Below are 57,671 nucleotides of genomic sequence, written 5' to 3'. Positions count from 1 at the left end.
ATATTATAAAGCAATTCCGGATCTTCATTTACTCCGTCCATATTCTTTAATATTTCTGCCGCTTTTTCTCCTTTGTTCTGTTCCTGATACAAGTATATCAAGTTATATGCCGCTTTCTGTTTTTCTCCTGAATTCATAGCTTCTTTATAATATTTTTCCGCCAAATCATATTTTTTCTGTTTCTCGTAAATCGTTCCCAAATTCAAAGCCGATTTTCCTGTCTTATTTTTATTATAGGCACTCAAAAAATATTTCTCAGCTTCAGACAATTTTCCCGATTTTTCATAAAGTACTGCCAGATTATATGCAGCCGTGTCGTCATTTTCTTTATCTACAGCCAATTTATAATACTGTTCAGCTTTTTTAGAGTCTTTTACCTCGTCATATAAAAGACCCAGTCTGTAGTATCCTCCTTTTATCCCTGCTGACATTGCTTTCTCAAAATATTTTATCGCATTTTTATTATCGTTCTTTTTCTCGTAAAGCACACCGAGATTATATGCTGCTTCAGCATTATTATACTTATCCGCAGCTATTTTGTAATTTTTTTCAGCTAAAGCAAGATTTCCCGTTTCCATATACAGATTTCCCAAATTATCATAAGAATCTTTATCTCCTTTATCGGCAGCCATTTGAAAATACTTTATTGCTTCATTTTTTTGGTTTGTTTCTTCGTATATCAGCCCTAAATTGTACATTGCATCTACATTTTTTGTCTTTTCCACTGCCTGTTTATAGTTTTCTATTGCAAGATTTTTATTTTTATTTTTTGAATATAAATATCCCAATTTATAATAAGCCTTTACCTGTCCCAATCTCACAGCTTCTTTATAATATTTTTCAGCCTGTTTTACATCTTTTGTGGTATCATATAAAACTCCAAGATTATAAGCAGTATCTCCGTCGGCTTTTTTCAAAAATGATTCTTTATAATATTTTTCAGCTTCTTTATAATTTTTTTCGGTATGATATTTAAGTCCGGTATTAAACAGTTCTTCTGAAGAAAGTTCCTCTGAAAAAGTGTTAAATGTTGCTATTAAAACTATTATTCCCAAGATGATTCTTTTTTTCATAAAACCTCCAAAAAATTTTCTGATTTCAGTTCAGTTAATTTATATTTCAATTAATAGTATCATTTTTCTTTTTAAATTTCTACAAAAAATATTCCAAAACCGAATATAATTTCAAAATAAAAAAAGCAGAGTACTCAAAATGTCTTTTATCATTCTTTACTCTGCGTTTTTTATTTGTAATTTTTTAAAATTATATTTCTCTCATTTCCAAAGTTCTCATAAGTTTTTTATTATCAAATGCAAGACCTCCGCCCATAACTACAGATTCCAATGAATTTGTAGATCTGTTTATAGGTATTTGCACTCTTTCTTCGATTAACTTATCAAAATTTCTTAAAAGAGAACCTCCTCCTGTCAAAACTACTCCGTTATTAAGTATATCTGCAGATAATTCCGGAGGGCATTGCTCAAGAACTTCTTTTAATGCGGTTATTATTTCGTTTACAGAATCTTCTATAGCTTCTCTTACCTGATTGGAATTAATTTCAATCACTTTAGGTATTCCTGTCGTCAAATCTCTTCCTTTTATAGTAGTAGTTATATTTTCATCTCCCGAAACAACCATAGCAGTTCCTATTTCTTTTTTAAGATTTTCGGCAGTTTTATCTCCTATCAATAAATCAAACTTTTTCTTAACATACTTTATTATATCCTGATCGAAATTATTACCTGCTACTCTTATGGATTTACTTGTTATAATTTCATCAAGAGATAAAATAGCTATATCCGTAGAGCCTCCGCCTATATCAATAACAGTATTTCCTTCAGGCAGAGATATATTTACTCCTGATCCCAATACAGCTGCTCTCCCTTCTTCAATAAGGTATATTTTTTTTGCTCCTATGGCAGCATCAAAAATTGCTCTTCTTTCGATACTTGTAACTTGTGCAGGAACGCAAATCATTATTTCAGGTCTGAAAGGAGACCCTCCGTATATTCTTTTTACAAATATATTAAGCATTTCTCTCGTAGCATCTATATCCGATATAACTCCTTCACTTAAAGGCTTTATAACAACAAGACTGTCCGAAGTTTTTCCGAGCATTTCTTTTGCTTCAGTTCCTATAGCAACAATTTCTCCGCTTTTTTTATCCTTTACTAAAATCGAAGGCTCGTTTAAAACTATTTTTTTTCTCTGTTTATCATAAATTAAAACATTTGATGTTCCTAAATCAATAGCAATATTTTTTTTCGTTCTGAAAAAATTAATAAATCTTGTAAATCTGGACATTACTGACTCCTTTTATTTTTCGATTTTGTTTTTATTTCAATATACTTTATACTTTTAACAGTTCTTTTTCTTTTTTTGCCAACACATCATCTATTTCAGCAATAAATTTATCCGTCATTTTCTGCACTTTTTCTTCCCCTGATTTAAGTTCATCTTCTGTAATTTCACTGTCTTTTTCCAATTTTCTTATTTTATTATTTACATCTTTTCTTACATTTCTTATTGCAACTTTTCCTTCTTCAGCCTCTTTTTTTACTAATTTTACATATTCTTTTCTACGATCTTCTGTCAGTTCAGGAACTACCAGTCTTATTATTTTCCCGTCATTTGAAGGATTAAATCCCAAATTTGCCTGCAAAATAACTTTTTCAATAGCAGGAATTATAGATTTATCCCAAGGATCTATTGTTAATAATCTCGCTTCAGGAGCAGACACAGTACCTACCTGATTTAAAGGTGTCATTACACCGTATGCTTCCACACTTACCCCGTCAAGCATAGAAACACTGGCTCTTCCCGCTCTCACATGAGAAAATTTATCTTTTGTATTTTCCAAAGCTTTATGCATTCTGTCTTCAGTTTCTTTTAAAATCGTATCTAACATTTTACACCGCCTTAAACTTTATATTATATTTGTCTTATTATATACTTTGTTTTGAATTTTTGCAACTAAATTTTAAAAAATTTATTGCTTTTCACAATTTTTTTATTTTAAACTGTATCTTTTTAATTTTAATCTACAACCAAAGTTCCTATTTTTTCTCCTTCAACCATTTTCAGAATATTTCCTTCTTCCAAAGCATTAAAAACAATTATCGGCATTTTATTTTCTTTGCACAATGAAAGAGCTGCCGTATCCATTACTCCTAAATTTTTTGAAATAGCTTCGTCATAAGTTACAGTTTCGTATTTTACCGCATTTTTATTTTTCATAGGATCTTTGTCATAAATTCCGTCCACTTTCGTACCTTTTGCAAGTATATCGGCATTTATTTCCAATGCTCTCAACGCTCCGCTTGAATCAGTTGTAAAATAAGGATTTCCCGTTCCTCCTGCAAATATTACTACTCTTCCTTTTTCCAAATGTCTTATCGCCCTTCTTCTTATAAAAGGCTCTGCCACCTGAGGCATTTGAACTGCTGTCAGCACCCTTGTCGGTATATCAAAATGTTCTATGGCATTTTGAAGAGCAAGACCGTTCATAATAGTTGCAAGCATTCCCATAGTGTCTCCTGTTACTCTGTCGACACCTTTTGAAGTACCTGTAGCTCCTCTGAATATATTTCCTCCACCTATAACTATCGCAATTTCCACTCTTTTGTCATGAACTTCTTTTATTTGTCTGGCAAAACTTTCAAGAACTTCATCCGAAAATCCGAATTCCTTCTTTCCTGCAAGTGCTTCTCCACTTAATTTCAATAATATTCTCTTATACTTGAGCATCGGAACCTCCTTAATTTAAAAAATAAGGGGATTTACAATCCCCTTTATATTAATTTCCTGCCATTGCAGCAACTTCAGCTGCAAAATCTACATCATCTTTTTCTATTCCTTCTCCGACTTTGAATCTGTCAAATGAAACTATTGAAAGAGGGGCTATAAATTTTTCAATAGTTAAACTGTCATCTCTGACATATTTTTGATTTACAAGACAATTTTCTTCATAGAATTTTCTCATTTTTCCTTCTAATATTTTTTCCACGATATTAGCAGGCTTTCCTTCTTGTTCCAATTGATGTCTTGCGATTTCTTTTTCTCTTTCAAGGTCCTCAGGCGTTACCTGACTTGCATCAAGATATCTCGGATCCATAGCTGCTATATGCATAGCAACTCCTTTAGCTTTTTCAACATTTTCAGGTATTGCTTCTCCCGCAACATTTACTAATACCCCTATTTTTCCGCCTAAGTGAATATAAGTTTCAACAAATCCGTCAGTCTTAACTAATTTCAATCTTCTTATGTTCATGTTTTCACCGATTTTAGCGATTAATTCAGTTAAAACATCTTCTATTTTCTTACCTTCTACTTCTAAAGCTTTTAATTCATCTTCACTTGTTACATCATGAGTAAGTGATAATTGAACCAATTTTTCTCCGAAAGATTTAAACTCGTCATTTTTAGCAACAAAATCCGTTTCAGAGTTAAATTCAAGAATGGCACCTTTTTTTCTGTCAGCTGAAACTGCTCCGAATACCAATCCTTCTGCTGCAACTCTCCCTGATTTTTTAGCTGCTTTTGCTATTCCTTTTTCTCTTAGCCAGTCTATTGCTTTTTCTATATCTCCGCCATTTTCTTCCAATGCTTTTTTACAGTCAAGCATCCCGGCTCCTGTTCTTTCTCTTAATTCTTTAATTAATGCTGTTGTAACTGCCATTGTTACATTCCTCCTCTAATTTATTAATTAATTTCAGCTTCTTCTTCAGTTACTGCTTCATCTTCAAATTCTACTACATCAGTTTCTTGCAAAACTTCTTCAGAACCATCTTCTCCCTCAACAAATCCTTCAACTCCGCCGTTTCCTTCTACAGCTGCATTTGCGATAACCTGTGCAAATAATTTAACTGATCTTATTGCATCGTCATTTGCAGGTATTTTATAAGTTACCAAATCAGGATCTACATTTGTATCAATTAATGCTATTACAGGTATTCCCAATTTTTTAGCTTCTTCCAATGCTAAAAATTCTTTTTTGATGTCTACTACAAATAATGCAGCAGGTAATTTACTCATATTTTTAATTCCACCGATATTTTTAGACAATTTAGCCATTTCTTTTCTCAAAAGTCCTGCTTCTTTTTTAGTATAAGCTGTATCCAAAGTACCGTCCGCATCCATTTCTTCCAACTCTTTAAGTCTTTTAACTCTTGTTTTTATAGTGTTAAGGTTAGTTAAAAGCCCTCCAAGCCATCTGTGATTTACATAAAATCCTCCAGCTCTTTCAGCTTCTTCTCTTATAGCATCCTGTGCCTGCTTTTTAGTTCCTACGAATAAAACTTTTCCGCCATTTTCAGAAATTTCTCTTACAAATTCATATGCTTTTTCAGTTGCAGCCAAAGTTTGGTGCAAATCCAATATATGAATTCCGTTTCTCTCCGTAAAAATATAAGGCTTCATTTTAGGGTTCCATCTTTTTGCCTGATGCCCGAAATGAGCTCCTACTTCTAATAATTGTTTCATTGTGATTACTGCCATTTTTTCCTCCTAATTTTTTTTGGTTTTTCTCCCACTTATCTTTAAAGACACATTATCTTCTGATAACACCCTATCTTTAAATAAAACAAAGTGTGATTTATAATCAGATTATTTTATCACTTTTCATAGCCTTTGTCAATGCTTTGAGAAGGTTTTTTATCAAATAAAACTCCCGAATTATCAACAGTTTGAAACTGCGACTCTCGGGAGTTTGAAAATTATGAAAAATCTTTACAGATTATTTACTATTTAGCTGTTAATCCTATACTTAATCCTGCTCTTACTTCGTTAATTTCTATAGTTTTTCTTCCGGAATGATCTTTTGCAGTTTCTCTGTGTAAAGGTCTGTATCTAACAAAAGGATTTACGGATATTGTTCCTACAGATGTATCGAATGATGCTTTATATCCTAAATCAGTCCATATGGAGAAGTAGTTATTCCATCCGTTTACTGCTGTATATTTTTCCCATTCATTATCTACTGTAATTTTACCGTAGAATCCTGCAAATGAAGGAGTTGTATAATGCACTGCTGTATAGTAATCTATATACACGTTAGATTTTGCATCTTCTCCTGTAGCTGCTACTTTTCCTTTAGCATCTCTGAAGTGATGTGTCAAATCCACATTATATCCTACTTTACCGAATCCTCCTTCAAAAATATTTCCGCTTGTACTCAAATCAAGGTTTAATCCCCATCCGTCAGCTCTTCCGTTCACGAAGTCTGAACCGCTCCAATGATAGTCTCCACTTTTGTTTCCTTTAATATTGAAATATACACCTTGCACTGTAGTAGAAATATTTTGTCCGAATAATTTTACATCAAATTTAGGTCCGAAATAAATTTCATTTAAAATTCCTTTTGTCTGTTTTTGTCCTGTAAGACTTTCTTTACCTGTCAAAGGATCTATTCTCTGTCTGCTTGCTTCATGCGTCCATCCGAATATTGTGTTTGTATCCAATGCACCTAATTTTAAACTTTTACTTAATTCAAGGTTTGTATACCAACCTTCTCTTTTATTATATATTCCTAAGTTTGTTATGTTTCTTGATGATGAATCAAATTTATTACGATTTGTATCTTGATCATTTCTGATTAAGAAACTTGCTTCCAATCCCCATTCATCAACTAAATTTATATTTCCGGATACTGCATTTCTCCATCTTGTTCTTGCTCTGTTATTTTTCTTAAATCCTGCATTTCCTATACCGTTAGCTTTATCTCCGTCTTTATCCTGCCAACCTTGTCTTACTTCACTTGTCACTTTTATACTTTTTATAACGTCCTGTTCCGAATAAGCAACTCCTGAAATTGCTAATGTTAATGCCAATAAACTTACTATTTTTTTCATAAATTTTTCCTCCTATATTCTTTTTAATTATAGATTGATATATTTTATTTATTCTTGACCAAAATATCAATAAATAAAATATACTCTAATATATACCTTATTTTTTTCTTTTTGTCAAGGGAAATTATAAAATTTTTAAAAGAATAGAAAAAGATTTAATTTTATTTAAATAAAAAGAGAGAACTTAATCTCTCTTTTTCCGGTATTTAAATACAACTATTTAACTGTTAATCCTACGCTAACTCCTGCTCTTAATTCATTAGTTTCAGTAGTTACTTTTTTATTGTCATCTAAATGTTTGTTATAAGTAGTTTCTCTATGTAATGGTCTGTATTTGATGAATGGATTTACAGAAACTTCTCCAACTGCAGTATCAAACGCTGCTTTATATCCTGCATTTGTCCATACAGAGAAATTATTTGTATATCCTGTTACAGCTGTATGTTTTTCCCATTCATTTTCTACGTTAAGTTGTCCATAGAATCCTGCAAATGAAGGAGTAGTATAAGTAGCTCCTACAACATAATCCAAATAAACATTAGATCCTGCTTTTTTACCTGTAGCTGCTAATTTACCTTTAGGTGCTCTCAATTTATTGTTTAATTCAACATAGTATCCTAAAGAACCTGCATTTCCTTCAAAAATTTTACCGTCAGTAGCAAGATTAGCATTTAATCCCCAACCTTCAGTTTTTCCTCTTTCAAAAGCTTTACCAGGATGAACATAGTCAGCATCTTTTCCACCGTTAGCAGTAAAGTATACAGCTTGCAATGTAGTAGATATACTTTGTCCGAATACATTTACTCCAAATGTAGGTCCGAAGTAGATTTCATTTGAATGTCCTGTTGTTCCTTTGTGAGATTCTTTTGTTCCTGCATAACTTGATTTATGAGTCCATCCCAATGCAGTTCTTGTTTCTAAAGAACCTATATTAAGAGCTTTTCCGAATTCTAAATTAGTTTCCCAAGCTCCTTTTCTTACAGCAGATTCTTTATTTTCTCCATTTGCATTATAAGAATAGAATCTGTCTTTATCATTTTGAACTTTGAATTTAGCATCTAATCCCCATTCATCATTCAAGTTTAATTCACCTGTAACAACATTTCTCCATCTTAATCTTGTTTTGTTGTGTTTTCTGAATCCTGCATTTCCTATTTCGTTAGCTTTATCTCCGTCTTTATCTGTCCAACCTTGTCTTAATTCTGAAGTTGCTTTTATGCTTTTCAAAACGTCCTGATCAGCAGAAGCTATTCCAGATACAGCTAATGTTAATGCTAATAATCCTAACAATTTTTTCATAACTTTTCCTCCTAAAATTTTTCGTTTAAAACTTATTATTTTCTAACAACCTATCGGTATTCTAACATAATATAAAGTTTTTGTAAAGTTTTTTTTCTTTTTTTATTTTTTGAGTTCTTATTTTTTAATGCTTTCTTCATATACAAAAAACCGAAACATCTCTTTTATTTCAATACATTCAGTACATTTTTTATAAAAATTTTTTATAATAAAGATATATAAATTATATATTAAAACATAATTTTTTTATACAATACATTCCCTTATCCAATTACTGCCTTTTATAAACTTCACTTCCTGCTCCGGATATACTTATATTCGGTCTTTTTGCTTCAGTAGTGCTTGTTTTATAGCTTACTTTATTATTTTCGCCGTCTATGTTAACATTTTCAGTAGAATCAACTTCTACTATATTATTTGTTCCTGTTATATTTATAGAAACAGCTCTTCCTTTTATAATTAATCTGTTTGATGAGCCTATTATTTCTACCGGTTCTCCTTTTAATGTAACCGTTTTGCTGAGACCGTCACCGTTTATCATATATCTTCCGTTTACTTTTCCCACTTTTGATGACAAATCAGAACCTTTCGGCAATCCGATAGTTGTTCCAAGTCCTACGCTTACAGGACCTATAGGGATTCCTACGCCTACTCCGATGCCTGTACAAGCTGTAATTGAAGTTACTGACAAGACAACTATTAATATATTTTTAAATTTTTTCATATTTTTTATATAGACTTACATAACTAAAAGAAACAACCAAAAGTAACTGATTATTTCTACATTCTTCATTTAATTCAGTCTTTCCTTTCATAAAATAATAATAGCCCGGCACATAACAAATATAATATTAATTAAACCTGTTTTGACCGGTACTATTTTTGTATTATTTAAGTTTATTATTTAACGATAGTTGCAACAACTCCTGAAGCTACCGTTCTTCCACCTTCTCTTATCGCAAATCTTAATCCTTCTTCCATTGCGATAGGGTGTATCAATTCTACTGACATTTCTATATTATCTCCAGGCATTACCATTTCCACTCCATCAGGCAAGTTTACTTCTCCTGTTATATCTGTCGTTCTGAAGTAAAATTGTGGTTTGTATCCTGTAAAGAATGGTGTATGTCTTCCTCCTTCATCTTTTGTCAATACGTATACTTCCGATTTGAACGATGTATGAGGTTTTACTGATCCAGGTTTTGCCAATACTTGTCCTCTTTCCACTTCTTCTTTCTTAGTTCCTCTTAACAATGCTCCGATGTTATCTCCTGCTTGTCCTGAATCCAATAACTTTCTGAACATTTCTACTCCTGTTACTGTTGTTTTTGCTGTAGGTTTGATTCCTATTATTTCCACTTCTTCCCCTACTTTTACTACTCCTCTTTCTACTCTTCCTGTCACTACTGTTCCTCTTCCTGTTATTGTAAATACATCTTCTATAGGCATCAAGAACGCTTGGTCTACCGGTCTTTCAGGTGTAGGCACATAACTGTCTACTGCATCCATCAATTCCATTATTTTATCTTCCCATTGTCCTTCTCCGTTTAATGCTCCTAAAGCAGATCCTTTTACTATAGGTATTTCATCTCCAGGGAATGAGTATTCTGTCAATAATTCTCTTACTTCCATTTCTACTAATTCCAACAACTCTTCGTCGTCTACCATATCAACTTTATTCAAGAATACTACTATGTAAGGAACTCCAACCTGTCTTGCAAGCAAGATGTGTTCTCTTGTTTGAGGCATAGGTCCGTCAGCTGCAGAAACTACCAATATAGCTCCGTCCATTTGTGCAGCTCCTGTTATCATGTTTTTTACATAATCCGCGTGTCCCGGACAGTCAACGTGTGCATAGTGTCTGTTTGCTGTTTCATACTCAATGTGAGCCGTGTTAATTGTTATTCCTCTTTCTCTTTCTTCAGGTGCCTGATCTATGTTTTCAAAATCTACTTTTTCAGCCAATCCTTTGTCAGATAATACTTTGGATATAGCTGCTGTCAATGTTGTTTTCCCGTGGTCTACGTGTCCTATAGTTCCAACGTTTACGTGTGGTTTACTTCTCTCAAATTTAGCTTTTGCCATTATCTCTTTCCTCCATATAATAATTTTTTTATAGTTTATTTTTAGTGATTATATCACATATATAAAAAAAATGCAACTTTGAAGTTGCTTTTTATAATAATGGTGCCGCTTGTCGGACTCGAACCAACCACCTACTGATTACAAGTCAGTTGCTCTACCAGATGAGCTAAAGCGGCAACAGAATTATTATATTAAAATCTTTACAATTTGTCAACAGTTTTTTTAACTTTTAAAATGCTGTAATAAAAGTTAAAAATCCCAATATAACTCCCGCAGTATTTGGAATAATCAGTATATAGTCTTTTTGCGACTCCTTAGTCCAACCGTAAACAACCCATATTAAGCACGAAAACGAAGCAAAAAGGGGTTGCCAGGGTTGAGCTTTTACACCTTGTATATTAGCTATAATCTGAGGAATATACGCTATAAATACGAAGATTCCTATAAACGCCCCTATTGAACCTACTATTGTATTAATTTTTTTCTTGTCTATTTTTTCTCCTTTCATATTTTTTATTGTATGGCATTTTACAACAGTTTTCAGATATTGTCAATGTATTTTTTAGCTTTCTACTTCCAGAACAGAACATCTATTATAGTTCTTTTTTCAGGCATCCCTTCTATTTTTTCCCCTCTTTTTATCCAGTATTTTTTCTCGGCAATATCAAATAAAGGCTTATCGGCAAGACTGTCCGAATAAAACTTTGTTATTCTGTATTCAATATTGTTTTCTTTTGCCCACCGACTGAGTTTATGTACCTTTTCTATTCCTTTATTATTTTCACCCTTTATTTTTGAAACAAATTCCCCGTTTTTTCCTTCTTCAAAATCAGTTCCGAAGACAGTATCATATCCTAAAGATAATACAAATTTTTCTATTAAAAATAAAGGGGTCGCTGAACTCACAATTACCATATCCGATTCAGCTTTATTTTTTTTCAGTTCTTCTCCTGTCCATTTATAGTTTTTTTTAGAATATTCTTTCCAAAATCCGTCAATTATCTCCTGAATTTCTTCATTTGAATATTTTTCCAAAAACACATAAAATCTTTCTTTTAACTGTTTCAAATTTATAACTTTTATCAGATACAAAAAAACTTCTTTTAAGTAAATAAAAGAAAATACCGATGCTTTTATCGGATATTTCTTAAAATAGTATGTAAAAAAATTTGTTCCTGATTCTCCTCCGTATATGGTTTTATCAAAGTCATATACAATTATATTTATTTTTTTTCCCATAAATTATCTCTCTTTCAAACTAATTTAAAAAGTCAAAAACATCTTTTTCAAAAATCAGATTTTTTTCTATTTTTTCCTTTATATCTTCTTCAAAATCAATAAACTCATTATTTTGAAGTTTTTTCAATTTATTTTTATATTCCTGATTGGAGTTTTCCAATTTTAAAATATTTTTTACTTCTTCGTTTATAATAAGCATTTCGTTCACAGAAATCCTACCGTTATAGCCTTTCCTGCATTTTTCACACCCTTCTCCCGAACAGTAACCGCACTTTCTGCCGACAAGCCTTTGTCCCACTACTCCTATTACCGAATCCAGTATAAGATATTTCTGTATTCCCATATCTGCAAGTCTTGTAACAGTCGAAACAGCATCATTTGTATGCACTGTGGCAATAACAAGATGTCCTGTCAATGCAGCTCTCACTGCTATTTCGGCAGTAACTTCATCTCTTATTTCGGAAATTACTATTATATCCGGATCATTTCTTAAAGTATTTTTAAGTATTTCAGAAAATGTAACCCCGATTTCTTCATTTACCTGAACCTGTACTATTCCCTTTATTTTATTTTCCACAGGATCTTCTACTGTTATAATTTTTTTCTTTCCGTCGTTGAGCATATTTATCATAGACATTAAAGTCGTAGATTTCCCTGATCCTGTAGGTCCGCTCACAAGTATAAGCCCATATTTTCTTTTAAGAATTTTTTCCAAATTTGCTCTACTTTTTTCCGAAAATCCGAGTGTTTCAAGCTCAGTATTTTCAAGGTAACTTTTTAAAATTCTTAAAACAATGCTTTCTCCGTTTACAGTAGGCATAAACGCCGCTCTTATATCATAATTTTCATTATTAAAAATAAAAGTGAAACTTCCGTCCTGCGGTTTCCTTTTTTCAGCGACATTCATTTCCGACAAAATCTTTATCCTTGATATTATCTCAATTATATTTTTCGTTAATATCTGTTTACCGATCTTATCATACAGTTTGCTGATTTCAGTCAGAATACCGTCAATTCTGAATTTTATTTCACTTTCTTCATTATCGTATTTTATGTGAATATCACTTGCAAGTTCTGCTATTCCCGTTTCAAGAATAACATTTACATAAGATATAACATTTTTCATAGTCCTCAACCTTCCCTTTTCCCCTTATTTTTATTTATCTACTCACAGATGTTTTCCCCAATTCTTCCAATGTTACTTCATTTTGCTTTCTCAATGTTTTATATAATCCTTTTTTCAAAAAATTATACCATTTAAGTTTACTTCTTGTATTGTCGATACCTTTTACAGTTTCTTTTATCTGAAATTTCAAAAAATCAAGTTCTTCATATGACAAAGCAATTTCTTTTGTTTTTTGTTTTTTGTTTGCTTTTGTTACTGCAGTTTCTTTTTCCAGATAATTAAAAAACTGAAAAAGATTAGGTCTCTGTTTTTCATAATCTTTCATTTGTTTTTTCATTTCTTCAGTTAACTTATTAAGATAACTTCTTGTACTTTTACTTAATGTAACCTTTACTTTTCTTTTCCCTCTGCCTATTTTTTGCAGTAATTCATTCATTCTGATCTGTACCTTGGCATTCATCAAAGTCATATCATTTATTGTATTGGGATTTATCATTTTTGCCATATAATTTATCCTTTCATTGCCTTTTTTATGTCTTCCGAAGATATATTTCCTTTTCTCAAAAGTCCTATATTTCCGTTTTCATATTTTATGATTGTAGACGGCTTTCCCGTCAATTTTGAGTTGTCACCTATTACATAATCGGCTTTTTCTCTTATCTCTTTACTCAGTTTATCAAGTTCCGTAACAGCTTCTTCTCCTGAAATATTGGCACTCGTAGTTAATAGAATACCCCCTGTATTTTTTATTATATCGAGTGCCGTTTCATTTTTAGGTATTCTCACTCCGATTGTTTCGAGTTCTTTATCAAATTTACTTGTAAATTCTGTATTTGCTTTAAATATCACAGTCAGTTCTCCCGGCCAGAATTTTTCCAGAACAGGAAGAATTTTTTCAATATTTTCAAATGTTTCGCTGATTATTTTATCCAATCTCGAAATATCGTCGATCAGAGCTATTATTTTCTTTGAAAAATCTCTTTTTTTAATTTCATAAATTTTTCTAACACTTTTTTCTCGGGGAAGAGTACCTATTCCGTACACTGTATCTGTGGGAAATACAGCAACTCCTCCCTCAAGAAGTATTTCAGTTACTTTTTTTATTTCATTATTCATTAATTTTTGTTTCTCTTTCTTCCGACGGCATTTCAAACAAGTCGCTTATAGCTTCATTCCAGTATATTCTTTTTATTGTTTCCGCAAACATTTTACTCGTTGTGAGTATTCTCAATTTATCGAATATTTTTTCTTCAGGTAATTCGATACTGTCTGTAACGACTATTTTGTTTAAAGGGGCGTTTTTAAGTCTTTCTATCGCAGGCCCTGAAAATATAGCATGAATAGCACACGCATATACTTCAACAGCACCTTTTTCTTTCAGTGCTTTTGCCGCATTGCATATTGTTCCTGCAGTATCTATCATATCATCTATTATTATAGCCTTTTTCCCCTGAACATCTCCGATTATATTCATCACTTCGGATTCATTGGCTTTAGGTCTTCTTTTGTCTATTATTGCAAGAGGTGTGTGAAGCCATCTCGCAAGTCCTCTCGCTCTTTTTACTCCTCCTACATCAGGGGATACTACTACAGTATCTTCAGGATGAAATCCGTAATTTATAAAGTGTTTTGCCAAAATAGGCAATGCTTCCATATGATCCACAGGAATATCGAAAAATCCCTGTATCTGTCTCGCATGTAAATCCATAGTTATAACTCTCGTAGCCCCTGCAACAGTAAGCAGATTAGCTATAAGCTTTGATGTAATCGGCTCTCTTGGGCTTGCCTTTCTGTCCTGTCTTGCATATCCGTAATAAGGTATTACTGCTACAATTTCTTTTGCGGACGATCTTCTAAGTGCATCAATAAATATAAGTAATTCCATTATATTTTCATTTACAGGTCCCGAAGTAGACTGGACAACAAATACTTTACATCCTCTGACACTCTCGTTAGGTTTCACAAAGATTTCGCCGTCTGCAAATCTTATAAGCTGAACTGAAGACAATTTCATTTCCAAATGCTGAGCTATTTTCTCCGCTAATGCTTTACTTGATGACCCTGCAAAAATTTTGATTTGTTCACTTGAAGTTTCCATTTACTTATTCCACCCTTCTTTATTTGTTTGTTTTGCTCTTCCGAATGCCAATGCTTTTTCCGGTACTTTTTTAGTTATTGTCGAACCTGCAGCCGTAAATGCTTTCTCTCCGATTTCTGCAGGTGCTACAATAGTCGAATTGCTTCCTATAAAGGCATTTTCTCCGATTATTGTTTTGTGTTTATTTTTACCGTCATAATTACATGTTATCGTCCCCGCTCCGATATTGGTATTTTTACCGACTTCGGCATCTCCCAAATAAGTTAAGTGTCCTGATTTTACTCCTTCTTCCAATACTGAATTTTTTATTTCCACAAAATTTCCTACATGTACATTTTTTTTCAAATGTGCTTTAGGACGTAAATGAGCAAACGGTCCTACTGTCACTCCTTCTTCCAACCTTGACTGTTCTATAAGAGAAGACTCTATCTTAACATTGTCTGCTATTTCAGAATTTTCTATTCTCGTATTTCCCAAAATTTTACAGTTTTTTCCTATTTCCGTTTCTCCCTGAATAATAACATTAGGATAAATAACCGTATCTTCTCCTATTTTAACCTGCTCCTCTATATATGTAGTTTCAGGATCTATAAGTATTACTCCGTCATCCATAAGTTCCAGATTTTTTCTGTCTCTCAAAATTTTTCCAGCTTGTGCAAGTTGAGCTTTGGAGTTTACTCCTAAAACTTCATCCTCATCTTCTATCTGATAACTTTCAAGCTTGTATCCCGCTCCCGATAAGATTTTAATCGTATCAGTCAGGTAATACTCGCCTTTAATATTATTATTGTCTATTTTTTCGACAGCTTCTACAAGACTTTTATATTTGAAAATATAAACTCCCGTATTTACTTCTTTTATTTTTTTCTGTTCTTCTGTCGCTTCTTTTTCTTCAATAATATCGACTACTTTTCCGTCTTTTTTTATTATTCTCCCGTAAGCAAAAGGGTCTTTCATTTTGCAGGAAAGTAGTATACAGTCAAGATCTTTTTCATAAAAAATCTCTTTCATTCTGTTTATTGTTTCTTCCCTCAATAAAGGAGCATCTCCGTATGTTATCAGGACATCATCTTTGTATTTTTCGATTTTCTCTTTGGCAATCAATACGGCATGCCCCGTTCCCAACTGCTCTTTCTGTTCTACATACTCCAAATCTCCCATTGCTTCAAGCACTGCATCTTTTTTATGTCCTAAAATAAATACATTTTTTTCAATACCTGTATTTTGTAATGTTTTTAAAACTCTTTTTAACATAGGCGTTCCGTTTACTTCATGTAAAACTTTGGGCTTTTCGGATTTCATCCTTGTTCCTTTTCCCGCAGCCAATATTAAAGATATCATCTCTCCTCCTCATTTCTGTATTTTTTATTTATTAATTATAACAATTTTTTTATTTTTATTCAACATTGTGATTGTACTTTCATTCAATCTTTATGTTATCCTATCTTTAGTGTTTCTGCTCTATTTATCTCCACCACTGTACCCGAATACATAATCCAGATTTATATTTCTCATGGAATTAAAAATGCTTTGTTTAATTCCCGGATTTTTTTCCTCCAAACTTGCCAACAGATCTTTTACTTCTCTTCTTTTACTTGATGTTCTTCCCGCTTCTATTGTACATCCGCAGTTCATAGGTCTTATTCCGTTTTCTTTTGTGTATTCTATTATATCGGCTTCTCTCACATAAATGAGCGGTCTTATTAACGACAAATTACCTGAAGTGGATTTTACTTTAGGCGTCATTGTTTTTAAAGTTCCTGCATAAAACATATTTATCATTGTTGTTTCTATTACATCGTCAAAGTGATGTCCTAAAGTCAGTTTATTGTATCCCAGTTCTTCCACTTTTTTGTAAAGTATTCCTCTTCTCATTTTCGCACATAAAAAACACGGATAATCTTTAGCTTTCTCATTAGCTATCTCCCAAATATTCGTATCTATTATTGCACAATCTATATTAAGGTTTTCCAGATTTCTCTTAAAATTACTCAAATCCGACTCTCTAAATCCGGGATTTAAACTTACCGCTTTAAATTCAAAATTTCTACTTTTGTCTTTTTTCAATTCATGAAACAGCTTTACTAAAAGCAGACTGTCTTTTCCACCCGACACTCCTATTGCTATTTTATCGCCGTCCTCTATTAAATCAAAATCATTTACCGCTTTTACAAATTTCCCCCATATGGATTTTTTATACGTTGTTCTTATACTGTTTTCTATTTCTTTTACTTCCTTCATCGGTCCGTCAGGTATAATCGCCTCACAAACTAAATTTACCATTTGCTGTTTTCCCTCCTCGTGTAATTCTCTTCATACTAAATAAAGGAGATGAGCCCTCATTCGAGGCATCTCCTTTAATATCTATATGTTCAATGCTAATTTATCAGCTGTTATTAAAAGTTTGTGATCATCAAACTCACATTCACATTTTCCTTTTGCTTTACATTTATTTTCAATATATTTTATTTTCTCAACCAGTCCTTCATCTCTCGAATCTATTTCATAAGCAGCTTTAAACTCTTTCAATGCTCTCCCGTGTCTTCCCATATGCTCGTATTTTCTTGCAAAGTCAATATGTGCAGTGTACATATCAAAATCAAGGAAAATTGCCAAATCGTAGCAGTCTACAGCTTCGGAAATCTTTCCTCTTCTTGCGTAAACATTTCCCAGTAAAAACAATACGAAAGGCTCTCCCGAACTTATGTCCAATGCTTCGTTCAAATTTTCTTCAGCTTTGTCAAGTTCTTCATTTTCATAATATAAATACCCTAAAAAAGCTCTTATTTCATGATTTTCAGGTTCCAGTTTCACAAGTTTTTTATAAATTTCTATAGCTTTATTATTTTTTTTCAGAGCATGATAAATAGAAGCCAATGTTTGCAATGATTCTACATCATCAGGATTATCTATAATTTTATTTTTAAATTTCTCCAGCATTTCTTCATTATTATTATTGTATCTGATTTCTCTAAAAATTAATGTTTCCAACATATTGTTTCAACTCCTAAACAATCTTTTCTATAATAATTTTACCATAAATATTTCTTTTAGTAAACACTTTTTACTCTATTTTAAAGATATTTTACGAAAATAAACTTCATATATAACTAAACCCTATTTTATATACAATTATTTTTTATCTCTTGAAAATTATCTTAACAAATGGTAACATACTTTATATCAGTTTTTTAAAAAAGGAGAGTGCCGATGAAAAATAAAGTAATACTTCCATTTATTTTCTGTTTTCTATTGCTTTCATTTAATACTTTTTCAAGTGAAAGAATTTCTTTTAAAGATTTTTCTCAGGAAATAGAGAAAAATATAAAAGACGGCTCAATGGAGTATATTAAAAATCAGCAATGTTTCGTATCTTACAATAACATTGTTTTTAAGAACTTTTATATCAACCATGTTAAGTTATATGCAACTTGTATTGAAATAGACCCTACCAAAAGAATCGAATGGGATAATCCGAAAATTCCTGAAAATGCAGAAGTTAAAACTATTTATATTTTCGGGGAAGACATGGCTGAAAAAATCAGAGATGATTTAAAAAGAAAAAAAATGGGCTTTCTTTTTACCAAACTTGCTTATTACAAACCATCACACGAAAAATATAAAAAAAATGAATACTTTTATTTTGAATCTTCTACTATAAAATAGTTTATATACAGAAATACCCGAGAGTAATAAAACCCTCGGGTATCCTATTTATGAATAAGAAATGAGAAAACTAATTTATTTACAAGATAATTATACCCAACTTTATTATTTTTATCTACCCCGAAATAAAATAGCCTCAAAAATCCTATTCCTCATTTGTTTTTTTATTTTCAAGTCTTTCCATCTATATATTTTCCAGTAATTCTTCATTACTTTTATATTTTTTTACTAATTCTATCAGCTTTTTCATTCCTTCCACTTCAGACTCCTTACTTAATTCTCTTCTCAGTTTCCAGATTTTTTCCAGCTGATTTTTAGGAATTAAAAGTTCTTCTCTTCTCGTACCGCTCTTCATCACGTCTATCGCAGGAAATATTCTTAACTGTTCCAAAGTTCTGTTCAGCATTATTTCCATATTTCCTGTTCCTTTAAATTCTTCAAAAATAACTTCGTCCATTCTGCTTCCTGTTTCAATAAGTGCAGTAGCTATTATCGTAAGACTTCCACCTTTTTTTATATTTCTTGCTGCTCCTAAAAACCTTTTAGGATAATAAAGAGCATTAGGATCTATACCTCCCGAAATGAGTTTTCCGCTTGAAGGAATAGTTATATTATAAGATCTTGCAAGTCTTGTAAGGCTATCCATAAGAATTAATATATCTTTTCCTCTTTCCACTTCTCTTTTAGCCATTTCAAGCACATTTTCCGTAACCTGTGTATGCACACTAGGATTTTCATCAAATGTCGCCGCATACACTTCGGCATCTTTTACATTCTCTTTTATATCCGTAACTTCTTCAGGTCTTTCGTCTATCAGCAATATCCAGACATCTATTTCAGGATTATATTTTATAATATCATTAGCCAATGTAGAAAGCAAAACCGTTTTTCCTGCCTTAGGCGGAGCAACTATAAGCCCTCTCTGACCTTTACCTATAGGAGAAACCAAATCTATTATCCTTGAAGCCAATTCTCCTTCTCCAAGATTGATTTTTTCATCCGGATAAGACGGAATAAGGTCATCAAAAAACGGTCTTTCCAAAGATTTTTCAGCCAAATCTCCATTTACAAGCAACACTTTTAATATCCCGTAATTTTTTTCCGCTGCGATAGGCACTCTCAATTCTCCGAAAACAACATCTCCGTTTCTTAAGAAGAACCTTTTTATTTGAGAAAGAGAAACGTATACATCAGGTCCCACAGATGTATTTCTTAAAAATCCGTAATTTCCTTCTCCTATTATATCCAGTGTTCCGAATCCGTATATTTTCCCTTCTTCATTCCCTTTTTCCACTAACACATAGTTTACCAGATCAGATTTATTCATTACTGAAAAATTGGGAATGCCGTATTCCTTAGCCTTCTTTTTTAATGAAGTTATTTTCATCCCCAGTATTTCTTTTATTAATCTGTCGTCATCAGATTTAACTTCATTTTTAGTTACTTCTTCATTATTTGCTTTTTCTATTTTTTCATCACTTTTCATTTTTTCCTCGTCTTTCTTTATTATTAATTTATTCTACTAATTCCCCGTACAATGTCCATGTTTTAGCTTCATAAATTTTAGTATGCACAAATTGCCCTTTTAAATCTTTTCTGTCACTTCTGAACAGAACTATTTTATGAGTCGAAGTTCTTCCTGTAAGCATTTCAGGATTTTTTCTGCTTGGTCCTTCAACCAGAACTTTTACAACTTTCCCCAGATATTTTTGACTTTCTTCTTTTGCTTTTCTGTTCTGTAACCTCATTAATTGCTGCAATCTTTCATTTTTTGTCTGCTCATTTACCTGTTCTTCCATTGTCGCAGCAGGTGTTCCCGTCCTTTTGGAATACATAAACATAAACGCATTTTCAAATCCTATTTCTTCCACTACATCCATTGTATCCTGAAAATCTTTATCCGTTTCTCCCGGAAATCCCACAATAATATCTGTTGTCAGACCTATATCAGGTATTCTCTCTTTTATTTTTTTTGCCAACTGAATAAATTCTTCTTTTGTATATCCTCTATTCATTGCATTCAGTATTTTTGTTGACCCCGATTGAAGTGGTAAATGTAACATTCTCGAAATTTTTGAATTGTTTGCTATTGCTTCTATTACTTCATCATTAAAATCTTTCGGATGAGGAGACACATATTTTATCCAGAAATCCCCTTCAATTTTGGCACTTTCGTTAAGTAATGTGGCAAAATTATCATTTTCATCAGCCAAATCGCTACCGTACGAGTTTACATTCTGTCCTAAAAACAATATTTCCTTATATCCTCTTTTCGTGTAAAACTCCACATCTCTCAATACTTCATGTAAAGGAACTGATCTTTCCATACCTCTTACATAAGGAACTATGCAGAATGTACAGTAATTGTTACAACCGTATGTTATAGATATGGAAGCGACTATATCATCACCGAAGTCTGCATCCACTCTTTTCGGCAATTCATCTTCATCTTCAACCATTACAATATGAGTTTCTTCTCCTTTTTCGATTCTTTCCAAAATATCAGGTATTCTTCCGATATTCTGATTTCCGAGAACCAAATCCACATAAGGAGTTTTCTTTATAAACTCATCTCTGACTTCCTGAGCCAGACATCCCGTTACTCCGATAATCATATTACCGTTTTTTTCTTCTTTTATCCTTTTCAGATCTCCCAATTTTCCGTATACTTTTACTGCCGCACCTTCTCTCACGGTACACGTATTAAGAAAAACCAGATCCGATTCATTTATATCTTCTGTTATTTCATAACCCATCGTCTGCAACATCTGCTTCATTTTTGCACTTTCATTTACATTCATCTGACAACCGTAAGTTATGATAGTTGCTCTTTTTTCCACTCTTTTCTCTCCTTTAACTTATTTCTATGTCAATTTTTTCAATCTCCACTGTTTGTAAATTATATCATATCCCAAGCAAAATTAAAAGACCGGAGAAGTTATCTCCGACCTTTTCGACTTATACTAATAAATTTACTGCCCTACATTTTCGCTTTGATCCTGTGTAGTATCCGAAGGTACAGCTAAAGGATCGACATTTTCTCCTTTATGCAGCTTGTCCTCAGGTATTCTGTAATTTGTAATTTTAGTTACTATTAATGTATCTCCCGATACTCTTCCTTTAACATTTAAACCGATGATATCATCATCAGTTACACCGTAGTTTTGACCTATAAATTCATAAATACCTTCCAATAATCCTGAATTATCCTGTAACTGATAAGTCAAAAGTTTATCTTTAAATATAAGATTATCTTTTTTATAAGTAAAAGTATTTGTAGCTTTTATATACTGTCCGCTATATTCTTTATCTGTTACTTTTTTTCTACCGGATGTTGTTTTTTTAGTTGCTGCCGAGCCTAAAGTAAACATCATACACATTAATAAAAATACTGCAATTTTTTTCATTTTCAAAGCCTCCGTGTTTTAAATTTTATTTGTGAAACCCTAAATCAGCGGGATTTACATCTCCGGAAATTTTTTCTATTTTACCTTTTTTCTTTTCAAATTCACTTCTCATTAAAGTTACTCTTTTTATAAGGTTAATAGTATCTTCTTCCAATCCGTCTTTATTATATCTACCTTTTGACCAGTAGTCTATAATAAGGGAACTGTCTCCGCATATTTTATTTATATCATATTTTAAAGCATATTTCAATGCTGCATACAATCCTGTAAGTTCGCCGAAATTATTGGTTCTTCCTTTTGATAAATAATAATTGCCGAAATCGTTTATTTTCTTTTTATCTAAAACTTTATACAATAAGGATTCTCCGTTAAAATCGGTTATTCTTACTTCGACGCCTTTTCCTCGTCCTGTTCCCGCATCAAAATATACTGCTTTTCTGTCCAATTTCGAGATTAATTCGTCAAATTTTTCATCTTTTTTTTCTTTTGATTCATATTCAGCACCGCTTTTTAACCATGCCGAAGCTTCATCCTCAGTTTTAAAAGATTTATATCTTGCTTTTTTGCCTTTTACTTTATTTTGACATTCTTCCCAAGTATAAATTATACCTCTTTCATTTGTTTCCGTTAAAAGGTACGCATATATTTTCGGTTTTTTTGACATACCGACACCTTATAAATTAAGTCCGCCGTCAACTCTTATAACCTGACCTGTTATAAATCCTGACAAATCACTTGCAAGGAATAAAGCTGCATCTGCCACATCGGAAGCTTCACCCATTTTTCTGAGCGGTGTATTTTCCAAGACAGATTCGACCACTTTTTCAGGCAATTCATGAGTCATGTCTGTTTTTATGAATCCCGGTGCAATAGCATTGGATCTCAGATTTTTTCTTCCGAATTCTTTTGCCCATGTTTTAGCCATAGCTATAACTCCGCCTTTTGTAGCGGAATAGTTTGTCTGCCCTGCATTTCCGTCAAGTCCCACAACAGAAGCCATGTTTATTACACTGGCTCCGTTACTTTTGAGTAATAACGAAACCATACCCTGCATAACATTGTAAACACCTTTTAGATTAATATCCACAACAAGATCCCAGTCCTGTTCTTTCATTCTTTGCAATAAAGAATCTCTTGTTATTCCCGCATTATTGACCAATATATCGAGTTTACCGTATTTCTCTTTTAGCTGAGCGGCTACCTCTTTTATATTTTCTCTGTCAGTTACATTAAGCTTTATATGGGAAACATTTTCATGACTGTAGTCGGGATCTATCAAATCTCCCGAAATAACTGTCGCTCCGTTTTCCGCAAATCTTAAAACAATTTCTTTTCCGATTCCTCTTGCTCCACCCGTTACTAATGCAATTTTACCTTTTAACACAAATGACCCGCCTTTCTTTTCAGTATTTTTATTTTACTATTTCAAGTTTTACTTTTGTAACACCTTTACTCATGTTTTCAATTTTTGAAAACGCTGCCTGACTCAAATCTATAATTCTTCCTTTAGAATAAGGACCTCTGTTATTTATTCTTACTACTACCGACTTTCCGTTACTCAAATTTGTTACTCTTACTCTCGTTCCGAAAGGTAAAGTTTTGTGAGCTGCCGTCAATTTATAAGTATCGAAAATTTCTCCGTTGGCAGTTTTTCTTCCATGCCACTTTCCTCCGTAAAAAGAAGCTGTTCCTGTTTGAAAGTAAGAATATTTAGCTAATTCTTCTTTTATTTCTTCATCATAGATGTCATCACGATTTTCTGACGTTTTTACTTTATTTTCACTTTTTTTCAAATCATCTGTTAATTTTTTATTATTTCCTTTTATCGGTAATGATATAAATAAGGTTAAAATTAATCCCATAAGTATAGTTATTGTTTTTTTCATCGTTATTTTCCTCCAATTTTAATTTTTCGGCAAAATATTATAACATGATAAAACAATTTTTCCACTTAGACTAACCTTAGCAGCTCCCTCTTAATCAACGTTTTCAGGCTGTTTAACGTGTTGAAATTTCGGACTGTCCACTGTCAATGTTTCAAATATATATCCCTTAGCTCTGTAAGCATCTATTATTTGCTGCAATGCTTCTACAGTAGTCGTTTTAGCATAAGCATCGTGCATTAGAAGATTTACTTCTCTTACATTACATACACCGTTTTTTACAAGTTTTTCTACAGGAACCTTATTTCCTGAAGCATCTGTACTGTCACAGTTCCAATCCTGATAAACATAACCTTCTTTTGTCAGTCTGTTTATAATAGCCTGTTTTATAGGTTTGGAAACTCTCGTCGTACTTGAACCTCCCGGAAATCTTGTAACTTTAGGATTTACTCCCGTTTTTTCTATAATAAGATCTCTCAATTTATATAAATCCTGGAAAAAAGCATCCTCAGAAGCGTAAACCTGTTTATATTCATGAGAATAAGTATGTATAGCAATGGTATGCCCCTGATCCACTATTTGTTTGTACATATCAGGGTTTTGTCCTATAACAAAAAATGTCGCTTTTATATTATTTTTTTCCAATATTTCGAGTATTCTCGGAGTATTGTTCGGAGTAGGACCGTCATCAAATGTCAAGTAAACAACTTTTATCCCTTTTTCCTGTCTTATTTGATTGTAATGCTTTCTCAATTCTGCATCTTTTGCTTTCACTTCAGCTAACAAAGTACTTTTTTCTTTTATACTTTCATCCAGCTTTTTTATATCTTTTTCAAGAGAACTTTTATCAAGATTACCTTTTACACTATTGAATACTATGCCTCCCGAATATCCTATCATTCCTAAACTTAAAACTGTTATTATTCCCAATATCAACTTTTTCATGTTCTTTCCTTTCGATTTATTGATTCCGATAAAATATTTCTATTTTTTATCTACTTTGCTTTTTAATTCATTGTAACTTTTTTCTTTTTCTGAAAGTGTACTTTCTATATTTTTCAATTCATTTTCTTTTTTCTGTTTTTCAGTTTTCAATGTTTCGACTTCATTTTTCAATGCCGGTATTTTATCCTGCATAAAAAAAACTGCTGCTCCTGTCAATATTCCCGAAAATATAAACAGCAATATAACATTTTTTGTGCTGCTTGATATTCCTTTCTTGTGATTATTTCTGTAACTGTTTCTATAATTGTTACTCATTTTGTTTCCTCCGTTATCTTTTGAAATTTGTAAAAAAGACCTCTAATTAAAGAGGTCTTATAAAAGGGGGGGTTAATTGAGGTTTCAGATCTTTTCGATCTAAAAAGATTATACACCAATTCCATTAAACTGTAATTAAACCAAGATTGTTTCTCAATGAAATTATTTCCTTTTCATAATTTTTCTCTTTAATTAATTGTAAATTTCTTAAATATAGTATATAATAATTTCAAGAAAAATAAAAGACTTTTTAGGAAAGGAGGTATATATTTTTATTATGAATCTTTACAATAATATTCATTTTTAAAAATATATAGTACGGAAAATATGGAATTACTTAATATTCAGTTGAAAAAATTATTTGAGAAAAATATACAGAATATTTTCAAAGAAGATTTCTCGGATAAAATCGACATTCAAAATTCTACAAAAAAAGAATTTGGTGATTTTCAAACAAACTTTGCAATGGTAACTTCAAAAATTTTAGGAAAAAATCCGAGAGAAATTGCGAATGAAATTATAGAAAATTTTGAAAAAAATGATATTATCGAAAAAATGGAAATTGCAGGTCCCGGATTTATAAATATTTACTTAAAAAACTCTTTTCTCGATAATGAAACTAAAAAAATCGGAAATGAAAAATATGACTTCTCGTTTTTGGATTCGGACAAAACAGTCATCATAGACTATTCTTCTCCTAATATTGCCAAACGTATGCATGTCGGGCACTTAAGAAGTACTATTATAGGAGATTCCCTAAAAAGAATTCTGCAATTTTTAGGATTTAAAAAAGTTTTAGGTGACAACCATGTAGGCGACTGGGGAACTCAGTTCGGAAAACTTATTGTGGGATATAATCTTTGGCTTAACAGGGAAGCCTATGAAAAAGATCCCATTGAAGAATTGGAAAGAATTTATGTTATGTTTTCGGACGAAGCAAAAAAAGACCCTTCTCTTGAAGATGTTGCCAGAGAAGAGCTTAGAAAACTCCAATCGGGAGATGAAGTAAACAATGCTCTCTGGAGAGAATTTATAGATATATCCATAAAAGAATATAACAAAATTTATAAAAGATTTGATATAACTTTTGATTATTATAACGGAGAGTCATTTTACAACGATTTAATGCCTGTCGTTTTGGAAGAATTAAAAGAAAAAAATATTGCAAAACAGGACGAAGATGCTTTAGTAGTATTCTTTGACGAAGATACAAAACTTCATCCATGTATTGTACAGAAAAAAGACGGAAGTTTCTTATATTCCACATCCGACTTGGCTACAATCAAATACAGAAAAGACGATTTAGATGTAGATCTTGCCATATACGTAGTTGACGAAAGACAGCAGGATCACTTCAAACAGGTATTTTCAATAGCAAAAATGATAGGTGCTCCTTATGATTACGACAAAGTTCATGTATGGTTCGGTATTATGAGATTTGCAAACGGAGTTATATTATCTACAAGAGGTGGAAATGTCATCAGATTGATAGATTTACTGGATGAGGCGAAAAAACACGTAAAAAAAGTTATCGACGAGAAAAATCCCGATATACCTGAACCTGAAAAAGAAATTATTGCCGACATTGTAGGAACAGGAGCTATAAAATATTTCGATTTGAGCCAGAACAGAACTTCTCCTATATTGTTTGACTGGGAAAAAGTTTTAAGCTTTGAAGGAAACACAGGACCATATTTACAATATACATATGTTAGAATAATGTCTATTCTAAGAAAAATGGAATCGGAAAATATCTCGATTAATAAAAACGGAAATATTATCTTCGACAATATGCAGGATGTTGAGAGAGAACTTGCAGTTGCACTGTTGAGATTCCCTCAGGTAGTTGTTAAATCTTATGAAAGCTACAGACCTAATGTAATAGCCGATTATTTATTCGAACTTGCAAAATTATTTAACAATTTCTATAATTCAAAACCTATTTTGAAAGAAGAAAATGCTGAAACTATGCAAGCAAGAATATTACTTGCATTAAAAACTGCAGAAATCCTAAAACAGGGATTAAGCCTTTTAGGAATACAAACTGTTGACAGAATGTAAATATGTTGAATAGATTGTGAGGCTATCTCAAAACAAAAAAATTAGAGAATTTGATTTTTATGAAAAAACAAAATCAGCAAAATCAAGTATAAATTTTTTGTTAAATACTGAAAAATGAAAAAAATTTCTATTATGAGACAGCCCCTTTCTTTTTTAACCTGAAATTTAAGAAAAAAATGCTTAGAAGATATTTTCCTCTAAGCATTTTTGTTATTCAATAACTCTATATACTGTTTTACAAGAAAAACTTTTTCGGGTTCCATTTTCATAAGTTCTTCTATTATTTTCCCAATTTCGATATCGGAAATTTCTTCTACCAGTTCGGACATTATTTCTTTTTTCAAATCCGACATATCTTTATCGGTATAGCCTATTATCTTAAACAATTTAAGATGATCGACTTCCAAAATTTTAGAAATTTTTTTCAACAAAAGAGGATTTGTCATACTATGTTTGCCTGACTCCAAATTAGATAAATAAGCAGGACTTATTTTTAACAAATCCGCCATTTCTCTCAACCCTATATTCTTCTGCAATCTCTTATTTTTGATGTAGTAACCCAAAGCTATGACAAGGTTGGGATTTGTTTTTATATCTTGCTTTTCATCCATTCCGTTCACCTTTCAAAACCTGTGTAAGTCAATATCATGACTTAAAATTTCTATTTTTTCTTTTGACCGTAATAAGCATTTTCTCCGTGTTTTCTCAAGAAATGTTTATCAAGAAGTTCCTGTTGCATAGGTTTTATATCTTTATTTATCTGCTCTGTATATATTGCCATTTTTGACAATTCTTCCAGTACAACCGAATTATAAACAGCTTCTGCAGCATTTTTCCCCCACGTAAAAGGACCGTGACTGTGAACTACCACAGCCGGAACAAATTTAGGATCTATATTTCTTTTTTCAAAAGTTTCTATTATAACTGTTCCCGTTTCTTTTTCGTATTCTCCTTTGATCTCTTCAGGAGTCATTTTTCTCGTACACGGTATAGGTCCGTAAAAATAGTCTGCATGAGTTGTTCCGTAAGCAGGAATATCTCTTCCGCTTTGTGCCCATATTGTAGCATTTGTAGAGTGAGTATGCACTATCCCTCCGATATTCGGAAATTTTTTATACAATTCAACGTGAGTAGGTGTATCTGACGAAGGATTAAGCTCTCCTTCCACAACTTTCCCGTCCAAATCCACGACTACCATATCTTCGGCTTTCATTTTATCATAATCCACACCGCTCGGCTTTATAACTACCAGTCCTTTTTCTCTGTCGATAGCACTTACATTTCCCCATGTAAAAAGCACAAGCCCTTTAGCAGGTAATTCCATATTCGCTTTATAAACTTCTTCTTTTAACTTTTCCAGCATTAGATAAAGCCTCCTTTTTTCATTTTATCAAGCATCCATTCTTTAGCTTTTTTTACTTCTTCAATCGGATTATCGGATTTTTCAGTCCACATTTCTATCAAAAAAGGTCCTTTATAGTTTAACTCTTTTAATTTGGCAAATACTTTAGGAAAATCAACACATCCTTCTCCGAAAGGCACTTCTTTGAATTTACCCGGGAAAGTATCCGTTACAGCTAAAGTATCTTTTAAATGAATTGCTACTATTTCTCCCTGTTTTATACCGAGTTCCAATTCTTTCAATGTATCATTTTCAGGCCATGCAGTTAGATTTCCCACATCAGGATAAACTTTAAGCCACGGAGATTTTATTATCTCCGAATATTCCATATATTTTGTAATTGAGTTTATAAAAGGATGATCCATTATTTCTATAGCCAATGTTATGTTATACGAAGAAGCCCATTCTATAGCCTTTTTCAGATTTTCCGTAAAATATTTTTTAGTCTGTTCACTTCCTTCTTCATAATAAACATCATATCCTGCCATTTGAATCGTTCTGATACCCAGTTTATCCGCAAAAATTATAGCTTTTTGCATAAGTTCCATAGCTTTTTCTCTTGTTTTTTCATCCATGCTTCCCATCGGAAATCTTCTATGTCCGCTAAAACACATTGAAGGAATTCTTACACCTGTATTTACAAGAGCTTCATGTATTTTATTAATTTCCTCATCAGACCAATCAAGTCTTGCAAGCCTTTCGTCAGTTTCATCAACAGACATTTCAACAAAATCATATCCACATTCTTTTACAAGCTTTATTCTCTCTATCCAGTCAATATCTTTAGGAAGAGCTTTTTCATATATTCCTAAATTCAGTTTATTCAAATCTTTCATAATCAGCCTCTTTTATTATAATTTTACAGTAACAAAACCTTTCTGTCACTATTCAGCCCAGTATTTTGCTATTTCTGCTTTAAAATCTCTCGCAGCCTGTGCAGGATCTGATGCTTCTGTAATTCCACGTCCGGCAATGAACGTAAATACGTCTACTCCTTTAAATAACTTAAGTGTGTCTGTGCTTAATCCTCCTGTTACAGATACTCTGAATCCCATTTCAATCAGTTTTTTTACTTTATTAAGGTCTTTTTCTCCCCAAGTTTCTCCTGCAAGTAAAGCATCACGACTTTGATGATAGATAGCCTGACTTATTCCCGCATCAAGCCATTGCTGAGCCTGTTCATAAGTCCAGTCTCCATATAATTCAACCTGAATTTCTCCTTTGTCGCCACGTACTTCTTTTATAGCTTTTAAAGCTGCTTTCATTGTCGGAATAGTTGCCGAACAGATACATGTCATCCAGTCAGCTCCTCTTACTGCATTATTTTTCGCTACAGTTCCTCCTGCATCTGCACATTTAGTATCTGCAACAATTATTTTTTCAGGAAAAAGACTTCTTAAAACTTCTACCAGTTCACTTCCTACCTGTAACAGACAAACTGTTCCCGCTTCTATAACGTCTACTTCATGTCCTACAGACACTGCGGCTTTAATAGCCCCCTGTAAATCCGAATGATCCAATGCTACCTGTAATAAAGGTCTTGCCATAATTTTTTCCTCCTAAATTTTTAAAATTATCTTTTTTATCTTTTCATATTATCAAAAAATACAGTTTTTTCAAAAAATCCCGCATTACCAGAATCGGCAAATTTACGCAGATACTGATAGCGGGAGTATGAGGGCAAAATGAGCCCTCATCCAAGACAACTCCCTCAAGTGTTCCTAAAATTATTTTATTTCAAACTATTTCCGATTTATAATTTACTTTCAATCATTTTGTAAATATCTTCAGGAACTTTTGCAGCTCTGATTTTATCAAATACCGAATCATCATCAAAAAGCATAACTATCTGAGGAATAGCTTCTCCGTTATGTATATCGGTACTTGTCGCTGCAAGCCCTATCAGTATATCTACTTCCTGTCCGTCAGGAAAAGTCACAGGTTCTTTTAACGTAACAAAACTGAAACAATCTTTGTTTACTCCCATTTCAGGTCTTTCATGGGGCATTGCAAGTCCCGGAGCCAATATATAGAAAGGTCCCAATTCTTTAGTTCTTTCTATAATAGCATCTACATACTTTCTCTGTACAGTCCCTTTATCAAGAAGCGGCTGCATGCAAGCTTCTATAGCTTCTTCCCATGTTTTCGCTTCTTTTTTCAATCCGACGGAATTATTTTCCTTCAGTGAATCAAGTAAAGTCATTTTATCCTCCAAATTTTAATTTTTTAAATTCAGTTTTATTTTAAATCAGACTTATCCGATTCCTACTTCTTTTAATTTTGTTTCCAATTCATTTGCATCAAGCAAATTTAAAAGTCCGACCATTTTAGTATTAGGTCCTCCTTTTAAGTCTTTGATTATATGAGTAGACGCCAAAACCAAATCATAATTTGCAAGTCCTGATTTAGCTTCACCCATACTGCATGAGTTTACATCAGCATCAACGTTTAATTTTTTCAATACCTGTGATACTTTCATTTTCATAATCATACTTGTTCCCATTCCGCTTCCGCAAACTGCCAACACTTTTAACATTTAAAACCACTTCCTTATTTAATTTTAGAATATAAATATTCTCTTATCTATTTTATTATCAAATACTTTTTTCTTCCTTTGTTTTTTAATATTCTTCTTCTACTAAATCAACAGTTCCTTCATAATATTGCTCTTTATTTTTAGCTTTTATATATTGAATTTGAGGAATTAGTAACATTAAAATAATTACCAATGCATAACCTATTACTCCTAAATATTTCATTATATATCCTTGAGCCAACCATACTGTACTTTGGTCAATATTTCCATGCCATCCGCCTTTTAAGTGGAATAACATTACTGCTGCCGCTCCGCATAATACCTGTAATACTCCTGATAAAGCGGATAAAATCAATGCAGCTCTTGCTCCTCCACGTTTATCAGCATAAACTGCAATAGTCGCATTATCAAAGAATACCGGAACAAATCCTGTTATTATAAATACAGGCGATTTGAATATTAGCAATCCTGCTATTGAAATAAATTGAGCTATTGTTCCTACAAGGAATCCGAACAATACTGCACTTGGTGAACCGAATCCGTAAGAAGCCGCACAGTCAACTGCAGGTAATGATCCCGGTAATATTTTATTTGAAATTCCCTGGAATGACAATGTCAATTCAGACACAAACATTCTAACTCCTGTTTTTAATATTGTCAAATAAACAGCAAACAATAATGTTGTTGAAACAATATAAGTTCCGAATGATAATTTTTTAGGATCAAATGCTCCTGCCGTAACTCCGTTAGGGTTTACTACAGGACAAGTTTGTACTCCGTTTTCAATTACACACTTTCCAAATTTTGCAGTAAAGAATTCAGGTCCTAATACCCACATTATTATTCCGAAAAATATTATCATTATTAATCCTGTTGCAATTATATCGTCATGCAGCATTGACAACCATTTAGGTAATTTCAAATCATCAAGTTTCTTTTTAGGATTCCCTAATTTCGGTGCCAATTTATCTGCCAACCAGATTGCGAACATTTGTTGGTGCCCGATTGCAAACCCTGCATTACCTGTTAATCTTTGAGTAGGCTCTACTGACAAATTAGACCCTACAGCCCAGTATATTCCTGCAAAAATTCCTACCAAAATTACTCCCTTAATATTTTGAAATTGAGGAAATAAAAAGAATATCATCCAAGCCGCTGTTGAAGCTTGCTGTTGCATAATATGACCTGTTATAAATAAAGTTCTTACTTTTGTTATTTTTCTTAATAATACCAATATTATATTTATTATGAATCCTATTAATAATGCCATCATAACTGAAGCTGCCAAATTAGATTTCGTAGGATCCTGAGCAATAAGTCCTTTAATCGCATCATCTACAGCCTGTAATCCGAAATACGGATCTATAACTGCCGCTTCAAGTTCAAATTTTGTCTTTAATGCTGCCAGTATCGGTCTGAAAGTTGTTACCAGTCCCCCAGCACCTACGTTTAATATCATATATCCTACAGTTGCTTTAATAAATCCTCCAACTGCTTCATATATTTTTTTACCCATGAAAAGATAACCTATAAATACCAATAACCCTACAAAAAATTCCGGTTTAGTCAGGATATTCTTCCCGAACCATGTTCCAATTAATAATAAAATATTCATTTTCTTATTCTCCTTTTTCTTCTTTTATATTAATTTTTTAAGCCCCCCGCATTTTCGGAGTCGGCGCAGTCGCGTAGAACGCCGATAGCGGGAGTATGAGGGTCGCAATGAGCCCTCACAATGTAATTATAAGAACGATTTAAACGGCAAATCAGGCTCTATTGTAAATGCGTCTTCAAATCCTCTCGGATACATGTATTCCATATCGTCTTTATTATCAGGGAATACAAATTTCCCTCCAGGTTGCCATATATAAGGTTTAAATTTATATTTCATTCTGTCTTTTCTGTAGTTCCATAATAATGTAATTTCTTTAGGATCAGCCATAAAGTTGGACCAAATATCATGATGTAAAGGTATAACTACTTGTGTTTTCAACTCTTCAGCCACTCTCAACACGTCTGAAGAAGTTAATTTATCAGTCATTCCTCTAGGATTTTCTCCGTATCCTACAAAAGCTACATCGACTTTATTTTCGTTTCCGTGTTTCACAAAATAATTTGAATGGTGAGAATCTCCGGCATTATAGATATTTCCGCCTGTTGTTTCTATCAAATAGTTTACTGCCATATCATCCATATCAGGCGGTAATTTATCTTTTAAAACAACATCTTCTGCAACTGTAAGTAACATTGTTCTGTCAAAAGATTCCAACATTTTTATTTTTGCATCTTTAATAGTTAATTCTTCTCCAGGTCTTACAGTTACAAGTCTTTCTTCAGGAACTCCCCATTTTCTCCAAATATCTGTACAAGTTTTAGGCCCGATAAATTTCGCTTCAGGACAATTTTTTAAAACTGCAGCAGCTACATTCTGATCTATATGATCACTGTGAGAATGTGTTGCAAGTAAAGCATCCAAATCTTTTATTGCAAAAGGATCTATAACACAAGGGGTTGTTCTCAAATTCGGTTGTAATGCTACACATCCTACTGCTCTCTGATGTTGATGTTTAGGTTTCATCAATTTATTTTTTGCCGATCTTTTTCCTGTGGCAACCCACAAATCCATGCAAATATTTGCATTTCCTTCGGTTTTTACCCATAATCCCATGTTTCCAAGCCACCACATTGCTACTGTTCCGGGTTCAACTTTTGTCTCTTCAATTTCTTCGTTTAACCATGTTCCCCATTCGGGAAAAGTACTTAAAATCCAAGATTCTCTTGTAATTTCGTCTAACTTAGCCATTTTTTCCTCCTAAAAATTTATTAAAATAATAACAATTTGTTAGTAATCTGTTTTGTCTGTTCGTTATTTGTTAACAATGTTATACCACAATTTTAAAAAAAGTCAATAGCAAAAAGAAAATTTTTTTCACAATTTGCTAACACTTTTTGAAAAACTTTTCATTTTATAGTTTTAAAATAAAAAGTATATTAAACAGAATGAGCTGTAAAATATACTTTAATAAAAGTTCTCTTAAAAATACAGAAACTGTATTTTCAAAAAATTCAGATATTTTCATAATCAGCAAATTTCAAAAATTTAGATACAACTCTACAAAGAGGATTCTAATATTTTTAGTAAATTCTTTATAATAAATCAAGTAAATTCTTCTCTCCGTATACTTTTTCCCAATCGGAATTAAAAGTATCCATACTCCAGTCAGTATAAGGATGATATATAAGTCTTTCAAATATATCAGGAGAAACCGTTACTGATTTTGATCCTGCTAACATTGTTTCATGTACCTGTCTTACATTTTTAAAAGATGCTCCCAATATTTTCGGTTCAAATACTCTTTTATATTTTTTCAAACATTCTTCATCGCTTTTTTTTATCTTTTCCAATATTTTATAAGCATCTCTCACTATTTCTACTCCGCTTTCTCCTATATTATCCGATCTGTTTATATAAGGAGCCATGTATTCCGCACCTGCTTCAGCAGCCATTATTATTTGCTGAGAGGACAATATCCCCGTTGCAGTTATTTTATGTCCGTCTTTTGAAAGAATTTTCATTGCTTTTATTCCTTCAAAAGTTACCGGAATTTTTGCATAAATATTTTCTCCGAAAGTATCTCTCAGTAAATTTACTTCCTTTACAATAATATCAGCTGTAGAACCTACTGCCTGTGCATGAACAACTTTCTCTTTTCCTATAATATTATAAATATCATTTATAATATCTTTAAAATCTCTTTTTTCCTTTGCAATTATCGAAGGATTTGTAGTTACTCCTTTCAAAGGAAAAATTTCGTTAATTCTCTTAATAGCTTCAATATCAGCCGTATCTAAAAAATATTCCATTCTAACCTCCTATTATTACTTTAAAGCCTTTGTTTTCTATATATTTTTTTATTTTTTCCATAGTTTCTTTTTTAGGAATTTCAGTATTTTTCAGTTCATATTCCCGACCCAATCCTTCATATTTGGACATTCCGTAATTATGATAAGGTAAAACATGAATTTCTTTTAAATTACATTTTTTCACAATATTTAATATCTCATCTATATTTTCAATATCATCTGTATATCCAGGTATATAAGGCACTCTCGGTATTACTCTATTACTTTTAGTTGATTCTATAAAGTTTTTCTTTATTGTATCAAAATCTCCTTTTATAATTTCTTTTGATTTTTGATTATTTGTTATTTTCAAATCAAAGAAAACAGTATCCACATAGAGCAGTATTTTTTTTAACACATTTATACTCCCGTATCCGCAAGTTTCTATTGCAGTATTTATATCATTTTCTTTTAATTCTTTTAAAAGTTCTTCTATAAATTCTCCTTGAGCTAAAACTTCTCCTCCTGAAAGTGTTACTCCTCCACCGGAAGTATTAAAAAACACTTCGTCTTTCAATACCTCCTTTATTATTTCATCAACAGTATACCATTTTCCTATTGTTTTTATATTTCCATTCACATTGCTTTTCATATACTCTGTTTCAAAACTTTGAGATTCAGGATTGGAACACCACGGACATCTTAACGGACATCCTTTAAAAAATACTATGGTTCTTATCCCTTCTCCGTCATTTAAAGAATATCTCTGAATATTAAATATTAATCCTTTTCTGTTATTCATAATTTTTAAGATATATCTCTCCTCTCTATATCTTATTTTTTATTATAATCCGTGTTCTGTTCTGTGAATAATGTCGTCCTGTATTTTTTTATTTAATTCACTGAAGAAAGCACTGTATCCGGCAACTCTTACGACAAGGTTTCCGTACTTTTCAGGTTCAACTTGTGCTTTTTTCAATGTTTCGACTCCTATTACATTAAACTGAATATGTGTCAGTTTTAATTTCATATACGCATAAATAAAGTTTACAAATTTATTTATTCCCTCTTCGGTTTTTACGGCTGAAGGACTTAATTTTACATTCAGTAAACTTCCGTTAGTCAGAAGAACATTATCCAATTTACTTAAACTTTTTAAAACAGCTGTCGGTCCGAATATATCTCTACCGAACATAGGAGACAATCCTCCATCTGCCAATTGCTCACCTGAAAGTCTGCCGTCAGGAGTAGCTCCCACTACTTCTCCTAAAGGAATATGTGCCGAAACTGTATATGAACCGGGTATGAATATTCCTCCTCTCGGGTTTTTATATTTTTCTACTTCTTTACAGTAATATCTCAATACTTCCACACTTATATTATCAACTTCATCTATGTCATTTCCGTATTTTGTTTCATCACTTATGAATTCATTTTTCATTTTTTCATAAATATTTCCTTCATAGTTATTTTTTAATGCCTCGATAACTTCTTTAAATGTATATTTTTTTTCATCGAAAACGAATTTTTTTATTATCATTAACGAATCACATAAATTAGGCAATCCGATTCCCTGAACTCCTGAAAAATTATATCTTGCTCCTCCGGCAGTTATATCTTTTCCCTTTTCAAGAGAATCTTTTACTATCGTAGAAAGTAAAGGTACAGGAGCATATTTTTTATGTCCCTCATCTACAATATTACTTCCTTCAGCCATTAATTTTACATAATAGGAAATAGATTCTTTTATTTCCTCATTTATTTTATCCAAAGTTAAATTTTCGGAATTTTCGTTATTATAAAGAACTTTTTCCATTATTTTCAATATATTTAACATCGCTATATCATGTAATCCGTATGTTTTCCCCGGAATAGAAAGCTCTACACATCCCACAACTGAATAATCTCTCGCATCTTCAAGCGAAACTCCTCTTGATAAAAATGACGGTATAACTACTTCATCGTTAAACAATTGAGGAATCCCTGTTCCCAAAGCTATTGTTTCACAAGTTTTCTTAATAAATTTTTTAGGCTCAATATCATTTACTCTTATTCCCAGATTCGGTTGAGGTAAACGTATGTCATGATATGCTTCCAAACACAAATATGATAGTTCATTTACGGCAGACTGTCCGTATATGTTTACTCCTCCTAATAAAGCTGTATATCCAGAAGGAAATCCTGCAAAAAATTTAGCACTGTGTTCGCTTCTTAACAATACTACATCATTAGTTTTTATATAAAATGCTTCAAGATATTCTTTTAATTTTTCTTTATCTTCTCCCTTTTCTATATCGTTTTTATAATAAGGATAAAGATATTGATCTATTCTTCCTAAAGAAATCGAACTGGCATTGGATTCCATTTGTAAAACTATACTTGTATACCATAACAGCTGCAATGCTTCCAAGAATGTTTCGGCAGGTTCTGTAGCTATTTTTCCTGATATTTCCGATATTTTCTGTAATTCTTTTTTTCTGTTTTCGTCTTTTTCTTCTGAAGCCATTTTTTGAGCCAATTCTTCATATCTTTTTATATGACTGATTGTGGCTTCCAATGTTATTAAAGATGCTTTATAAAATTCATTTTCAGGATTATTTTCCACCTTTTCTTTTACTTCATCTCTTATCTTTCCGTATCCGTTCTTTAAAACTGACTCAAAGTCAGGTATTATATGCCCTTGTCCCTTATCAGTCTGATTCAGATTAACTATTTTTTCATTCACGGCTTTTCTGATATATTCAGGTATTATTCCGTTTAAAGAATCTTTTAGGGATTTATCTTTCCAATAAGGATAAAGACTTTCAGTAAATATTTTTTTATCTTTTTCAGTAAATATAAACTGATCCTGAGGTCTCGTTGCCATGGTATCTATTTCTTTCATAATCCAATAAGGATCCATTTCAGGAGAAATAATTCCGGATCTCGGTTTTATAGTCCTGTTACCTGCTATCAACTCTTTTTCACGTATAGATATTTCCATTTTTTCCAAAATATTTTTTGTTGCTTTTGCTCTTCTTATTATTTCAGGTTCATCGACAGTTTCTTTATGGCTTTCTGTGTAAAAAACTGCTCTTTCAGTTGAAATTTCTCTTTTATTTTTGAATAATTCCTTCTTTAAAAATTCGATTCTTTCATTCATAAAATAATCCCTCCGTTTCAAATTTCCACTACAATCTATTAAACTTTTTATTCTAATTTTATATTACATTCTTTTTATTATTTTGTCAAGTTTTTTATTGTTTATTATTGTTTTTATTTTATATTGATAATAATATTTCTATGATATATAATAATATTATAATTTTAATTAATAAAAAAGATAAATAAATTCAGGAGGTCAAATTTATGTTTGTATCTGAAAGGCTGGACGAAATAATACATCTCATCAATCAGGAAGGAAAAGTCGAAGTAAATAAATTAAGCAAAAAATTCAATGTCTCAAAAGATCTTATAAGAAAAGATTTAAGCAAACTTGAAGAAAACGGTATTTTGGAAAGAACTTACGGCGGAGCTGTTAAAAAAAGAAAATTGGCAGAAACAGTAACTATAACTTCAAGAATTTCAAAAAACCTGGATGCCAAACAAAAAATAGCTCAAAAAGCTTTAAAATTTTTAAAGCCTAAAGAAAGTATATTTTTGGATATTTCTTCCATAAATTATATTCTTGCTCACGAGCTGATAAAAAACAACTGGGAAATAACAGTTATTACCAATATGATTGATATCATGCACCTTATCTCCCTAAATCCGGACTCCAAAATAAAATTGATAGGAATAGGAGGCACATGCAACAATATCATTGACGGTTTTGTAGGAATTTCTTCTATTAATCAAATCAATAATTTCAATGTAGACAGATGCTTTATCGGTACAATAGGAATCAACACTTACAACGGAAATGTTTCTACATATGAGCAGGATGACGGTCTAACCAAAGTAGCGATAATGAATACAAGTAAAAATAAATATTTAATTACCGAAATATCAAAAATCGATCAGGACGGGAAATATAATTTTTCAAATTTGAAAATGTTTGACTGTCTTATCACAGACAGTAATATTTCCGACTCTGCAATAAAAGAATTAAAAAAATACAGGATAAAAATTGTTTAATTAAAAGAAGTTGTCTCAAACGAAATCTAACCTCCACTCTGTTTTTTGTTTCTTCCCCGATTACAGAATTTCAGAGATTTATGAGACAACTTTCTTATAATCCGAATTTTAATTATATATTAAAATGTTATATCCAATTCAAGATCTTCATTTTTGGTATTTTCTTCTACAACAACTTTATTTTCTTGAGTTTTCTTCAGCACTGCCACAACAAGAGCAGTAACAACTGATCCGACTATAACAGCTATTATATAACCTATTCTGTTAGTAACAACAGGCAATACTATCAATCCTCCCCAAGCTGCCTGATTTGTCGCTCCTAATAATAAAGATGTTACCGCTGCTGCAGAACCTCCTGCCATAATAGAAGGAAGAACTCTTATAGGATCTGCTGCCGCAAAAGGAATCGCACCTTCGGTTATTCCTATACAACCCATTATTAAAGCAGCTTTTCCAGATTCCTGTTCAGCAACTGTAAATTTATTTTTGGCAACAAATGTAGCTAATGCCAATCCTAAAGGCGGTGTACATACTGCTGTAGCAACTGCAGCCATTAATGTCGGATTAGTAGGTATCATTGCTACCGCAAAGAAGAATGCCGTTTTATTAAGAGGACCTCCCATATCAAAAGCAATCATTGCTCCCAATATTATACCTAATACAATTTTAGAACTGTTTTGCATTCCGCTCAACCATACTTCCAATCCTTTCATAAACGCCCCTATAGGTTCACCTATGAACAACAGAATTATCATTCCCACTATAAACGTTCCCACTAAAGGAATTATAAATATAGGCATTACAGAACTCATTACTTTGGGAACTTTTATTTTTTTCAAATAATATACAACTATCCCGGCTATAAGCCCTGCTATTATTCCACCTAAGAAACCTCCTCCTTTACTGTTTGCCAAATAAGCTCCAATCATTCCCGGACCTATCCCCGGTCTGTCTACCATCGAATAAGCTATAAATCCTCCTAAAACAGGAATAAACAGCGTCAATCCGGCTATACCTATATCGGACATATTTTTCAAAAACCCCGTTTCAGGAACTGCCGCTTTACCTGAAATCATAACCGCTAATGCCAATAAAACTCCACCTGCAACCACAAAAGGTATCATATAAGAAACCCCGGTCATTAAATGTTGCTTGGTATTTTTTAACAATCCTAACATAATTCCTCCTCTTTAAAATTAAATATTATTTTTAATGCTGATTCACAAAATTTCTTCAAATTATATTATTTTCTGCTTTTCAATGCTTCTTCTATTTTTTCTACTAACGCCGGAGCCTTTTTTACCAAATCACTTATTCCTATTCTTACAATAGGTTTACCGTTAAATCTTTCCGTATTTTTTAATCCTATGTCTGTTGTTAAGACTACAACATCAGCTGCATTTGCTTCTTCCTGAGTAATTTCATTTTCCAATCCTATTTGTCCCTGCGTTTCAACTTTTATTTCATGACCTCTGGCTATCGCAGCTTTTTTCAAGGCTTCTGCTGCCATATAAGTATGCGCCACTCCTGAAGGGCAGGCAGTTATTCCTACTATTTTCATTTTTCCCACATCCTTTTTATTATTTTATTTTTAAACTGTTCTTTCTTTAGAAGAATAATCTTTCAATAATTTCATTACTTCCGATTCTGTTTCAGCTTTATTCAGTTTCTCTCTAAAATCATCTTCCAATATTGCTGTAGATAATTTTATTAAAATCTCTAAATGCTCATTTCCTGCATTTTCTTCTGATACACCTATCATAAATATATGTTTAGCACTCTCATCATCAGCCCACGAAATTTCATTATTTAATCTCGCATAAGCTAAACATGCCTGTTTTACATACTTACACTTCCCGTGAGGTATTGCAAAAGAAAATCCTACAGCTGTTGAAAAAGTTTCCTCTCTTTCATGCAATGATCCTATATAACCTTCCAACGCTTCTTTTTCTCCATATTTTTCATCACATAACTTTTTCTCTTCTGAAATTATTTTAGCTAATCCGCTTAACACAGCTTCTTTATCAGCTGCATCAAAATTAAGATAAATAAGATTTTCATTTATTAAATCACTTACATTTACCACGAATAGACCTCCTTGTACTTTGTGAATTTTATTCTTTAATATGTTTTACCACATTTTATTATTTTGTCAAGTTCTTTATTTATTTTTATTTTTTGTTATTGTTTATTTAAAATTTTCAATATTCTATTATTGTCCATAAGAAGTAAATGCCGTTTAAATCTTATTTTACTTAATCACCGTTTATTTTTTCAATCTGCTTGTATAACCTTTTAAATTAAAGCATTCTACATATCTGTCCAATGATTCTTTTAATTTGTATATTACATATTCTTCAGCATTTACTCCTGCCTCCGCCAAATTTTCAAATAGATTTTCTATTTCTTTTTTTACATTATCATTGTTAAATGTATAATGTCCGCTTATATCAGTTATTGTATTTATAATATTTTCATCCCGTAAAAGTTCTTCTGTAGATTTTGAAACTGTATCGTCTGTCATCCATTTTTCCCATCTTCTGCTTGCAACAGCTTCTTTTCTGATACAATTTTTCAAATTCGATTTTTTAGAAATTATTCCTTCTGCGAAAAGCATTTCTTCCAATTCTACTAATTTTAAGTATGCTCTTGTTTCCACAGTCCCGTATTCCGGTGCTACGTTCATAGCAGTTATTCCTAATGCCGGATGAGCCAACAGAATTGCTTCATCCTGATAATCACCATTGTGTTCTTTTAATCCTACTTCATATTTTCTTGCAACATCGGATAATTCTTTTGAAGCTTTTGCATTAAAATGCCCTACATTTTCAGTCAATCTTGTTAAAGTCCCTGTTTGCCCTACAATAAAACATGGATGTGGCAATCCTTTTTTATCCAATTCTTTTAACAGCTCCTGAATAAAAAATTCATACGATTCAACTGAAGTCAATCCTCCGTTTGTTTCTTCAGTTCCTACTTCATAGCTTATTTCCGGCAATTTTCTTGCTATTCTTTCCTTTTCCACATATTCTATCAATTCTACAGTTCTTCTCAATACTACATTTACATCTATAACTTTTCCCACAATATAAGGATCTTTTGTAGGATCGATATGCAGCAAGTCAAATCCGTTTTCCAAATCGGCAATATATGACTGTTTTCCCAGCTTCATCGCTTCTTCTTCAGGAAGATGATCTTTTCTCTCTTTATCTCTTTGCCAAGGCCCTCCGTGATCTCTGCATAAATAATACAATCCGTCAAAACCTGCTTCATTTGCGATTTCTTTTATTGCGTTTGAAAATGCTTTCTGATCCCAGTTACATACATATCCTCCTCCTAATTCTTTAGAATCTACCTGATTTCTGCTCGCTATAAATATTAACGGAAAATCCTTTTCTTTCGCTAGTAGAATACTCGCTTTTATCAATATTTTTGACATAGGACCTATTCCAAGCATAGAAGCTCTTTCTTCTTTTTTCATTTTCAATCCTTTTTTTACAACTTCTGTTAAAGTCATTTTACTCATAACATATCCTCCTATTTTGTATTTTGTATTTTTTATACTTTTATATTTTTTTATGTATTTTATTTACAAAAATATTATACCACGATTTTATACAAAGTCAATAGATATATGTATAAAAAATACAAAAAAGAGATACATTACTTTCTGTACCTCTTTTTCTAATTAATATGTCATTTAATATATTTTTCCTATCGTCAAATTATTTATTTTATCCAGTCTTTTTGCATATTTGTTATAATCACTCAACAAAACTCCCATATAAAGCATATCAACCAATGCCAGCTGCGACATTCTTGAAGACATTGTTTCGCTGTAAAAAGTACTTTCGGTATCTCCTGTAAACAATGAAATATCTGCATATTTAGTTATTACCGAAGCTTTAAAATTAGTTAATACAAGCGTTTTAGCTCCTGATTCCTTTGCTATTCTCAAAGCATCAACAGTATCTCTTGTTTCTCCCGAATGAGATATTGCTATCGCCAAATCTTTTTTGCCCAAATGGCAGGCACACAGTTGCTGTAAATGGTTATCAGGATATGCTCTGCAATTAAGCCCTATTCTTAATAATTTACTTGCAAAATCATTTCCTATACTTCCTGAATTTCCTACTCCGTAAATATCTATTGTATTTGCATTTGTTATCAATTTTATTGCTTCTTCGTAAATTTCATAATTTAAAAATTTTAAAGTTTCTTCCAATGCTTTTATTGTAAGTCCTACGAGTTTTATTGGTATATCTTCCAGATTATCGTTTTTTGTAATATGTAAGTCCAATAATAAATCTATATTATCATAATCATTTTGGTTTTGTCTTCCCGATTTTAAAAGTTCTGTCTTAAAATCCTTAAATCCCTCATAACCTAAAGCTTTTGTAAATCTTATTACTGTCGGTGTACTGACTTTACTGTTTTCCGCTATCTCTTCCAATCCCATTTTCTCAATTTTAATCTTATTGGCTAAAATATAGTCAGCTACTTTTTTTTCTGATTTTCTCAGTTCACTGTATATCTCTTTTATTTTATGCTCATAATTTTCATATAAACTCATTTATATAACTCCTAATATAAACTTTACTTGATACACACTAATTAGATGTAATATTTTCAGTTGTTATTTTTATTTACAATTTTTTTTATTTTAGCATATTTTCAACTCTATTTTCTATATTTTTTTACTTACTCTGCTTTCCCATTTTTATAAATGTACTTTTTCGTTAATTTCTATTTTATTCACTATAACTGAAAAACTCTATAAAAGCTCAATCAATTTACGTACATCCTCTTCTTTTGTGGACCAGTCTGTTACAAAACGGATTATTGTATGATTTTCGTCGTATTTTTCCCAATAGGCAAATTGGACTTTTTCATGAAGTTCGTCCATTTTGTCATTATCAATTATAATAAACTGCTGATTTGTCGGCGAATCAATGTAAAAACGATAACCTTTTTCTTTCAAAGTCTGTTTTAATAAATGAGCAGTTTTTATAGCATTTTTACTTATTTCAAAATACAGATCATCTGTAAACAGAGCATCAAACTGTGCTCCCAACAAACGCCCTTTTGCTAACAATGCTCCCATTTGCTTAATAATCGTCACATAATTATCAGGCATAATTTCAGGATTACTGAAAACAACGGCTTCTCCTGATAAAGTTCCGATTTTAGTGCCTCCTATATAAAAAACATCACACAATCCTGCTAAAGTCGGTAAATCCATATCACATTCGGGTGCTGCAAGTCCATATCCCAGTCTTGCTCCGTCAATAAACAAAGGAATCCTGTATTCCTGACATAACTGGTACAAACTGTTCAGTTCCTGTTTTGAATACAATGTTCCGTACTCTGTAGGAAAAGAAATATAGACCATTCCCGGCATTACCATATGAGATTTATTTTCATCTTTATGAAATGCGTCTAAATATTCTTTTACTTCTTTAGATGTCAACTTCCCGTCTTCGTGAGGTAATTCGATTACTTTATGACCTGTTATTTCTATCGCACCTGCTTCATGTACATTTATATGTCCTGTATTTGCCGAAATGACTCCTTCATATGATCGAAGCAGCGAATTAATCACTACTGCATTAGTTTGAGTACCGCCTGTCAAAAAATAGATTTTCGCATTATTTCTTTTGCAGGCTTTTCTGATTTTCTCTTTTGCCCGACTCGACAACTCATCAAATCCGTATCCTACCTGAACACTTTCATTATTATCAATTAAATTCTGTAAAACTTTAGGATGTGCTCCTTTTCCGTAATCATTCATAAAAAACAGTTTCATTTTTGTTCTCCTTATTAAAAATTCTTATTATTTTTTAACAACATTATTAATTTAGTTAATTTATTTATACCGACAGCTGTTATCCATTTTTTAAAATTCCACTTTTATTATACCCCAATAATACAAAAAAATCTATGTATCATATAAACAATACATAGATTGACTTTATAAAATTTCATTTCATATATAAAACAAATTTTTCATTTTTTTCTATTTCACTAATCCGTTTCTCAAATAGGCATCTACAAGTCTTTCAGTCGCTTCTATCGAGTCCTTGTGAGTACGCTCATAAGAATGACTGGACTCTATTCCTGCTCCCAATAGGGCATGCTTTACTTCCGCTCCTGCTCTCATTGCTGACGAAGCATCACTACCGTAATAAGGATAAATATCAAGTTTAAACGGAATATTATTTTCTTTAGCCAGTTTTACAAGATGTTGACGAAACTCATAATTATAAGGTCCTGAAGCATCTTTTACACAGATGGACACAGTATATTCATCTGTCTGCTGATCATCTCCCATTGCTCCCATGTCAACTGCCAAATATTCTGTAACTTCTGTAGGTATACTACTGTTTGCTCCGTGTCCCACTTCTTCAAAGCAGCTGAACATAAAATGAGTCGTATTCAGCAGCTCAATATTTTCTTTCTTATATATTTTCAACAGATTAAGCAATATTGCAGCACTTACTTTATCATCAAGAAAACGACTCTTAACAAATCCGTTTTCAGTGACTGTCATACGGGGATCAAAAGAAATAAAATCTCCCACTTCTATACCCAAAGCCTTTGTTTCTTCCTTGCTTGTAACTTTTTCATCCAGTCTGACTTCCATATTGTTCTGTGTGCGTTCTGCAGTTCCGGCATCACGATATACATGTGTACTTGTCTGATGGATCAGTATTGTCCCACTTACTGTTTTTCCCGTACTTGCCACATGCACAAAACAGTTTTCCCCTTCTATCATATTCCACGGAAATCCTCCGATTTTATCCATTTTCAAACGTCCGTCGGATTTAACCGCTCTCACAATGGCTCCCAGTGTATCTACATGAGCTGTTACAACACGATGCTTAGTATCATCTTTTCCTTTTAACGTAACAATAACACCGCCTTTATTTGTTCTAACAGCTTCGTATCCCATATTCCGAACTTCTTTTAGGATATATTCGGTAACCTCTCTTGTATAACCTGTCGGCGAAGGTATTTCAATCAGCTTTTCCAAATATTTTAAAGTACTCATCTTTTTCCTCCTGAAATTTCATTTATAAATTAACAAAAAAAAGACAACCTCTTAAACTGCCTCTTTATATTCAATAATTTAACTAATTTTATATTTTATTGGTGCCCGAGGCCGGAGTCGAACCGGCACGATATCACTATCGACGGATTTTGAGTCCGTTGCGTCTACCAATTTCACCACTCGGGCTAACCACTTACTGTATTATTTTAATAAATTTCATCGAATATGTCAACTATTATTTTTACTTTTTTTACTATTTTTTCTAAAAGTCAATATTTTCAGTCGTTAGAGAAGACAATTTTTTTAAATTTTATTTATGTTATTCACTAAATTTTATTCTTTTTTCGATTTTTTCATATTTTTCGCTTCCGATTATTTTTTCCAAATCGATATTGGAACGTATATTTCCTTTATTTATTTCAGGCAAAAGTTTTTTTATCTCCTTTTTTGTAAACCCTATCATTTTAAGCCGTTCCTCATCCGCATCATTTATATTAAAAACTGTATAAGTTCTACCGTTGTAATTTTCTTCGGGATTTTTTATTTTTTCCTTGTCTACAAATAAATATTTTTTTGCCTGCTTTATTCCCGCCTCGCCGAATTTGGAAATATTTTTCAATTCTTCCATATCCGAAATAATCCCTATTTCATCTCTGAAATTTACAAGTTTTTCGGCTTTTGACTTAGGAAACCCCAATTTTAGAAGTTCATCATATCCTACACTGTTTATATCAAATTTTTCTTTTGTTTTTGATAAATCATTTTCTTTCTGGGCATTTTCTTTTTGATAGGATATTTCTTCATTTATTTTAATGTCCGGAATATTATGATCCTCAATGAATAATCTTAAAAAATTCCCTAAAACTAAAAGTATAACAAAAATAATAACATGCTTTATTTTCATATTCCACTCCCTCTCAATTAAATTTTTTCCTTTTATTTTTTGTTAATAAATTTCTCCACAACATAAGTTATTTCTTTTTTCTTGTTTTCGAGCCTGTCGTCCAGTTCATTTATCCAGACCAAAGGATCTTTAGGATTTATGAGCCTTTTTATATTATTTTTTTCTCCTTCGCTCCAAATAAGTTTTGTTATTGCCCCTGCCCCGATTCCTATTATTATTTTATTTTCTTCTATCATCTCGATATTATATACCGATTCTGCTCCGTCTACGGAATATCCAAGATTTTCTCCCCACTGAAAACTGTTTTTCTGCCTGTACATATAATAAGGATAAAGTTTTTTGCTTTCGGTTATTTTATCCAGTTTTTCAAATATTTTCTCATAATCAAGTTCAATTTCATGCCTGTAATTTTCTTCATTCAGTTTACTTGCGTTTTTTATCGCAAGATTGTGAACAGTGAGATTTTCAGGATTGTATTTTTTCACTTCATCCAATGTATACAGTATATCTTCGGTTGTTTCTCCCGGAAGTCCAAGTATCAAATCCATATTTATCTCAAGTCCGATCCTTTTTGCAATATCGTAAACACTGTCAAACTGCTTTCTGTTGTGATATCTGTTCACAAGTTTCAATGTTCTTTCATTAAATGACTGAGGATTGATGCTTATTTTATTTACACCTGATTTTTTTATAATTTCAAGCTTTTTTTCGTTTAATGTGTCTATTCTTCCGGCTTCAAATGTAAATTCTTTCAAATTCCCAAGTTCAAAACTTGATTTTACAGTATCCAGTAATGTTTCAATTTCTTTTGCCGACAAAATAGAAGGGGTCCCTCCTCCAATGTATATCGTACTTATCTTCAAGTCAAGATTTTTAGTAAGAGTACCTATTTCCTTAATTTCTTTCAGCAAAGATTCGTAATATTCATCATATCTTTCGGCATACTTTCCTTTCAGCAGATATGCCGGAAACGAACAATATGTACATTTTGTAGGACAATAAGCAACTCCTATATATATTCCTATTGTTTCTTTATCAAGATAAGGAATTTGTCTTTTTACAATATTTATAAGAAGATTTACTTTTTCATCACTTACTAAATATATATTTTTCAAAATTTCCCGAATTTTTTCATAAGATAATCCCATTTTTAAAAATCTTCCGACAATTTTTGTCGGTCTGACACCTATTAATGTTCCCCATTTATAATCTTTTTCTTTCCCGAAAAGTTTCATCAGAGAAGTTTTTGCCATCACTTCTCCCTGATCCGAGTACTTTTGTCCGATTTTTTCATACCGAAATCTTATTTTATTATCTCCTGAAATCGTTTCTACCTCAATATTTTCAAGATTTTCAGTTACATTTATATAAATTTTCTGCTCGGAATTACCGTCAAGTATATCGTAATGTTCAGGCAAAAGAACTCGTACAAACTCTTCCAGTTTATTTTCATTTATTTTTATATTGCAGTTTATCATCTGTTATTTTATAACTCCTGTAAAATATAGAGCAAAGACTATAATTCCCAAAATAATTCTGTAATATCCGAACACTTTAAAATCATGTTTTTTAATATAGTCCATAAATACTTTTATTACTCCGTAAGCAAATACAAACGACAGAACAAATCCCAGTCCGATTAGAAACCATTCGTATCCTGTCATTTTTGTCCCCATTTTTATTACTTTCAGTAAAGTTGCTCCCATCATAGTAGGTATAGCCAAAAAGAACGAAAATTCAGTTGCCAGTACTCTGTTTAAACCGAGCAACACTCCTCCGATAATCGTTACTGCCGATCTTGAAGTTCCGGGAACCATTGCAAGGCATTGGAACAAACCTATTCCTATCACTTTGGAAATAGGTATGTCTTTAACTTTGGAAATTTCTCCGCCTTTTCTTTTGCCCGATTCTATCCATATCAGTACAACCCCGTAAAATATCAATGTTCCTGCAACTACAGTTACTTTAAAAAGATATTTATCTATTATATCATCAAATAAAAGTCCCAAAACCACTGCAGGTAACACTGCGATTATTATTTTTATCCATTTCAGTATTATTCCCCGACTTTGTGCTTTAGACAAATTCTTTGAAAAAGGCCAAAGTTTATGCCAAAAATATACAACTACCGCCAATATTGCCCCTAACTGGATTATAATTTCAAAAGCATTTACAAAAGATTTATTCTCCGATAATTTTATAAACTTTTCCACAATTATCATATGCCCCGTGCTACTGACAGGTATAAATTCCGTCAATCCTTCTACCAAACTTAATATTACTACTTTTAAAATATCGAAAATCATCGGTTTTTCTCCTTTTCAATTTAATATTTTTTAATATTATAGCATACTTTCCCCGACCTTTGATAAATTTTTTTACAAAAAAAGAATTATTTTTCCGATTTATCGAGTCAATAATTCTTCTTTTTATATTTTAAGCTTCTATTGTTCTTTCTTCTTTAAGAATACTTTCGCTGAAAGTACCCATTTCCTTATCGACTACTGTAGAAATAGTCATAGCTCCGTTTACATTTACCATTGTACGACCCATATCTATTATAGAATCTATCGGCAATATAAGTGCTACAGGATCAAAAGGCAGTCCCATTCCGCCCAATACAACTGTTGCAGCAATATAGGCTGTTCCCGGAACTCCCGCCATACCGAAAGATCCCAGTACTATTACTGCTACTAATGTAATGAGAAATACAGGAGTTATTGCTATTCCGTTCATATTAGCTATCATAACTGCCACTACTCCCGGAAATACACCTGCACAGGCATTCATTCCTATAGTAGTTCCCAATGTTGCCGTAAAGTTTGCTGTTCCTGAACTTACTCCCACACCTTTTTCCAATGTTTCTATTGTAACAGGCAATGTTCCCATACTTGAAGTTGTAGTAAACGCAAGTACTAAAGGAGCCATTGCTTTTTTATAATATTGTATCGGGCTTATTCCGTGTATTGCAAGGTTTAACGATTGCATTATAACTACAATCATCATTGCCGAAAACATTACAATTACATAAGTAACAAGATTTTTAAATACTTCCAGTCCGTAAGACGCTGTCAAATCAAACATCAATGCCGCTACTCCGTAAGGTATTATTTTTATTATTGTTGTTGTAACACTTGTCAATACTGCAAATAAAGCTGCTGTTACATCTTTTAAAGGTTTTATTTTTTCAGGATTTTTAAGACTGACTCTATTTGTTGCAAACCCTAAAAATACTGCAAATATTACAACTCCTATAACGCTTGTTTCAGTCATTGCCTTGAAAATATTCGACGGAATAAATGAAACTATAACATCTACAAGACCTTTATATTCTCCTTTACCTGTCCATGCTTCCATTTCTTCAGGCAATTTCATACCTACTCCGAGATTAAACAACATCGCAATAGAAATCCCTATAATCGCAGAAATTGCAACTGTTACCGAATAATATATTACCGATTTCTGCGTTAATTTTCTTAAATCTTCGTTATTTTTTGAGTTTATTATAGAATTATAAACTGACACTCCTACCAAAGGAATTACAATCATTTTAAGAAGACTCGTAAATCCTCTTCCTACTAAAGACGCAGCTGTTGTTACATTTTTTATGACTTCCGGCACCTGTTCGGCATTTACCATACTTAAAGTCGACTGAAATACTATTCCTACTGCAAATCCCAATACAGTTGAAATAATTACTCTTACTGAAAACTTAAATTTTTTCTTTAAATTCACATTTATATGGACCAGTAAAAAGAACAATAAAATCAATATTCCTATCCATATACTTGAAAATACTAATGATGTCATCTTTCCTCCTAAATGTATTTTATTTAATATTTTTATATACAAATATAATATCACCTAATAACTTTTATGTCAATATTTCTATTAAAATTTCTGTATTTGAAATATAAATAGCAAAATATAAACTTAAAATAACTCTCGTTTCTTATTATAGCAAATTGAAATAGAAAAAGAAAGAGTATTTCATAATCTTTTGAAATTACTCTCTCTCATCTTCAAGGCTATTAATAAATAACTCTAAATCCTAATCCGCCTCTTATATTTTTTCCTTTTGTGTCATATCCTGCATTCAATGTTACTCCGAATCTTTGGTTCTCTATTCCAAGGTTCAAGTCCGCTTTGAAGTTTCCTCTTCTATCATCCTTTTCTCCTCTTATATTAAACCAGTCTGCTTCTGTATATGCCACTCTTCCTTTATTTTTAACATCTCCTACTCTTCCAAGTTCGTTTTCATATCCTAAACCTAATGTAGTCGTAAATGTCGTTCTTACCGCCATTGGTTGTTTATACTTAAATTCGATTCCTACTTCAGGTTTTACAGAGTAATAATCATTTCCTTTTACTTCAAGTCTTACTTCTCCTGTTTTCTCCTTTATTGTATTGAATCTTCCGTATTCAAGTTTTAAACTTCCGTATGGTTTTATGCTTGTTCTTTCGCTTGTTCTGAACTCTTTGCTTATTTCGTTTTTCAATGCTGCTCCATAGCTTGTATAATCTGATTTTCCTTCAAAAATTTCATCTACTACAAGGAATTTTCTATGCATATTGCTTCTTGCTATGTAACCTTCTCCGGATATTGTCCAGTTCAAGCTTCCATTATCATCAAATGCTTTTGATTTAAACAATCCGAGTTTTAACATTGTTGTATTTTCTTTTGATCTTCCTATATCTTTAAATCTGAATCTGTTATTTACAGCTCCTGCATACCATCCTGAACTGTTTCCGAGTTTTATTGTTTCATCTTCATGAATATAAGCCACTCCGTAAGCATTACTTGTATAGTCGATTATTCCTGCTGTATCTGTTTTGTATTCATCTCTCATTCCGAATACTTTCAATTTATTCGACTGTTTGGATTTATTATCCCATTCTTTTCTCAGATGAGTGAACTCTTTGTCCAATAATACTCCTGTTCTGTTCATTCTTTGTTGTACATTTGCATATTGGTGTCCCATCATTTCATCTGTTGCCTGGAAGAATAGTATCTGTTCATTTTTACCAATTCCATTTAACTTCTGGAATAACTGATTTTCTCTCGTTCCTATTTCTTCTACACCATATCTTTGTTCCAATCCATCTAAGAAGTTATATGTATCTTTCTTATCTACTGGAGTCGGTTCATTTCCTGCCCATTGAGTATATGGTATTTTTGCTAAGTAAGCGCTCTTCATAGTTCCATCATTTTGGTCTTGTGAAACTGTTGCCATCCAAGTTAATGCTCCTGCATAGATATTCCATTTTTTGATTTGTGGATTTTTCTTTATCATTTCATTATATGGTTTTAATATCTTTTGGTCAACTTGTATATACTTACTTGTTGTACTTTGTGCTGCTTCATTACCCATTATTAAATCAGCTGTTTTTAAACGAGATAATGCACTTAAACCATTAATAGGATTTGTAAATCTCTTATTAGATGTATCTATATACATACCAATCTTTGATATTTCCATATCTTTATATTCTTTAGCACTTGTTGTTGCTAATGTCGGTACTACTGGTTTTCCATTTACTGTTATAGTTCCTACAGTTGAACCAGAAGGTACATCTATTTTAACACCTCCCATTGATTTTCCTAGATCTTGTCCTCCAGAATCCTTTTTTACAACTGAAGAGTCATTAGGATCTGTCTTTCCATTGATATTGAAAGTTCCATAGTTCTTAATTATACCAGGATTTGCTCCAGCTGCATTTCCTTTAGATAAAATTCCAACTGCATCATCTGCTGACAATTCTATCTTTCCATGGTTTTCTATTGTAGATCCATTTTTAACAACTATTCCAACTACTTTACTTAAACCACTACCAACTGATCTAATTGTACCATAGTTATATCCGTAAGCTCCATTATCCAAGTACATTCCAGTTGTATTACTTGCTCCTAAATTTATTGTTGCTGTTGAACCTACTGCTGTACCATTGTATACTTTAGTTCCTGCTTCTGTTCCATACATACCTATACTATGTTCACCATTTACATTGATAGTTCCTTCATTAATTACACTTCCTGTATAAGCTTTTGCTGGATTACCATCTCCATTAAATCCAGCTGCCATACCTACTGCATATCTATTATTTAATGAGTTACTAGGATCTATATATGAAGCTCCAACAGTTATATTCCTTCCTGCTAAGTTTGTCGCTCTTCCTCCATGAGTACTATAAACTCCTACATTTCCTTTTCCTGCTCCAAAGTTTATATCAGCATTATTTGTTACTGTTCCTGCTGAATACAGACCATAGTTATATGAACCTGTTGATGTTAATGTAGTATTATTATTTACTGTTCCTGTTTTATCACTTGAATAAATATATGTTCCATCATTTCCTAATGTTTGACTTGTAACATTACTATTTATAGTGTTTCCTGTTCCTTCATTTAAGAAACCAAATGAACTATCGCCTATTGCCATACTGCTTCCTGAATTTGCAGTTATTGTTTGTCCAGCACCTTTTGTGAAAACTCCTACAGCTTTATTAGATCCAGTGTTTATTTTACTTGTTGAATCTAAAGTAACATTTCCACCTTCACTATATAGTCCTGTTCCTCCATTACCAACAGTTACTGTTCCTTTTTGCACTATTTCTTTTCCAAAAATACCTACAGAATTGTTTCCAACAGTTACTGTTCCTGTATTTGTTATTTTATCTCCAGCTTGTGTTAGTATTCCTACACTAGGTTTTGATGAAGTCAATGCATTTGTTAAAGTTATGTCACCTGTATTTTCTACTTCAGCTCCATTTGATATGATTCCATAACCTTTATCTCCTGTTATTTTTGCATTGTTAGTCAGTTTTCCGCCACCAGCTGTATAAACACCTATAAGTCCAGCAGTTGTTCCAACAGTATCTGTTAGTTTTACATTTGTTCTATTTACAATATTAGCTCCTGTTCCACCTTCATAGAATAAACCTACTCCTGTTCCTGTATTTGAACCACTGTATTTTAATTCAAATGTATGTGTACCAGAAGTTAAAGTACTTCCATCATTTTTAATGAATATTCCTGTTCCACCATCTTTTACTTCTATTCCATAATTTGAATTTATAGTTACTGGTGATTTTTCAGCATAAACTCCTATACCTTTTTTACCTACAACTATATCTGAACTTCCTGTTCCAGTTAAACCAACTGTTGCTCTCTTAGAAACTATTCCTACTGATTCATCTCCTGTTAATGTTAATTTTCCACTGTTAGTTATAACTCCATTCGAAGCACTTAATAAAGGAGATGTTGCTTTTGTTGTATCTCCATATAGTCCAACGGATTTATTTCCATTTACTGTTATTTGACCTTTATTTATTATTTCAAATGTCTTGTCAGCTGCTGTTAATGTACCATTACTAATCTTCTTATCTGTTCCATAAGTTTGTAACGATCCTGCTGATGTAAATGCAGCCATTCCTACACCTTGAGTAGTAATATTTATTTTACCTGTTGTATCATTTGTTAATGTACTTCCATTTATTCCATAAGCACCTATTCCATTTTCAACATTGACAATATTTCTGTTATGTATTTGTCCATAACTTATATTAAGACCTATTGTTCCTGCTGATAAACTTCCACCCTTGATATCAACAGTTCCATTGTTTATAAATTGAGTCTTACTGTTATTCCCATCAGCATTAGCAGAATCATTAGATCCCATTGCTAATCCTTTTCCGACTGTCGAACTAACTGTTTTACCAGCATTTATAGTAACAACTTCTCTTGATAATCCTACTTTATTAAAGTCGTCTGATGCATTACCTACATCAATATTTGAGTCTATATCAAATTGTCCATTAATATAGTAAATCTTGTACGAATGTCCATTAGCATTAAAAGCAGCTACTTTCATAGTAGATTTAACTAAATTTGCTATTGTTGTTCCATCCCATACTTTATGTATTCCATTATTTGAAGCTAAAACTACATTATCTCCTGTAAGATTTACAGTTACATTAGACATTCCATTATATTTTTTAGTTGTTCCTGGTGCTGCTGCATAATCATCTTTCGTTCCTGGGATTAATACACCATGTGATATATTTAATGTTGTAGCTCCTTTAAAATTAATATGAGAACTACTATCAGCATTAAATGGAGTTGATGAATCATGGTCACCAGGTAAGTTTTCTGAATGAGTTATTGTTCCTCCTCCAAAATTAACTACTCCTCCGTTTGTTGCAACTAATGCTCCTGATTTACCAGTTCTAATTTTATTATTAGTTCCATTCAAGTTGGCTACTGCATTTGCTCCTGATGCCATCGCACCTATACCATAGATATCAGCATTTCCTGTAACATTTACTTTTCCATTTATTCCTGCATAAGCTCCTATATTATTATATAAATAAGGTTTTGTTGCAGCATCTTGTGCAGCTGCTCCATCCTTTGCAATAATATCTTTTGCTGCATTTACTACACCATTATTTTGTGCTAATGCTACTATTGAAGAATACCCTAATGCAGTTACTTTTTCTTTTGCATTGACTATACCTTTATTATCTCCTATTAAAGCCACTGATCTATTTAACTGATTAGAAGCGTCTAATTTTGCTCTTCCTGTCATAACCACAGGTTTATATAAATTAATTTCACTTGGTTTATTTGTTAATCCTGCTGCTGCTCCACCAGGCATATTAGCATTATTCCATACACCAGTTGAATAAGCAATAACTGTCCCTGTTGCTGCTTGGTTTGCATTATCATCATAAGAACTTGTAACATCTGTTGCCGCATCTCTTATTTCTGTAGAAGGAGTAACTTCAGTATATGCTGTTCTTCCTAAATTTTTATCTGCTTTATCTGGTCTTGCTACATCAATTACTGATCCTTTATCTGCAGCAAACATTATACTATCAACCGCATATTTACCAAAATAAATTTCTGTTTTTGCCACTTCAAGATTATGTATTTTATCTATATTATAATCAGGAAGTCCTTTTGATTGTGGACCTGCATGTCCTTTTGCCTCAGTTCTTTGTGCAGCTGTAGGTGTTCCTAAGTCTGTTTCAGGAACTATTCCCTCTCTTTGACCTGATCTAGAGTATACTCCCACATTTCCTTTTGAAGCTGAGTTTTCTCCAACTTTCATTCCTACTGCTACTTCTCCTTGATAGATACCTATTACACTTTTTCTCCAATTATCTGCACTAAATGTTCCTCTAGTATCAAAAGGAAGAAGTCCTCCTGTTTGGAAATTAATATATCTATTTTCAAAAAATAGGCCAACATTTGAATTTCCATCTACATTTATTTTTCCTGTTCCAAGACCTAATTGAATACTAGGTGTCATATTTGTATTTGGATTACTTGTAACATCTCCACTTCCTTTAAGGTTTTGCCAGTTTGGAGTATAACCTATTCCTAAATAAGCTAGGTTACCATTACCTTTTATATTATAATCCCCTGTATGATCTAATTTAAATGACCCTTGAACTCCCATAACACTATGGATATAGTTATTATTTGCATTTATATTTACTTTTAAGTTTCCTGAATATCCTCCTCTTTGGTTATATGAGTGATAATCATTATTATTTATACCCATTGTATAGTATGAACCTGGATAACCAAAAAATACACTATTATATTCATTTTCAATAGTTACTGTTGAATTATTAATTGTAACATTTCCATTATGCCATGTTTCTGCGGCAATAAAAGTTGCATACCCATGTAATCTTACATTTACATTTGTTATATCCCCATCCCATACTGTATGCATTGCTGAAGTTCCCTTTGGATTCCAACTAGGATTACCCGCTACATCAGCATTAGCATTTTTAAATGTCCATCTTATACCTGTTACTTGTGATCTATCTACTGCATTCAAATAAAATAAATTTGGAACTCTGCCTGCAGATTCTACGACTGTCCCACCATTACGAGACCATACTGACTTTGAACCATCTACAGTATTTGTATTTGGATTCCAACCTGACCAATAATTTAAACCTAACCCATCTTGATTCTTAGCAGGATGTGAAGGAGTCCATGGATTTTCACCTGTTATACTTCTACCACCAAAATTATATTGAACAGTGGGATTAATAGCTATATTAGGTGTCTTATTTGGTGCTACTATCGCTTGTGGTGTTGGTATATCCAATGATGGTGGTAATAAATTAGGCACATTTAATGCTTGTAACACTGGTGCCGTCACATTTACTGTAGGAGCTGTTACAGGATCTCTATATACATCTTTTGGTCTAATTGATGCATCAACATTCATTACTGTTAGAGGTTCCTGTTTTGGTGCTGTACTTGCAATACCATATCCTAAACCTAATCCACTTCTAGATGTTGTTGAAGCTGAAAATGGATTGGTTGATGTAGGTAATAATCCATAGTTTGGACTTTCTGGAGAAGTATATCTTTCAAAAGGATCTGCACTTCTTTCAAATATTCCTTCATAAGGATATTTCTCCTTCTTATCTCCTCTTCCTTTGTAAGTTCCTCTCCAGTCACTGTAAAAATAGTTCATACCAAACTGCCATGAACTCCATGGAGACTTTACTACATGGTCTCCCTGTTCCATTAATTGGATTAATTCTAAATTTGCTCTTTTCAATAATCTGTTGTTATCTCTTTTGGCCTGTTTAAACGCCACATGTAAATCGTTTATTGATGTATTCAATTCTTTTCTTGTCTGATTTATAGCATTTTCTGTGCTCTTAACTTCAGGTGATGTCAATGTATCGGAAAATGTCAACATTCCCATTAATAGAAAGCTGAATAAAAGACCTTTTGTATATTTTACATCTTTTGATCTTTTAGCAAAAGCTCTTAAATCTTTTTCCATTTTTTTCAAGTTATTACTCATAATTTC

General features: G+C 32.2%; 53 protein-coding genes and 2 tRNA genes (1 of these 55 running past the window's edge). 3 read left to right on the top strand and 52 right to left on the bottom strand.

Annotated features, from left to right (window positions below; genetic code table 11):
- The 20 genes from FVE72_RS03220 to FVE72_RS03125 form a co-directional block, all read right to left on the bottom strand.
- On the bottom strand, positions 1 to 1,073 hold the 5' portion of the coding sequence (locus FVE72_RS03220; protein WP_036056048.1) for a tetratricopeptide repeat protein. The gene continues 409 nt to the left of window position 1, outside the view; only the first 1,073 of its 1,482 coding nucleotides appear in the window; it begins with the start codon at positions 1,071 to 1,073; the stop codon falls past the left edge of the window.
- Positions 1,074 to 1,263: 190 nt separating this feature from the next.
- Positions 1,264 to 2,304, bottom strand: coding sequence for a rod shape-determining protein (mreB, locus tag FVE72_RS03215; RefSeq protein WP_006808292.1), 1,041 nt, complete (start codon positions 2,302 to 2,304; stop codon positions 1,264 to 1,266).
- Positions 2,305 to 2,350: 46 nt separating this feature from the next.
- The gene (frr, locus tag FVE72_RS03210) at positions 2,351 to 2,908 is read right to left on the bottom strand and encodes a ribosome recycling factor (protein ID WP_006808305.1); all 558 of its coding nucleotides are present in this window, start codon (positions 2,906 to 2,908) and stop codon (positions 2,351 to 2,353) included.
- Between the two features lie 128 nt (positions 2,909 to 3,036).
- Complete coding sequence (pyrH, locus tag FVE72_RS03205; RefSeq protein WP_006808297.1) at positions 3,037 to 3,747, bottom strand: UMP kinase; 711 nt, start codon at positions 3,745 to 3,747, stop codon at positions 3,037 to 3,039.
- 49 nt (positions 3,748 to 3,796) lie between these two features.
- A complete protein-coding gene (tsf, locus tag FVE72_RS03200) occupies positions 3,797 to 4,678 on the bottom strand; it encodes a translation elongation factor Ts (protein ID WP_026737234.1) in 882 nt (293 codons plus the stop codon).
- Between the two features lie 23 nt (positions 4,679 to 4,701).
- Positions 4,702 to 5,496, bottom strand: coding sequence for a 30S ribosomal protein S2 (rpsB, locus tag FVE72_RS03195; protein ID WP_026737233.1), 795 nt, complete (start codon positions 5,494 to 5,496; stop codon positions 4,702 to 4,704).
- Between the two features lie 245 nt (positions 5,497 to 5,741).
- Positions 5,742 to 6,848: a hypothetical protein gene (locus FVE72_RS03190; RefSeq protein ID WP_026737232.1), complete on the bottom strand. Its 1,107-nt coding sequence runs from the start codon at positions 6,846 to 6,848 to the stop codon at positions 5,742 to 5,744.
- A gap of 216 nt (positions 6,849 to 7,064) precedes the next feature.
- Positions 7,065 to 8,147, bottom strand: a complete 1,083-nt coding sequence (locus tag FVE72_RS03185) for a hypothetical protein (RefSeq protein ID WP_026737231.1) — start codon at positions 8,145 to 8,147, stop codon at positions 7,065 to 7,067.
- Positions 8,148 to 8,418: 271 nt separating this feature from the next.
- Positions 8,419 to 8,871 carry a DUF3060 domain-containing protein gene (locus FVE72_RS03180; protein ID WP_026737230.1) on the bottom strand — a complete coding sequence of 151 codons (453 nt, stop codon included), beginning with the start codon at positions 8,869 to 8,871 and terminating at the stop codon, positions 8,419 to 8,421.
- Between the two features lie 176 nt (positions 8,872 to 9,047).
- Positions 9,048 to 10,232 (bottom strand): elongation factor Tu, encoded by a 1,185-nt coding sequence (gene tuf, locus FVE72_RS03175; RefSeq protein ID WP_026737229.1) that lies wholly within the window; start codon positions 10,230 to 10,232, stop codon positions 9,048 to 9,050.
- Between the two features lie 100 nt (positions 10,233 to 10,332).
- Positions 10,333 to 10,408 (bottom strand) — tRNA-Thr (locus tag FVE72_RS03170).
- Positions 10,409 to 10,461: 53 nt separating this feature from the next.
- Positions 10,462 to 10,725, bottom strand: a complete 264-nt coding sequence (locus FVE72_RS03165; protein WP_026737228.1) for a SemiSWEET family transporter — start codon at positions 10,723 to 10,725, stop codon at positions 10,462 to 10,464.
- A 77-nt stretch (positions 10,726 to 10,802) separates the two neighbouring features.
- Positions 10,803 to 11,471 (bottom strand): HAD-IB family hydrolase, encoded by a 669-nt coding sequence (locus FVE72_RS03160; RefSeq protein ID WP_026737227.1) that lies wholly within the window; start codon positions 11,469 to 11,471, stop codon positions 10,803 to 10,805.
- Positions 11,472 to 11,490: 19 nt separating this feature from the next.
- The gene (locus FVE72_RS03155) at positions 11,491 to 12,597 is read right to left on the bottom strand and encodes a GspE/PulE family protein (RefSeq protein ID WP_026737226.1); all 1,107 of its coding nucleotides are present in this window, start codon (positions 12,595 to 12,597) and stop codon (positions 11,491 to 11,493) included.
- A 34-nt stretch (positions 12,598 to 12,631) separates the two neighbouring features.
- Complete coding sequence (locus FVE72_RS03150) at positions 12,632 to 13,102, bottom strand: hypothetical protein (RefSeq protein ID WP_026737225.1); 471 nt, start codon at positions 13,100 to 13,102, stop codon at positions 12,632 to 12,634.
- A gap of 5 nt (positions 13,103 to 13,107) precedes the next feature.
- Positions 13,108 to 13,713: an L-threonylcarbamoyladenylate synthase gene (locus FVE72_RS03145; RefSeq protein WP_026737224.1), complete on the bottom strand. Its 606-nt coding sequence runs from the start codon at positions 13,711 to 13,713 to the stop codon at positions 13,108 to 13,110.
- Complete coding sequence (locus tag FVE72_RS03140; protein ID WP_026737223.1) at positions 13,706 to 14,695, bottom strand: ribose-phosphate diphosphokinase; 990 nt, start codon at positions 14,693 to 14,695, stop codon at positions 13,706 to 13,708. Before FVE72_RS03140 ends, FVE72_RS03145 begins: the two co-directional genes overlap by 8 nt.
- The gene (glmU, locus tag FVE72_RS03135) at positions 14,696 to 16,036 is read right to left on the bottom strand and encodes a bifunctional UDP-N-acetylglucosamine diphosphorylase/glucosamine-1-phosphate N-acetyltransferase GlmU (protein ID WP_026737222.1); all 1,341 of its coding nucleotides are present in this window, start codon (positions 16,034 to 16,036) and stop codon (positions 14,696 to 14,698) included.
- A 120-nt stretch (positions 16,037 to 16,156) separates the two neighbouring features.
- A complete protein-coding gene (locus FVE72_RS03130) occupies positions 16,157 to 16,978 on the bottom strand; it encodes a tRNA lysidine(34) synthetase (RefSeq protein ID WP_026737221.1) in 822 nt (273 codons plus the stop codon).
- 81 nt (positions 16,979 to 17,059) lie between these two features.
- Positions 17,060 to 17,689 (bottom strand): tetratricopeptide repeat protein, encoded by a 630-nt coding sequence (locus FVE72_RS03125; RefSeq protein ID WP_006807779.1) that lies wholly within the window; start codon positions 17,687 to 17,689, stop codon positions 17,060 to 17,062.
- A gap of 216 nt (positions 17,690 to 17,905) precedes the next feature.
- On the opposite strand from FVE72_RS03125, the gene FVE72_RS03120 reads away from it, so the two are divergent.
- A complete protein-coding gene (locus FVE72_RS03120; RefSeq protein WP_026737220.1) occupies positions 17,906 to 18,361 on the top strand; it encodes a hypothetical protein in 456 nt (151 codons plus the stop codon).
- Between the two features lie 184 nt (positions 18,362 to 18,545).
- On the opposite strand, the gene rho is transcribed toward FVE72_RS03120, so the two are convergent.
- From rho to FVE72_RS03080, 8 genes are all read right to left on the bottom strand, one after another.
- A complete protein-coding gene (gene rho, locus FVE72_RS03115) occupies positions 18,546 to 19,847 on the bottom strand; it encodes a transcription termination factor Rho (protein WP_081724170.1) in 1,302 nt (433 codons plus the stop codon).
- Between the two features lie 28 nt (positions 19,848 to 19,875).
- Positions 19,876 to 21,201 carry a tRNA (N6-isopentenyl adenosine(37)-C2)-methylthiotransferase MiaB gene (gene miaB / locus FVE72_RS03110; RefSeq protein WP_026737218.1) on the bottom strand — a complete coding sequence of 442 codons (1,326 nt, stop codon included), beginning with the start codon at positions 21,199 to 21,201 and terminating at the stop codon, positions 19,876 to 19,878.
- A gap of 132 nt (positions 21,202 to 21,333) precedes the next feature.
- Positions 21,334 to 21,768, bottom strand: coding sequence for a hypothetical protein (locus tag FVE72_RS03105; protein ID WP_036056047.1), 435 nt, complete (start codon positions 21,766 to 21,768; stop codon positions 21,334 to 21,336).
- Between the two features lie 25 nt (positions 21,769 to 21,793).
- The gene (locus FVE72_RS03100; RefSeq protein WP_026737217.1) at positions 21,794 to 22,432 is read right to left on the bottom strand and encodes a ribonuclease H family protein; all 639 of its coding nucleotides are present in this window, start codon (positions 22,430 to 22,432) and stop codon (positions 21,794 to 21,796) included.
- Between the two features lie 9 nt (positions 22,433 to 22,441).
- Positions 22,442 to 23,152, bottom strand: a complete 711-nt coding sequence (gene fabG / locus FVE72_RS03095; protein ID WP_026737216.1) for a 3-oxoacyl-ACP reductase FabG — start codon at positions 23,150 to 23,152, stop codon at positions 22,442 to 22,444.
- Between the two features lie 28 nt (positions 23,153 to 23,180).
- Complete coding sequence (locus FVE72_RS11540) at positions 23,181 to 23,654, bottom strand: septal ring lytic transglycosylase RlpA family protein (RefSeq protein WP_026737215.1); 474 nt, start codon at positions 23,652 to 23,654, stop codon at positions 23,181 to 23,183.
- Positions 23,655 to 23,744: 90 nt separating this feature from the next.
- Positions 23,745 to 24,596 (bottom strand): polysaccharide deacetylase family protein, encoded by an 852-nt coding sequence (locus FVE72_RS03085; RefSeq protein ID WP_026737214.1) that lies wholly within the window; start codon positions 24,594 to 24,596, stop codon positions 23,745 to 23,747.
- A 39-nt stretch (positions 24,597 to 24,635) separates the two neighbouring features.
- Entirely contained in the window at positions 24,636 to 24,911 is a 276-nt protein-coding gene (locus tag FVE72_RS03080; protein ID WP_026737213.1) for a hypothetical protein, read from the bottom strand.
- Between the two features lie 327 nt (positions 24,912 to 25,238).
- Here FVE72_RS03080 and argS point away from each other — a divergent pair, with 327 nt between their 5' ends.
- A complete protein-coding gene (argS, locus tag FVE72_RS03075; RefSeq protein WP_026737212.1) occupies positions 25,239 to 26,972 on the top strand; it encodes an arginine--tRNA ligase in 1,734 nt (577 codons plus the stop codon).
- A gap of 197 nt (positions 26,973 to 27,169) precedes the next feature.
- On the opposite strand, the gene FVE72_RS03070 is transcribed toward argS, so the two are convergent.
- The 11 genes from FVE72_RS03070 to FVE72_RS03020 all read right to left on the bottom strand — a co-directional run bounded on the left by FVE72_RS03070 (position 27,170) and on the right by FVE72_RS03020 (position 37,895).
- Positions 27,170 to 27,583, bottom strand: coding sequence for a helix-turn-helix domain-containing protein (locus FVE72_RS03070; protein ID WP_006808528.1), 414 nt, complete (start codon positions 27,581 to 27,583; stop codon positions 27,170 to 27,172).
- Between the two features lie 50 nt (positions 27,584 to 27,633).
- On the bottom strand, positions 27,634 to 28,335 hold the full coding sequence (gene araD / locus FVE72_RS03065; protein ID WP_006808540.1) for an L-ribulose-5-phosphate 4-epimerase: 702 nt from the start codon (positions 28,333 to 28,335) through the stop codon (positions 27,634 to 27,636).
- The gene (locus tag FVE72_RS03060; protein WP_172966385.1) at positions 28,335 to 29,210 is read right to left on the bottom strand and encodes an L-ribulose-5-phosphate 3-epimerase; all 876 of its coding nucleotides are present in this window, start codon (positions 29,208 to 29,210) and stop codon (positions 28,335 to 28,337) included. Before FVE72_RS03060 ends, araD begins: the two co-directional genes overlap by 1 nt.
- 48 nt (positions 29,211 to 29,258) lie before the next feature.
- A complete protein-coding gene (locus tag FVE72_RS03055) occupies positions 29,259 to 29,921 on the bottom strand; it encodes a 3-keto-L-gulonate-6-phosphate decarboxylase UlaD (protein ID WP_026737210.1) in 663 nt (220 codons plus the stop codon).
- A gap of 206 nt (positions 29,922 to 30,127) precedes the next feature.
- Positions 30,128 to 30,577 carry a PTS sugar transporter subunit IIA gene (locus FVE72_RS03050; protein WP_036056046.1) on the bottom strand — a complete coding sequence of 150 codons (450 nt, stop codon included), beginning with the start codon at positions 30,575 to 30,577 and terminating at the stop codon, positions 30,128 to 30,130.
- A 51-nt stretch (positions 30,578 to 30,628) separates the two neighbouring features.
- On the bottom strand, positions 30,629 to 30,910 hold the full coding sequence (locus tag FVE72_RS03045; RefSeq protein ID WP_026737209.1) for a PTS sugar transporter subunit IIB: 282 nt from the start codon (positions 30,908 to 30,910) through the stop codon (positions 30,629 to 30,631).
- A gap of 85 nt (positions 30,911 to 30,995) precedes the next feature.
- Positions 30,996 to 32,525: a PTS ascorbate transporter subunit IIC gene (locus FVE72_RS03040; protein WP_026737208.1), complete on the bottom strand. Its 1,530-nt coding sequence runs from the start codon at positions 32,523 to 32,525 to the stop codon at positions 30,996 to 30,998.
- A 126-nt stretch (positions 32,526 to 32,651) separates the two neighbouring features.
- Positions 32,652 to 33,713 carry an L-ascorbate 6-phosphate lactonase gene (ulaG, locus tag FVE72_RS03035; protein WP_026737207.1) on the bottom strand — a complete coding sequence of 354 codons (1,062 nt, stop codon included), beginning with the start codon at positions 33,711 to 33,713 and terminating at the stop codon, positions 32,652 to 32,654.
- A 344-nt stretch (positions 33,714 to 34,057) separates the two neighbouring features.
- Positions 34,058 to 34,774, bottom strand: a complete 717-nt coding sequence (locus tag FVE72_RS03030; protein WP_026737206.1) for a transaldolase family protein — start codon at positions 34,772 to 34,774, stop codon at positions 34,058 to 34,060.
- 1 nt (position 34,775) lies between these two features.
- Complete coding sequence (locus FVE72_RS03025) at positions 34,776 to 35,555, bottom strand: glycyl-radical enzyme activating protein (protein WP_026737205.1); 780 nt, start codon at positions 35,553 to 35,555, stop codon at positions 34,776 to 34,778.
- A 42-nt stretch (positions 35,556 to 35,597) separates the two neighbouring features.
- Complete coding sequence (locus FVE72_RS03020; RefSeq protein WP_026737204.1) at positions 35,598 to 37,895, bottom strand: formate C-acetyltransferase; 2,298 nt, start codon at positions 37,893 to 37,895, stop codon at positions 35,598 to 35,600.
- A gap of 206 nt (positions 37,896 to 38,101) precedes the next feature.
- Between FVE72_RS03020 and FVE72_RS03015 the strand changes: the two genes are divergently transcribed.
- A complete protein-coding gene (locus FVE72_RS03015) occupies positions 38,102 to 38,869 on the top strand; it encodes a DeoR/GlpR family DNA-binding transcription regulator (protein ID WP_026737203.1) in 768 nt (255 codons plus the stop codon).
- A 119-nt stretch (positions 38,870 to 38,988) separates the two neighbouring features.
- Here FVE72_RS03015 and FVE72_RS03010 read toward each other — a convergent pair whose 3' ends face one another.
- The 13 genes from FVE72_RS03010 to FVE72_RS02950 all read right to left on the bottom strand — a co-directional run bounded on the left by FVE72_RS03010 (position 38,989) and on the right by FVE72_RS02950 (position 57,665).
- Positions 38,989 to 40,047 carry a PTS fructose transporter subunit EIIC gene (locus tag FVE72_RS03010; protein WP_026737202.1) on the bottom strand — a complete coding sequence of 353 codons (1,059 nt, stop codon included), beginning with the start codon at positions 40,045 to 40,047 and terminating at the stop codon, positions 38,989 to 38,991.
- Positions 40,048 to 40,112: 65 nt separating this feature from the next.
- Positions 40,113 to 40,430: a PTS fructose-like transporter subunit IIB gene (locus FVE72_RS03005; protein ID WP_006808537.1), complete on the bottom strand. Its 318-nt coding sequence runs from the start codon at positions 40,428 to 40,430 to the stop codon at positions 40,113 to 40,115.
- Between the two features lie 30 nt (positions 40,431 to 40,460).
- Positions 40,461 to 40,955, bottom strand: coding sequence for a PTS sugar transporter subunit IIA (locus FVE72_RS03000; RefSeq protein WP_026737201.1), 495 nt, complete (start codon positions 40,953 to 40,955; stop codon positions 40,461 to 40,463).
- A gap of 180 nt (positions 40,956 to 41,135) precedes the next feature.
- Complete coding sequence (locus FVE72_RS02995; protein ID WP_026737200.1) at positions 41,136 to 42,395, bottom strand: class II D-tagatose-bisphosphate aldolase non-catalytic subunit; 1,260 nt, start codon at positions 42,393 to 42,395, stop codon at positions 41,136 to 41,138.
- A gap of 174 nt (positions 42,396 to 42,569) precedes the next feature.
- Positions 42,570 to 43,442 carry a MurR/RpiR family transcriptional regulator gene (locus tag FVE72_RS02990; protein ID WP_026737199.1) on the bottom strand — a complete coding sequence of 291 codons (873 nt, stop codon included), beginning with the start codon at positions 43,440 to 43,442 and terminating at the stop codon, positions 42,570 to 42,572.
- A 201-nt stretch (positions 43,443 to 43,643) separates the two neighbouring features.
- Positions 43,644 to 44,675, bottom strand: a complete 1,032-nt coding sequence (locus FVE72_RS02985; protein ID WP_026737198.1) for a threonine aldolase family protein — start codon at positions 44,673 to 44,675, stop codon at positions 43,644 to 43,646.
- Between the two features lie 210 nt (positions 44,676 to 44,885).
- Positions 44,886 to 45,920: a M42 family metallopeptidase gene (locus FVE72_RS02980; protein WP_026737197.1), complete on the bottom strand. Its 1,035-nt coding sequence runs from the start codon at positions 45,918 to 45,920 to the stop codon at positions 44,886 to 44,888.
- Positions 45,921 to 46,019: 99 nt separating this feature from the next.
- Positions 46,020 to 46,106, bottom strand: a tRNA-Leu gene (locus FVE72_RS02975).
- A gap of 133 nt (positions 46,107 to 46,239) precedes the next feature.
- On the bottom strand, positions 46,240 to 46,824 hold the full coding sequence (locus FVE72_RS02970) for a helix-hairpin-helix domain-containing protein (protein ID WP_026737196.1): 585 nt from the start codon (positions 46,822 to 46,824) through the stop codon (positions 46,240 to 46,242).
- 32 nt (positions 46,825 to 46,856) lie between these two features.
- Entirely contained in the window at positions 46,857 to 48,302 is a 1,446-nt protein-coding gene (locus tag FVE72_RS02965) for a coproporphyrinogen III oxidase (protein WP_026737195.1), read from the bottom strand.
- A 3-nt stretch (positions 48,303 to 48,305) separates the two neighbouring features.
- On the bottom strand, positions 48,306 to 49,130 hold the full coding sequence (locus FVE72_RS02960; RefSeq protein WP_006808531.1) for an undecaprenyl-diphosphate phosphatase: 825 nt from the start codon (positions 49,128 to 49,130) through the stop codon (positions 48,306 to 48,308).
- A gap of 130 nt (positions 49,131 to 49,260) precedes the next feature.
- Complete coding sequence (locus tag FVE72_RS02955; protein ID WP_026737194.1) at positions 49,261 to 50,634, bottom strand: cation:dicarboxylate symporter family transporter; 1,374 nt, start codon at positions 50,632 to 50,634, stop codon at positions 49,261 to 49,263.
- A 221-nt stretch (positions 50,635 to 50,855) separates the two neighbouring features.
- The gene (locus tag FVE72_RS02950; protein WP_026737193.1) at positions 50,856 to 57,665 is read right to left on the bottom strand and encodes an autotransporter-associated N-terminal domain-containing protein; all 6,810 of its coding nucleotides are present in this window, start codon (positions 57,663 to 57,665) and stop codon (positions 50,856 to 50,858) included.
- Positions 57,666 to 57,671: the final 6 nt, after the last annotated feature.

The sequence above is a fragment of the Pseudoleptotrichia goodfellowii genome (genome assembly GCF_007990505.1).
Classification (GTDB): domain Bacteria; phylum Fusobacteriota; class Fusobacteriia; order Fusobacteriales; family Leptotrichiaceae; genus Pseudoleptotrichia; species Pseudoleptotrichia goodfellowii.
This window is presented reverse-complemented; position numbering and strand designations above follow the sequence as displayed.

Excerpts from the sequence above, each read along its gene's own strand:
- mreB (WP_006808292.1), bottom strand. The coding sequence starts at position 2,304 with ATGTCCAGATTTACAAGATTTATTAATTTTTTCAGAACGAAAAAAAAT.
- frr (WP_006808305.1), bottom strand. The coding sequence starts at position 2,908 with ATGTTAGATACGATTTTAAAAGAAACTGAAGACAGAATGCATAAAGCT.
- pyrH (WP_006808297.1), bottom strand. The coding sequence starts at position 3,747 with ATGCTCAAGTATAAGAGAATATTATTGAAATTAAGTGGAGAAGCACTT.
- tsf (WP_026737234.1), bottom strand. The coding sequence starts at position 4,678 with ATGGCAGTTACAACAGCATTAATTAAAGAATTAAGAGAAAGAACAGGA.
- rpsB (WP_026737233.1), bottom strand. The coding sequence starts at position 5,496 with ATGGCAGTAATCACAATGAAACAATTATTAGAAGTAGGAGCTCATTTC.
- FVE72_RS03190 (WP_026737232.1), bottom strand. The coding sequence starts at position 6,848 with ATGAAAAAAATAGTAAGTTTATTGGCATTAACATTAGCAATTTCAGGA.
- FVE72_RS03185 (WP_026737231.1), bottom strand. The coding sequence starts at position 8,147 with ATGAAAAAATTGTTAGGATTATTAGCATTAACATTAGCTGTATCTGGA.
- FVE72_RS03180 (WP_026737230.1), bottom strand. The coding sequence starts at position 8,871 with ATGAAAAAATTTAAAAATATATTAATAGTTGTCTTGTCAGTAACTTCA.
- tuf (WP_026737229.1), bottom strand. The coding sequence starts at position 10,232 with ATGGCAAAAGCTAAATTTGAGAGAAGTAAACCACACGTAAACGTTGGA.
- FVE72_RS03160 (WP_026737227.1), bottom strand. The coding sequence starts at position 11,471 with ATGGGAAAAAAAATAAATATAATTGTATATGACTTTGATAAAACCATA.
- FVE72_RS03155 (WP_026737226.1), bottom strand. The coding sequence starts at position 12,597 with ATGAAAAATGTTATATCTTATGTAAATGTTATTCTTGAAACGGGAATA.
- FVE72_RS03150 (WP_026737225.1), bottom strand. The coding sequence starts at position 13,102 with ATGGCAAAAATGATAAATCCCAATACAATAAATGATATGACTTTGATG.
- FVE72_RS03145 (WP_026737224.1), bottom strand. The coding sequence starts at position 13,713 with ATGAATAATGAAATAAAAAAAGTAACTGAAATACTTCTTGAGGGAGGA.
- FVE72_RS03140 (WP_026737223.1), bottom strand. The coding sequence starts at position 14,695 with ATGGAAACTTCAAGTGAACAAATCAAAATTTTTGCAGGGTCATCAAGT.
- glmU (WP_026737222.1), bottom strand. The coding sequence starts at position 16,036 with ATGATATCTTTAATATTGGCTGCGGGAAAAGGAACAAGGATGAAATCC.
- FVE72_RS03130 (WP_026737221.1), bottom strand. The coding sequence starts at position 16,978 with ATGGTAAATTTAGTTTGTGAGGCGATTATACCTGACGGACCGATGAAG.
- FVE72_RS03125 (WP_006807779.1), bottom strand. The coding sequence starts at position 17,689 with ATGTTGGAAACATTAATTTTTAGAGAAATCAGATACAATAATAATAAT.
- FVE72_RS03120 (WP_026737220.1), top strand. The coding sequence starts at position 17,906 with ATGAAAAATAAAGTAATACTTCCATTTATTTTCTGTTTTCTATTGCTT.
- rho (WP_081724170.1), bottom strand. The coding sequence starts at position 19,847 with ATGAAAAGTGATGAAAAAATAGAAAAAGCAAATAATGAAGAAGTAACT.
- FVE72_RS03105 (WP_036056047.1), bottom strand. The coding sequence starts at position 21,768 with ATGAAAAAAATTGCAGTATTTTTATTAATGTGTATGATGTTTACTTTA.
- FVE72_RS03100 (WP_026737217.1), bottom strand. The coding sequence starts at position 22,432 with ATGTCAAAAAAACCGAAAATATATGCGTACCTTTTAACGGAAACAAAT.
- FVE72_RS11540 (WP_026737215.1), bottom strand. The coding sequence starts at position 23,654 with ATGAAAAAAACAATAACTATACTTATGGGATTAATTTTAACCTTATTT.
- FVE72_RS03085 (WP_026737214.1), bottom strand. The coding sequence starts at position 24,596 with ATGAAAAAGTTGATATTGGGAATAATAACAGTTTTAAGTTTAGGAATG.
- FVE72_RS03080 (WP_026737213.1), bottom strand. The coding sequence starts at position 24,911 with ATGAGTAACAATTATAGAAACAGTTACAGAAATAATCACAAGAAAGGA.
- argS (WP_026737212.1), top strand. The coding sequence starts at position 25,239 with ATGGAATTACTTAATATTCAGTTGAAAAAATTATTTGAGAAAAATATA.
- FVE72_RS03070 (WP_006808528.1), bottom strand. The coding sequence starts at position 27,583 with ATGGATGAAAAGCAAGATATAAAAACAAATCCCAACCTTGTCATAGCT.
- araD (WP_006808540.1), bottom strand. The coding sequence starts at position 28,335 with ATGCTGGAAAAGTTAAAAGAAGAAGTTTATAAAGCGAATATGGAATTA.
- FVE72_RS03060 (WP_172966385.1), bottom strand. The coding sequence starts at position 29,210 with ATGAAAGATTTGAATAAACTGAATTTAGGAATATATGAAAAAGCTCTT.
- FVE72_RS03055 (WP_026737210.1), bottom strand. The coding sequence starts at position 29,921 with ATGGCAAGACCTTTATTACAGGTAGCATTGGATCATTCGGATTTACAG.
- FVE72_RS03050 (WP_036056046.1), bottom strand. The coding sequence starts at position 30,577 with ATGACTTTACTTGATTCACTGAAGGAAAATAATTCCGTCGGATTGAAA.
- FVE72_RS03045 (WP_026737209.1), bottom strand. The coding sequence starts at position 30,910 with ATGTTAAAAGTGTTGGCAGTTTGCGGAAGCGGAATGGGAACAAGTATG.
- FVE72_RS03040 (WP_026737208.1), bottom strand. The coding sequence starts at position 32,525 with ATGAATATTTTATTATTAATTGGAACATGGTTCGGGAAGAATATCCTG.
- ulaG (WP_026737207.1), bottom strand. The coding sequence starts at position 33,713 with ATGGCTAAGTTAGACGAAATTACAAGAGAATCTTGGATTTTAAGTACT.
- FVE72_RS03030 (WP_026737206.1), bottom strand. The coding sequence starts at position 34,774 with ATGGAATATTTTTTAGATACGGCTGATATTGAAGCTATTAAGAGAATT.
- FVE72_RS03025 (WP_026737205.1), bottom strand. The coding sequence starts at position 35,555 with ATGAATAACAGAAAAGGATTAATATTTAATATTCAGAGATATTCTTTA.
- FVE72_RS03020 (WP_026737204.1), bottom strand. The coding sequence starts at position 37,895 with ATGAATGAAAGAATCGAATTTTTAAAGAAGGAATTATTCAAAAATAAA.
- FVE72_RS03015 (WP_026737203.1), top strand. The coding sequence starts at position 38,102 with ATGTTTGTATCTGAAAGGCTGGACGAAATAATACATCTCATCAATCAG.
- FVE72_RS03010 (WP_026737202.1), bottom strand. The coding sequence starts at position 40,047 with ATGTTAGGATTGTTAAAAAATACCAAGCAACATTTAATGACCGGGGTT.
- FVE72_RS03005 (WP_006808537.1), bottom strand. The coding sequence starts at position 40,430 with ATGAAAATAGTAGGAATAACTGCCTGCCCTTCAGGAGTGGCGCATACT.
- FVE72_RS02995 (WP_026737200.1), bottom strand. The coding sequence starts at position 42,395 with ATGAGTAAAATGACTTTAACAGAAGTTGTAAAAAAAGGATTGAAAATG.
- FVE72_RS02990 (WP_026737199.1), bottom strand. The coding sequence starts at position 43,442 with ATGAGTTTATATGAAAATTATGAGCATAAAATAAAAGAGATATACAGT.
- FVE72_RS02985 (WP_026737198.1), bottom strand. The coding sequence starts at position 44,675 with ATGAAACTGTTTTTTATGAATGATTACGGAAAAGGAGCACATCCTAAA.
- FVE72_RS02980 (WP_026737197.1), bottom strand. The coding sequence starts at position 45,920 with ATGAGTACTTTAAAATATTTGGAAAAGCTGATTGAAATACCTTCGCCG.
- FVE72_RS02970 (WP_026737196.1), bottom strand. The coding sequence starts at position 46,824 with ATGAAAATAAAGCATGTTATTATTTTTGTTATACTTTTAGTTTTAGGG.
- FVE72_RS02965 (WP_026737195.1), bottom strand. The coding sequence starts at position 48,302 with ATGATAAACTGCAATATAAAAATAAATGAAAATAAACTGGAAGAGTTT.
- FVE72_RS02960 (WP_006808531.1), bottom strand. The coding sequence starts at position 49,130 with ATGATTTTCGATATTTTAAAAGTAGTAATATTAAGTTTGGTAGAAGGA.
- FVE72_RS02955 (WP_026737194.1), bottom strand. The coding sequence starts at position 50,634 with ATGACATCATTAGTATTTTCAAGTATATGGATAGGAATATTGATTTTA.
- FVE72_RS02950 (WP_026737193.1), bottom strand. The coding sequence starts at position 57,665 with ATGAGTAATAACTTGAAAAAAATGGAAAAAGATTTAAGAGCTTTTGCT.